This is a genomic window from Methylobacter sp. BBA5.1 (genome assembly GCF_000746145.1).
Lineage (GTDB): Bacteria > Pseudomonadota > Gammaproteobacteria > Methylococcales > Methylomonadaceae > Methylobacter > Methylobacter marinus.
The window spans coordinates 1-42,489 of record NZ_KN050817.1 but is presented as its reverse complement, the minus strand read 5'-3'; the positions used below and the strand labels follow the sequence as shown (position 1 = coordinate 42,489).

Annotated in this window: 41 protein-coding genes and 1 pseudogene; 33 read left to right on the top strand and 9 right to left on the bottom strand. The window is 50.8% G+C overall.

All coding sequences use genetic code 11. The features are described from left to right. From EK22_RS22885 to EK22_RS22865, 5 genes are all read left to right on the top strand, one after another. On the top strand, positions 1-273 hold a 273-nt coding region (locus EK22_RS22885; protein WP_036254770.1), incomplete at its 5' end, for an REP-associated tyrosine transposase. 343 nt (positions 274-616) lie between these two features. Next, entirely contained in the window at positions 617-4,663 is a 4,047-nt protein-coding gene (locus tag EK22_RS22880) for a fibronectin type III domain-containing protein (protein ID WP_036254769.1), read from the top strand. Further along, complete coding sequence (locus EK22_RS22875) at positions 4,660-5,577, top strand: rhodanese-like domain-containing protein (protein ID WP_152565208.1); 918 nt, start codon at positions 4,660-4,662, stop codon at positions 5,575-5,577. Before EK22_RS22880 ends, EK22_RS22875 begins: the two co-directional genes overlap by 4 nt. 16 nt (positions 5,578-5,593) lie before the next feature. After that, the gene (locus EK22_RS22870; RefSeq protein ID WP_152565207.1) at positions 5,594-6,475 is read left to right on the top strand and encodes a transglutaminase-like domain-containing protein; all 882 of its coding nucleotides are present in this window, start codon (positions 5,594-5,596) and stop codon (positions 6,473-6,475) included. An 87-nt stretch (positions 6,476-6,562) separates the two neighbouring features. Further along, a complete protein-coding gene (locus tag EK22_RS22865; RefSeq protein WP_036254764.1) occupies positions 6,563-7,285 on the top strand; it encodes a tRNA1(Val) (adenine(37)-N6)-methyltransferase in 723 nt (240 codons plus the stop codon). Positions 7,286-7,345: 60 nt separating this feature from the next. On the opposite strand, the gene EK22_RS22860 is transcribed toward EK22_RS22865, so the two are convergent. The 3 genes from EK22_RS22860 to EK22_RS22850 all read right to left on the bottom strand — a co-directional run bounded on the left by EK22_RS22860 (position 7,346) and on the right by EK22_RS22850 (position 11,032). Beyond that, positions 7,346-7,771 carry a hypothetical protein gene (locus tag EK22_RS22860; RefSeq protein WP_020158748.1) on the bottom strand — a complete coding sequence of 142 codons (426 nt, stop codon included), beginning with the start codon at positions 7,769-7,771 and terminating at the stop codon, positions 7,346-7,348. A 91-nt stretch (positions 7,772-7,862) separates the two neighbouring features. Beyond that, positions 7,863-10,346: an ABC transporter permease gene (locus tag EK22_RS22855; protein ID WP_036254763.1), complete on the bottom strand. Its 2,484-nt coding sequence runs from the start codon at positions 10,344-10,346 to the stop codon at positions 7,863-7,865. Beyond that, entirely contained in the window at positions 10,343-11,032 is a 690-nt protein-coding gene (locus EK22_RS22850; RefSeq protein WP_152565206.1) for an ABC transporter ATP-binding protein, read from the bottom strand. The genes EK22_RS22855 and EK22_RS22850 overlap by 4 nt, the downstream gene beginning before the upstream one ends. 52 nt (positions 11,033-11,084) lie before the next feature. Here EK22_RS22850 and EK22_RS22845 point away from each other — a divergent pair, with 52 nt between their 5' ends. Together EK22_RS22845 and EK22_RS22840 are read left to right on the top strand one after the other, a co-directional pair. Continuing rightward, positions 11,085-11,636 (top strand): arylesterase, encoded by a 552-nt coding sequence (locus tag EK22_RS22845; protein ID WP_020158745.1) that lies wholly within the window; start codon positions 11,085-11,087, stop codon positions 11,634-11,636. A gap of 181 nt (positions 11,637-11,817) precedes the next feature. Continuing rightward, positions 11,818-12,258, top strand: coding sequence for a GlcG/HbpS family heme-binding protein (locus tag EK22_RS22840; RefSeq protein ID WP_235209480.1), 441 nt, complete (start codon positions 11,818-11,820; stop codon positions 12,256-12,258). A gap of 138 nt (positions 12,259-12,396) precedes the next feature. Here EK22_RS22840 and EK22_RS22835 read toward each other — a convergent pair whose 3' ends face one another. Beyond that, positions 12,397-12,660, bottom strand: coding sequence for a hypothetical protein (locus EK22_RS22835; protein WP_020158743.1), 264 nt, complete (start codon positions 12,658-12,660; stop codon positions 12,397-12,399). Positions 12,661-12,924: 264 nt separating this feature from the next. On the opposite strand from EK22_RS22835, the gene EK22_RS22830 reads away from it, so the two are divergent. After that, positions 12,925-13,845, top strand: coding sequence for an SPFH domain-containing protein (locus tag EK22_RS22830; RefSeq protein ID WP_020158742.1), 921 nt, complete (start codon positions 12,925-12,927; stop codon positions 13,843-13,845). A gap of 10 nt (positions 13,846-13,855) precedes the next feature. Next, entirely contained in the window at positions 13,856-14,299 is a 444-nt protein-coding gene (locus tag EK22_RS22825) for an NfeD family protein (protein ID WP_020158741.1), read from the top strand. A 560-nt stretch (positions 14,300-14,859) separates the two neighbouring features. Here EK22_RS22825 and EK22_RS22820 read toward each other — a convergent pair. Genes EK22_RS22820 through EK22_RS22810 form a run of 3 tightly spaced genes read right to left on the bottom strand, consistent with a single transcriptional unit; the run spans position 14,860 to position 18,667 of the window. Beyond that, positions 14,860-16,848, bottom strand: coding sequence for a transglutaminase TgpA family protein (locus EK22_RS22820; protein ID WP_235209479.1), 1,989 nt, complete (start codon positions 16,846-16,848; stop codon positions 14,860-14,862). After that, a complete protein-coding gene (locus tag EK22_RS22815) occupies positions 16,821-17,765 on the bottom strand; it encodes a DUF58 domain-containing protein (protein WP_051962039.1) in 945 nt (314 codons plus the stop codon). The genes EK22_RS22820 and EK22_RS22815 overlap by 28 nt, the downstream gene beginning before the upstream one ends. After that, on the bottom strand, positions 17,762-18,667 hold the full coding sequence (locus tag EK22_RS22810; RefSeq protein WP_036254757.1) for an AAA family ATPase: 906 nt from the start codon (positions 18,665-18,667) through the stop codon (positions 17,762-17,764). The genes EK22_RS22815 and EK22_RS22810 overlap by 4 nt, the downstream gene beginning before the upstream one ends. 128 nt (positions 18,668-18,795) lie before the next feature. Between EK22_RS22810 and EK22_RS22805 the strand changes: the two genes are divergently transcribed. Further along, a complete protein-coding gene (locus tag EK22_RS22805; RefSeq protein ID WP_020158737.1) occupies positions 18,796-19,134 on the top strand; it encodes a TraR/DksA family transcriptional regulator in 339 nt (112 codons plus the stop codon). A 14-nt stretch (positions 19,135-19,148) separates the two neighbouring features. Here the strand turns inward: EK22_RS22805 and EK22_RS22800 are convergent, their stop codons facing one another. Next, positions 19,149-19,358, bottom strand: a complete 210-nt coding sequence (locus tag EK22_RS22800) for a DUF7230 family protein (RefSeq protein ID WP_020158736.1) — start codon at positions 19,356-19,358, stop codon at positions 19,149-19,151. Positions 19,359-19,440: 82 nt separating this feature from the next. Here EK22_RS22800 and mnmG point away from each other — a divergent pair, with 82 nt between their 5' ends. The 16 genes from mnmG to glmS all read left to right on the top strand — a co-directional run bounded on the left by mnmG (position 19,441) and on the right by glmS (position 35,541). Further along, the gene (gene mnmG / locus EK22_RS22795) at positions 19,441-21,312 is read left to right on the top strand and encodes a tRNA uridine-5-carboxymethylaminomethyl(34) synthesis enzyme MnmG (protein WP_036254755.1); all 1,872 of its coding nucleotides are present in this window, start codon (positions 19,441-19,443) and stop codon (positions 21,310-21,312) included. Beyond that, positions 21,312-21,947 carry a 16S rRNA (guanine(527)-N(7))-methyltransferase RsmG gene (gene rsmG / locus EK22_RS22790; RefSeq protein WP_036254752.1) on the top strand — a complete coding sequence of 212 codons (636 nt, stop codon included), beginning with the start codon at positions 21,312-21,314 and terminating at the stop codon, positions 21,945-21,947. Before mnmG ends, rsmG begins: the two co-directional genes overlap by 1 nt. 2 nt (positions 21,948-21,949) lie before the next feature. Next, a complete protein-coding gene (locus EK22_RS22785; protein WP_020158733.1) occupies positions 21,950-22,723 on the top strand; it encodes a ParA family protein in 774 nt (257 codons plus the stop codon). Then, a complete protein-coding gene (locus EK22_RS22780) occupies positions 22,720-23,109 on the top strand; it encodes a hypothetical protein (protein ID WP_036254750.1) in 390 nt (129 codons plus the stop codon). Before EK22_RS22785 ends, EK22_RS22780 begins: the two co-directional genes overlap by 4 nt. A 226-nt stretch (positions 23,110-23,335) precedes the next feature. After that, positions 23,336-24,181 carry a ParB/RepB/Spo0J family partition protein gene (locus EK22_RS22775; RefSeq protein ID WP_036254748.1) on the top strand — a complete coding sequence of 282 codons (846 nt, stop codon included), beginning with the start codon at positions 23,336-23,338 and terminating at the stop codon, positions 24,179-24,181. A 118-nt stretch (positions 24,182-24,299) separates the two neighbouring features. Continuing rightward, on the top strand, positions 24,300-24,659 hold the full coding sequence (locus EK22_RS22770; protein ID WP_036254746.1) for an ATP synthase subunit I: 360 nt from the start codon (positions 24,300-24,302) through the stop codon (positions 24,657-24,659). A gap of 34 nt (positions 24,660-24,693) precedes the next feature. Beyond that, on the top strand, positions 24,694-25,470 hold the full coding sequence (atpB, locus tag EK22_RS22765) for a F0F1 ATP synthase subunit A (protein WP_036254735.1): 777 nt from the start codon (positions 24,694-24,696) through the stop codon (positions 25,468-25,470). Between the two features lie 42 nt (positions 25,471-25,512). Continuing rightward, positions 25,513-25,800 (top strand): F0F1 ATP synthase subunit C, encoded by a 288-nt coding sequence (atpE, locus tag EK22_RS22760; protein WP_020158728.1) that lies wholly within the window; start codon positions 25,513-25,515, stop codon positions 25,798-25,800. Between the two features lie 41 nt (positions 25,801-25,841). Next, positions 25,842-26,315, top strand: a complete 474-nt coding sequence (locus tag EK22_RS22755; protein ID WP_036254730.1) for a F0F1 ATP synthase subunit B — start codon at positions 25,842-25,844, stop codon at positions 26,313-26,315. A 5-nt stretch (positions 26,316-26,320) separates the two neighbouring features. Further along, entirely contained in the window at positions 26,321-26,851 is a 531-nt protein-coding gene (locus tag EK22_RS22750) for a F0F1 ATP synthase subunit delta (protein WP_020158726.1), read from the top strand. A gap of 21 nt (positions 26,852-26,872) precedes the next feature. Then, positions 26,873-28,414 (top strand): F0F1 ATP synthase subunit alpha, encoded by a 1,542-nt coding sequence (gene atpA / locus EK22_RS22745; RefSeq protein ID WP_036254728.1) that lies wholly within the window; start codon positions 26,873-26,875, stop codon positions 28,412-28,414. A gap of 12 nt (positions 28,415-28,426) precedes the next feature. After that, complete coding sequence (atpG, locus tag EK22_RS22740) at positions 28,427-29,290, top strand: F0F1 ATP synthase subunit gamma (protein WP_036254726.1); 864 nt, start codon at positions 28,427-28,429, stop codon at positions 29,288-29,290. Between the two features lie 48 nt (positions 29,291-29,338). Continuing rightward, positions 29,339-30,718 (top strand): F0F1 ATP synthase subunit beta, encoded by a 1,380-nt coding sequence (gene atpD, locus EK22_RS22735; RefSeq protein WP_036254725.1) that lies wholly within the window; start codon positions 29,339-29,341, stop codon positions 30,716-30,718. Between the two features lie 74 nt (positions 30,719-30,792). Then, the gene (locus EK22_RS22730) at positions 30,793-31,215 is read left to right on the top strand and encodes a F0F1 ATP synthase subunit epsilon (RefSeq protein WP_020158722.1); all 423 of its coding nucleotides are present in this window, start codon (positions 30,793-30,795) and stop codon (positions 31,213-31,215) included. Positions 31,216-32,243: 1,028 nt separating this feature from the next. Beyond that, positions 32,244-33,710, top strand: coding sequence for a bifunctional UDP-N-acetylglucosamine diphosphorylase/glucosamine-1-phosphate N-acetyltransferase GlmU (glmU, locus tag EK22_RS22725; RefSeq protein ID WP_036254780.1), 1,467 nt, complete (start codon positions 32,244-32,246; stop codon positions 33,708-33,710). A 1-nt stretch (position 33,711) separates the two neighbouring features. Then, positions 33,712-35,541 (top strand): glutamine--fructose-6-phosphate transaminase (isomerizing), encoded by a 1,830-nt coding sequence (glmS, locus tag EK22_RS22720; protein ID WP_036254722.1) that lies wholly within the window; start codon positions 33,712-33,714, stop codon positions 35,539-35,541. A gap of 265 nt (positions 35,542-35,806) precedes the next feature. Here glmS and EK22_RS24015 read toward each other — a convergent pair whose 3' ends face one another. After that, positions 35,807-35,938: a transposase gene (locus EK22_RS24015; RefSeq protein ID WP_081918032.1), complete on the bottom strand. Its 132-nt coding sequence runs from the start codon at positions 35,936-35,938 to the stop codon at positions 35,807-35,809. A gap of 694 nt (positions 35,939-36,632) precedes the next feature. On the opposite strand from EK22_RS24015, the gene EK22_RS24550 reads away from it, so the two are divergent. The 7 genes and pseudogenes from EK22_RS24550 to EK22_RS22695 all read left to right on the top strand — a co-directional run. Continuing rightward, the gene (locus tag EK22_RS24550) at positions 36,633-37,241 is read left to right on the top strand and encodes a class I SAM-dependent methyltransferase (RefSeq protein WP_036254721.1); all 609 of its coding nucleotides are present in this window, start codon (positions 36,633-36,635) and stop codon (positions 37,239-37,241) included. A gap of 2 nt (positions 37,242-37,243) precedes the next feature. Further along, entirely contained in the window at positions 37,244-40,153 is a 2,910-nt protein-coding gene (locus EK22_RS22710; protein ID WP_036254720.1) for a DEAD/DEAH box helicase family protein, read from the top strand. A gap of 113 nt (positions 40,154-40,266) precedes the next feature. Continuing rightward, positions 40,267-40,689 carry a hypothetical protein gene (locus tag EK22_RS24545; RefSeq protein WP_152565204.1) on the top strand — a complete coding sequence of 141 codons (423 nt, stop codon included), beginning with the start codon at positions 40,267-40,269 and terminating at the stop codon, positions 40,687-40,689. Next, on the top strand, positions 40,610-41,197 hold the full coding sequence (locus tag EK22_RS22705; RefSeq protein WP_036254719.1) for a Uma2 family endonuclease: 588 nt from the start codon (positions 40,610-40,612) through the stop codon (positions 41,195-41,197). Before EK22_RS24545 ends, EK22_RS22705 begins: the two co-directional genes overlap by 80 nt. A 457-nt stretch (positions 41,198-41,654) precedes the next feature. Beyond that, a complete protein-coding gene (locus EK22_RS24010; RefSeq protein ID WP_081918031.1) occupies positions 41,655-41,867 on the top strand; it encodes a hypothetical protein in 213 nt (70 codons plus the stop codon). 5 nt (positions 41,868-41,872) lie between these two features. Further along, a complete protein-coding gene (locus EK22_RS24540) occupies positions 41,873-42,106 on the top strand; it encodes a hypothetical protein (RefSeq protein ID WP_084254104.1) in 234 nt (77 codons plus the stop codon). Between the two features lie 180 nt (positions 42,107-42,286). After that, positions 42,287-42,489, top strand: a pseudogene (locus tag EK22_RS22695) (IS110 family transposase); the annotation flags it as partial.

Here is a 42,489-nt window from a genome sequence, read left to right as displayed (position 1 = left end):
AAGGGGTTGCCAGCGACCGAACGCTTATCGGCGGTCCGGAAACGGCGCGGCGAGCGGGGCATTTGGCAGAGACGCTATTGGGAGCATATGATCCGTGACGAACGGGATTATGCTCGCCATATCGATTACATCCATGTCAATCCGTTGAAACACGGTTATGTGAAACAGGTTGCCGATTGGCCGTATTCGACGTTCCACCGTTATGTTGCGGATGGGCTATTATCTGCGGATTGGTGCGGCATCCCTGACGATTTGCCGACAGCGGCGGAATGATAGGGCGTAAGAGAGATGAATCGTAGGGGTGGATTTGTCTTGGCAATCCGCCACAGACGGAGCCTTGAAACCGTCATGTTCCACGATGTTACTGGCCTGCTTGAAATGGCGGTTTGCTGCGCGAAACCGCCCTACGCTACTGGTATATTTACCCCGGCCATAAAGCTTATCCAATGTTGTTGGCAAGGTATAAACGTTAGGGACGGGATACATATCCCGTTCCGCGCAAGATTGGGCGATGCGGAGCACGAGAGCCCATGGATTCGTTAATTGAAGATTTGAAGGCATTATCGGAAACGCGCACAGGCGCGAGCAGAAAAGGCGCAAGCCAACGGAAATAAAAATGGAAACTAAAAATCAACAACCTTTCAACGGATCTGCCCTGATGCACGATAAAGGGCCGGCACGGTTTTACGCCGTTTTGTGGCTGGTTCTGTTCGCGGCCTTTGCACCTACTCTCGTCCATGCGGTGGATACCGTCTGCGCCCGCGTCAAGATCGAGATCAAGCAAGAACTGACGCTGGAGCGCCAGGCCTTCGACGCCCAAATGAAGATCAACAACGCCACCACCGACGGCGTGATCCAGAATGTTTCGGTAGATGTGAAGGTCACCGACGAGAACGGTGTGCCGGTTGCCGTGACTGACGATCCCAATGATACGACCGCTAAATTCTTCATCCGTGTTTCCAGCAAACAGGACATCGATGACATTACCGGCGCCGGCACGGTCAATCCGCAAACCTCGGCGATCATCAACTGGCTGCTGATTCCGGCGCCGGGCTCGGCGGGGGACACGCCGTTCGGTAAGAAGTACCTGGTGGGCGCCACGCTGAAATACACCTTCGCCGGCGAGGATACGGTGCTGGAGGTGTCTCCCGACGTCATCACCGTCAAACCGCTGCCGATGCTGACGCTGGATTATTTCCTGACCCAGAACGTCTGGGCTGATGATCCGTTGACGGCGGAAATAGAACCGGTTGAGCCGTTCACCCTGGGCGTGCGCGTCAAGAACGACGGCCAGAACACGGCCAAAAGTCTGAAGATTGATTCCGCGCAGCCGAAGATTATCGAGAACAATCAAGGCCTGCTGATCAATTTCCTGCTCACCGGCAGCTATGTGAACGATGCGCCGGTGCAGAACACGCTGCTGATCGACTTCGGCGACATTGCCCCAGGCAGCAACAAGATGGGGCGCTGGGTCATGGAAACCTCGCTGGCCGGCAAGTTTACCGAGTTCACCGCCAGGTTCAGCCATGCCGATGAGCTGGGCGGCGCCCTGACTTCGGTCATCAAGGAAACCAACGCCCATTTCCTGATTCACGATGTGCGGGTGGATCTGCCCGGACGTGATGCGGTGCGGGATTTCCTGGCCCAGGACGGTGATGTGATCCGCATCTATGAATCTGATGGCCCGGATACTGTCGTCACCGACCGCAGTGCGGTAGCTACGTTAACTGCAGTGTCCACTTCCGCCGATGGCGCCGGCTATCGTCTCGACGCGCCGGCCACGGCGGGCTTCATGTATGCGAAACTGCCCGATCCATTCAATGGACAGAAGGTGTTGGGCCCTATCCTGCGCTCGGACGCCAAGCTGATGGCGCCGGACAATGTCTGGCTGTCCAAGACCCGCAACGAGCAGACCAAGCAATGGCAATACTGGGTAAATTTCTTCGATGTCAATACTTCCGGTTCTTATGATGCGGAATTCCGGGAACCGCCGGAATCGGCGCTGGCGCCCGTCATTCAGTTCATTCCGGATCGACTGGTTCAGGAGACCCAGCAGGTTTCTTTCCTGGTCGAGGCCAGCAGTCCGCAAGGTAAGGCTGTCACGATTACGGCCGCGCCTCTGCCGCAGGGAGCTACATTCACCATGCAGCCGGCTGATCCTCTTGCGCCCGGCCTGGCTCGTGCCGTCTTCGACTGGACGCCGGCGGCGGGCCAGATTGGCGATTATCCGATTGTTTATACCGCCAGCGATGGCGAGCTGAACAGCAAGCTTACGGCCAATATCAAGGTGGAAACGTTTACGCCGCCTCCCGGCCCTGAAACGCCGTCGATCGTTATGCCGCTGTCAGGCGCGCAGGTAACCAGCCTGACGCCAACGCTGTCGGTGCAAACGTCCATTGATCCATCGGATCCAACTGCGCAGGTGCAATTCGAGGTGTATGCCGATGAAGCCTTGACACAGCTGGTAGCAACAAGCCAGATCGACAAGATGCCGCCTATCGATATAGATGGCACTGGTCCCGTTCCGCAGCCGACAGCCTGGAAGTTGCCGGTTGAGCTGACGGACAATACGCATTACTGGTGGCGTGCACGCGCCTATGACGGCACGGTGTACAGTTTGTGGACCAATGCCCACTTCTTCGTCAACCTGTTCAACGATCCGCCTGACAGTTTTAACCTGATCCATCCGGATTCCGATGCCGAAGTGGCCAGCCTGACGCCGACCTTTACCTGGAATAACAGCTCGGACAAGGATGGCGATGCCATTATCTATGAGGTGACGATATATGGCGATGCAGGGCTGATTGATATCGTGGCGCAGGCGTTAGACTTGGTGGAAGATGCCGGCGGCAGCACGAGCTGGACTGCTATCGTGCCGCTCAGCAACCACGGCATCTACTACTGGAATGTGGTGGCGAAGGATGCCCTGGGCGCGCAAACAGCGTCCTTTACGCGGCCTTTTGTGGTAAATACCGGCAATACGGCGCCGACCGATCCCGTCATTTTGAGTCCTGAGAAAGGCGGCCAGAGCATTGATGTAAGCACCGAGCTCAAGATTCAGAACAGTTTGGATGCGGATCACGATCCTGTGACTTATGTGTTCGAGATCGATACGGTCAATACCTTCGATTCGCCCGCCAAGGAAAGTTCGAATGTTGTCTTTGAAGGTATGGGCGGCACTACAAGCTGGTTTACCGGTCCATTGGTCGAGAACCAGCATTACTGGTGGCGGGCGAAGGCACAGGATGGCCGCGCTGACTCTGCCTGGGTCGTGGGCGATTTCCTGATGAATGAGAGCAATGATCCTCCTGCCGCCCCAACCATCAAGAATCCAGGCGATGGGGCTTGGTCATCGGTACTGCAGCCGATTTTGGAAGCCAATCCGGTGAGCGATCCGGAAGGTGAAGCCGTGCGATATCAGTTCGAGGTTTATCAAGGCGCGCCGCCGCAACAGAAAGTCGCTGAGGGCATATTGACCGCTGCGACATTCATTCCGCCGATGCCGCTGATCGATAAAACTACTTATTCGTGGCGGGTACGCGCGCTGGATGAACAGGATGACGCCAGCGATTGGAGTCCTGCTGCAGTGTTGTACGTCAGTACCGGGCCCTATCAGGCGCCGACCATTGCAGTGACTACGCCTTCAACCCCGATTGCACCGGTTTCAGTGAGTACGCCCACTGGAACACGCAAGCAGGTGACGATTGATTGGGAAGGCGTAGCCCCGAATATCGAGCCGACCATAGCGCTGTATTATGATTCTCAGCAATCCGGTTTTGCCGGCACGTTGATTGTCGACGGCATAACCCAGAGTGCAGGAACCCAAACCGGGAGTTATGTGTGGGATGTTACCGATCTTCCGGCCGGCACTTATTATATCTATGCGACAATTAATGATGCCGGTGGTATGGGAAGGGCTTACGCGCCGGGGGCTCTGGTAATCCCCAGTCAGCCGCAAGCCGGCAGCATTGTGGTTACGGAAAACAATTATCTCTACACTTCGGAAGGCGGCGCGACTGCGAAGTTCAAGATTCGGCTGGGAACCGCGCCAACGGCAAACGTGATTGTGCCGCTGTCATCGACCAATAGCGGGGAGGGAACGGTTGCACCGGCCAGCCTGACGTTCACGCCGCAGAATTGGTCGGCGGATCAGGCGGTAACGGTGACCGGAGTGAACGACTGTGCGCCGGATGGCAATATAGTCTATCAGGTGCTGTCGGGTAAGGCGGTTTCAACGGATCCGAACTACATTGATCTGATCGGTGCACAGGCAAACCTGACGAATTTAGATAACTTCGATCTGGCTGGAACGTCCGACAATCCCAATCTGCACATCTGCGGAATGGCGATTGTCACGGAGCACCAGATAAGTTACAACCTGTGGGAGTATACGTTGTCCGCACAGCTGACTAATACCGGCGCATCAGCCGGCGGCGTCATTGCCAAGTTGGATCAATCGTCCAGTGGTTTACTCGGCAGTCTCATTGACATCTTGCTTCAACTGCTAAGTGGTCTACAGGTGATTGAAGATACCCTCATTTTCGGGCAGGCCAAGCAAGGGGAGACGATTGGAAGCGACGATACCATCGTTGTACGAAGTAGCAGGAGAATGTCGGCTTCGGAATTTAATGGCTTAAAGTGGAAGGTGACGATATTGCCATGAGACTGAATAATTCTGGAACAGTGAGCCTGGCTGGTGTGATTTTTCTGGCTTTGGCGAACATGAGTTCGGTTACGGCTCAACCTCATCGGGCTATAAGCGTTCCGGAAGCGCTCAAGGGTGTCAAACCGTCTGTCGGTTCGTGTACACGCAATGATGCGGGGGAATTGAAGCCTTCTAAATTCGCCCGCGTTGCAGCGGTTAAGCCGGATTTGTCCTGCGCCATTGCGCCGGGGGATGTCGCCCGTCAGCTGCAATCGCCCAATACGGTCTTGATCGACACTCGGGGAGCAACGGACTTTGCCAATTTCCATATCAATGGGGCGATGAACCTAAGCACTGCTGAGTTACGCAGCAAGACCTTTCTTCGCGGAAAATCGCTGATCCTGATAGGCAATGGGAAAGCCGAACAACAACAGTACATCGATTGCAAAAGACTAAAGTCGAATGGCTTCAGGCAGGTCAAGGTTTTACGGGGCGGGATGCCGGCCTGGCTTGCATCCGGGCAGAGCGTATTGGGATTGCCTCCTAATCCGGGGCGGTTAACGAAACTGACGCCATCGGATTTGTGGAACGAGAGCCGGTTTGAATCCAATCTGGTTTTGGTCGAGGCCGGGCAGGAGGCGCTTCAAAAGCAGATAACAGGCTCGGTCCTGATACCCGATGAAAAGCTGCAAACAATCCGGTCCACGATCGATAAGCGTCGCAGACAGCACAAATCAGCACCATTGGCTGCTGTCGTACTGGTAGCTGACAAGGGAGCAGACTTTCAGACGCTAAGTCAGGCCATCAAGCCGGTTCCGCTGCTGGTTTATTCCGAAACAGCGGAAGCTTTTAGCCGCCAACTTGCACAACAAGACGCGGTGTGGTCGGCACAGGCCAGGGGACCGAAACAGCCGCCGAGATGCGGCGGTTGACAGTAACGGCAATGCAGTGAGTCGCAGAACTTTTCTGACAACAACAGCTTGGTTTTTGGCCGGCATGGCCTTATCGTCCGTATCATTCGCCAGAATTCCCTTAAATCCTGGGGAAGGCAATAGAATACAAAAGCAGCTTCGTTTTACCGTGACGCTGACTAACCCTAAACCCTATGAACTTGTTGATCAGGTTTTGTGGCTTTATATGCCCGCAGCTGAGACTCCGACGCAAAAACTCGAATCCATTAAGGTGTCTGTTCCCTATGAGCGACAAATCGATCCGTTAGGTCACAGCGTCATAACGCTTGTTTTTCCACGGTTTGCGCCGTTGTCCGCAAAGGTTGTCAGCTTCATTGTCAATGTCTCCATGAGTGCCTCGCCCGAGATGGCGCCACTGGAAAATCCCCAGGTATGGCTAAGGTCGGAACGCTATATCGAAACCGACGATTCGATCATGCAATCCCTGGCGGCAAAATTGAAACGCCAAGAGACCCGCGATACCGCCTTGGCTATCTACGATTGGGTCAGACAGAATCTTCACTATACGGGCTATCTTGCTAATGATCGTGGGGCGGCATATGCTCTTGATCAGCGCCAGGGCGATTGTACCGAGTATGCCTATCTGGCTGTCGCATTGGCCCGCGCCAACGGCATTCCTGCCCGCATGGTGGGCGGTTACGTCACCGATAAAAATGCCATCCTGAGAGCAACCGACTACCACAACTGGGCGGAGGTTTACTTTGATGACGCCTGGCGGCTGCTCGATGCCCAGAAAGAACAGTGGTTGTCTCCAGCCGAAGACTATGTGGCATTTCGTTTTTACCGGGATAAAGAAGACAATCCTATTGGTCTGGCCCACCGTTACAGTCAGAGCGGCGAACTTGAAATCAGATTTTGAGTAGATATATGGTTTTGATAGAGGCACCTAAATTCTTTTTAGAATACATGTTTGAATATCGGCTATTTAGATGATGAATGATTAAGCATGACGACTTTCAATTTTCAGCAGTTCTCGGTTCGGCAGAAGCAATCGGCCATGAAAGTCTGCACCGACAGTATTCTGTTCGGCGCCATGGCGCCTGTTAACGGCGGTGATCGGGTGTTGGATGTCGGCGCGGGCACGGGGGTGTTGTCATTGATGGCCGCGCAACTGGGAGCCGCGCACGTGACGGCTGTGGAACTGACTGACGAAGCCTATCAGGAATGCCGCATCAATTTCGGAGCGAGTCCATGGGCAGATCGCCTCACGTCCGTTCATCAGGATATTCAGAGTTTCGCCCTTAAGGCAGCCGGGCAATCATACGATCTGATCATCAGCAATCCGCCGTTTTTTGACAATCATTTCAAGTCTGACGATCCGCTCAGGCATATCGCCAGGCACACTGACCGGCTTAGCTATGCCGATTTGATCGGGATTGCCGATCGTTTAATCGCGCCGGAGGGACTGCTGTATCTGTTGATGCCGCTCCATGCCGTAGCGAAGTTTGCCGCTGCCGCGGCAGCATCCGGTTTTTACCTGGTCAGGCAGACCGATTACCGGGCTTATACGCACAGCGAGGCCAAGGTTGCCGCGCTGACGTTCAGCCGCACGGCCGCTGTTTTGGTCAAGGATAATCTGATTGTTTATGAATCCGCAGGCGTGTATACGCAAGTCAGCGAACAGTACTTATCGGCTTTTCTGCTGCGGTTTTTGAGGACGGGAAAGTAGGAAGTCTGGATTGTGGCAGATACACATCCCTGTGCATCCGATGCTTGGAATCGTTAAAGATTAGTTGATGACGCGGTGTCCGCGGTTTCTGAGACAGTTGGAATAGGCTCTCTTGTAGGCATCTCTCGCCTGATAGCCTTGCAGCGCGCCCCCGGCAACGCCTAGGGCCGATGCGCCTATCGCCGCGCCTTTTCCGGCATTGCCGCCAGTGGCTGCGCCTATCGCCGCGCCGCCCGCGCCGCCGATCAGACCGCCGACCGCCGCGCCTTTAGCGGTCTCTGTCAGCGTGCCGCCAGCGCTTTGCTCGGCGATTTGCTGACACTCCGCCATGTCCTGGTTGATTCGATAAGCGTAAGGATCATTGTATGGATCCACGGTCGGGGTCCAGCCAAATCCTAAAGTATTTCCAAAGCCCCCCTGATTGGCGCAAGCAGTGATCAGCGTGCTGGCCATGAAAACGATACCGACGGTTGTTAATTTTTTCATTGTAGTACCTTGTATTGAGTTATTACTTGCTTGCAGTTTAGATAATAATTTATGAATAGTATATGAACCGGCTTAATTTAATCCAATGTCATTAGAGTTCCCTTAAAACCAGCAGCGGTGATTTATTAACCACGCCCCGCACGCCCCAATAGCCAGCCAGTCCCACGAATAATGCGCCTATCAGTGGCATGATTCCCCATAAATAGATATTGGGCACATAATCCATATGCATGACCTGCGTATATAAAGTATAGAGGATAATTTCCGAAATCAGGATGGCCAGCAGGCCCGATATCAATCCCAGTAAGGTAAACTCAATCAGGTGGGTTTTCCTCAGGAACGCACGGTTCGCGCCCAGCGTGCGCATTAAAGCGCCATCGTAAATCCGGTCGTCCAGCGTCGAATAGACGGCCGCGAACAACACCGTGAAACCGGCCAGCAAGGCAAAGTACAGCAGATAATTGATGGCTGCCGTCAACTGGGTCAGGATGGTTTTGAATTGCTGCAGAATCAAATCGACTTCTAGTATGGTTGTGCTGGGAAATTTTTTGATCAGATCATTCAACAAGTTTTTCCGGTCTTCGGGCAGGTAAAAACTGGTGATGAAGGTGCTCGGATAACCGTCCAGCGTGCCGGGCGAGAAAATCATGTAAAAGTTCGGTTTCATCGTATCCCACTGCAGATCGCGCAGGCTGGACACCGTCGCTTCAAACTGCTCGCTGCCGACGGTAAAAGTCAACCGGTCGCCCACTTTGATTTTCAGGCTCTTGGCCAGCTTCTGTTCGACGGAGACCAGCCCGGCCCGCTCCGATTGCCACCAGCGGCCGGTCGTGATCTTATTGTCCTCGGGCAAATCATTTGACCAGGTCAGGCTTAATTCCCGGTGCGTGGCGTTTTCGCCCTGCGTGTCCTTGCTGACCACCTGCTGCACCGGCGTCTGGTTGATCTCGACCAGTCTTCCCCTGACCACAGGATAGAACCGGCTGCCGGCGATTTGCTGCTGCTCGAGCTCCTGCTGAAAGGCCGGTTGCTGGTCCGGGAAAATATTCAGCGCGAAATGATTGGGCGCCTGCTCTGGCAGTTGCTTGTGCCAGTTGTCGAGCAAATCGGTGCGCACGGTAAAACTGAGCACCATGGCCACCAGCGTCAGGCTGAAAGCCAGTATCTGGCTGACGCTGGCCCGGCTGTTCCTGAACAGGCCCTGCAGGCCGAAGCGCCAGATCAGGCTCATATGCGGCAGCAATCGGCGGGACATTGTCAGCACGGCGTAAACCAGCAGTCCCAACAGCAGCAGCGCCGCAAGGCCGACGCCGATAATCGTCGCGGTCATTTTGACATCATCGGTATAGCGCCAGATCAATACCGACACCAGGCCGATGGACAGCCCGTAGATCAGCCATGCGCTGCTCGGCAAGGGTTCCAGGTCGCGGCGCAGCACGCGCAGCGGTGAAACTTGTTTCAGGCGCAGGATGGGCGGCAAGGCGAAGCCCAGTAAAATGACCATACCGGTGATAAAGCCGAAAAAAACCGCCAGCAGGCCGGGGTTGGCGACTTGCGCGGGCAGCAGCCCTCTTAACAGATGGAACAGTGCTTCCTGGGCGAACCAGCCCAACAGGCAGCCGGCGGCGCTGGCCAGCATGCCCAGCACGACAAACTGACAGCTGTACAGCCAAAGGACTTCTCGCTGCTTGCAGCCCAGACAGCGCAGTATGGCCGTGGTATTGAAGTGCCGCTCCGTGTAACGGCGCGTGGCCATGGCGATGGCCACGCCGGCGATCAGAATCACGACGATGCTGGACAGGCCCAGATAACGTTCGGCGCGGCTCAATGCCGAGCCCAGTTCCGGGCGGTCCTCATGAATATCCATCAGCCGTTGCGACGGATTCAGCCGCGGCTTGATCCAGCGGTTGAATTGGGATAACGCTTTGCTGTCGCCGCTGAACTGGAAGAAATAATGCACATGGCTGCCGGGCTGGATGACGCCGGTGGCCTTGAGATCCTGCCGGCTGATCATGACGCGCGGCGAAAAGCTGTAAAAGTCGCCGCGCTTGTCGGGCTCGTAGGTAATGATGCGGCTGACGGTCAGTTTTTTCTCGCCGACGGTCAGGGCATCGCCCAGGTTGAGTTTAAGGGCGGACAGAATGCGTTTATCGACCCAGGCCGTGCCGGGTTCAGGCCCTTTATCGACGCTCGTTTCGGCCAGATAGTCCGAAGTCGTGGTTTTCAGATAGCCGCGCAGCGGGTACAAGTCGCTGACGGACTTGACGCCGGCCAGCAGCAGTTCGTCGTTTTCCATCAGCACGCTGGAGAACTCGACCGTTTGTGCCTGGGCCAGATTGAGCTGGTCGGCCTTGGCGAGCCAGGTTTCGGGAATCAGGGTCGGGCTTGCGATGACCAGATCCGCCGCCAGAAATTCGGCCGCTTGCGTGGTCATCGTGCGCTGCAGACGGTCGGCGAACAGTGAAATGGCTGTGGAACTGGTGACCGCTATGATCAGCGCCAACACCAGGATGGTCAGTTCGCCGGAACGGCTGTCACGCCATAATAATCGAAGTGCCAGGTTAAAACGGGTCATACGATATGTCCTGCTTCCAGTTTAATAACGCGCTGGCAGCGTGCGGCCAGGGCCGGGTCATGCGTGACCAGGATTAATGTCGTGCGGTTTTCCTGGTTCAGCTCGAATAATAGTTCAATGATGTGCTCGCCGGTTTTGCTGTCCAGATTGCCGGTCGGCTCGTCGGCGAACAGAATGGCCGGTTCGGTGACAAAGGCGCGGGCCAGTGCCACGCGTTGCTGTTCGCCGCCGGACAGCTGTTTGGGGGTATGCGACAGCCGGTGCGACAGGCCGACCCTGTCCAACAAGGCGGTGGCCGAGGCTTGGGCGTTTCTGTCGCCGGCCAGTTCCAGCGGCAGCATGACGTTTTCCAGCGCCGTCAGGCCGGGCAGCAATTGAAACGACTGGAAGACAAAACCGACCAATTCGTTGCGTACGGCGGCCCGGCCGTCTTCGTTCATGACCGTGATGATTTTGCCGTCCAGGGTAATTGAACCCGTGCTGGGCGTATCCAATCCGGCCAGCAAGCTGATCAATGTGGATTTGCCTGAACCGGACTCGCCGATAATGGCGATGCTTTCGCCGGCGTTAATGCTTAAATCGATAGCCGACAGGATTTCTAATGTGCCGTCGGAAGTTTGGACCGATTTGCCGAGATTTTCCGTTACTATAAGAGGTTTGAATGTTTTATCAGCTTGAGGATACATGATGGTTAGATTTTTAGTTGCCTTGATAGTTTCGCTAATGTCCATGACAGCCATGGCTAAATCGATTGTCGTACTCGGGGATAGTATCAGTGCCGGCTATGGAATTGAAGTCCAGCAGGGTTGGGTGGCTTTGTTGCGGCACAAGCTGGCCGAGGAAAATGCTTCTTATGAAATCATTAATGCCAGTATCAGCGGCGATACGACGGCCGGCGGCCTGGCACGCATAGACAAGATCCTGGCAACGCATCAGCCGGAAATTGTACTGGTGGAGCTGGGGGCCAATGACGGCCTGCGCGGCCTGTCACCCAAACTGATGAAGGATAACCTGGCCGAAATCACGCGGCGCGCCCAAAAAGCCGGCGCTAAGGTCCTGCTGTTGAGCATGCGCATTCCGCCGAATTACGGCAAGCGCTATACCGAGATGGTGTATGGCGTCTATCCACAATTGTCGGAAGAACTGGGCGTGCCGTATATGCCGTTTATTCTGGAAGATGTCGCGTTGGTGAAGGAACTGATGCAGCCGGACGGCCTGCACCCTAATGCCAAGGCGCAGCCGATGATTGCCGATAAGGTTTGGCTGCATCTGCAGCCGCTGCTGAAGTAGCCCAAACCGCGGCCCCTCCTTTGCGGCAGCGCGTGATAATAAGCTGCACCCCGATGGCTGATTCCAATCATTGGCCGAGGCGGAATAATAGCGTTATAGTATCCAATCCGCTCTGCCGATAGCACATGCAAAACGCAATCGGCGGCAAGGTATTTTTCATATCGCTATAAGCAGGTATTCAATGAGAGAGTTACCCATGAAATTGACACTGGATAAAGCCAACCAAATCATACAAGCAGCTACTCGCAAAGCCCGGCAATTAAAGCTGGCACCGCTGACCGTGGTCGTTCTGGATAAAGCCGGCCATTTAAAGGCCATGCAAAGAGAAGACGGCGCCACCATGATCAGGCAACAAATTGCGACAGCCAAAGCCTGGGGCGCGGTCAATATGGGAATCTCATCGCGAAGTCTGGAAGCCGTGGCGGAACAGCGGCCGGAATTTATGAATGCCTTGGTGGGCATGGCGGATGGCAAAATAATGCCGGTTCCGGGCGGCGTTCTGATCCGCGACGAGGGCAATAACCTGATAGGCGCTGTCGGTATCAGCGGCGATGTTTCGGATCAGGATGAGCGTTGCGCGATTGCCGGTATAGAGGCAGCCGGATTTATTGCCGGCGTTTAAGCTGTCAAGGTCGTGTCGCCGGAGAGGGCATCGCGCGACCGGGCTCTTCTTTGCCTACCCCTGCAAGGGTATAAAGTTGCTGCAAAGAACACAGAGCGGAACTCTGTGTTCTTAGAGATTGGCAAGCACCGCTCTATTTTATTGAGCCGGTTTGGCCGGTGCCGTTTCAGGTACCGGCACCGCATCCTGGGGCTGGGAGTATTTTGAGGGTTGTTCCAATTCTGCTCGCCGATTGCCTTCGCCAAACAAGGTCGCGGCGACCATGAACAATATGGTCGAGATTATAAGAACCCAGAAACGGTCCGGCTTCTTCATAAAGAATAAAGGCCATTGCGGCTTGATCATGCCGACGATGAAAAAAATTAATGTCAGGATTCCGATGTTAAAAGCGGCGTGTATCATTCTATTACCCGTTAAACTTACATTTGGATGAATTTACATTATTATTATCTGGGTGGTTGTTTTACCACGGCGGACTATTTTAAAGGTTTCATTGATTTAGTTCCGAAAATTTAATGGTGATTCTTTCAGAGTCATAGACTGCATGCTGAAATTCCGCTGTCCGGTTCCCCATCAAGAGCACGTCTTTACGGAATGGCACGAAGATGCCAGGTGAAGCGCCGGCTAAACGGATTTCCTCATGAATAATAACAATAAGGGGGATGTATGACTGAGTTTGTTTTAGCGTTACTGGTTTTTGCCGTGGTGCTGGTGTTTATGAGTGTTAAATCCGTGCCTCAGGGCATGGAATACACGGTCGAGCGGTTCGGCAGATATACCAACACGCTGACGCCGGGGCTGAATATTATCATGCCGGTCATAGATCGCATCGGCAACAAGATGGTCATGATGGAACAGGTCATGGATGTGCCTTCGCAGGAAATCATTACGAAAGATAATGCCATGGTCACGGTTGACGGCGTGGTTTTCTATCAGGTCATGGACGCGGCAAGAGCCGCCTATGAAGTCAGCAAGCTGGACTGGGCTATCTTGAACCTGGTCATGACCAATATCCGTACCGTTATGGGATCGATGGACCTGGATGAATTATTGTCGCGCCGTGATGATATCAATGCCCGGCTGTTGGCTGTGGTCGATGACGCTACGGCGCCCTGGGGCATCAAAGTCACGCGTATCGAAATCAAGGACATTGCGCCGCCCAAGGATCTGGTTGAAGCGATGGCCCGGCAGATGAAGGCCGAGCGCTTGAAACGTGCGTCCATCCTCGAGGCGGAAGGCGCGCGGCAGTCCGAGATCCTGCGTGCCGAAGGCGAGAAGCAGGCCGTTATTCTGGAAGCCGAGGGCCGCAAGGAAGCCTCCTATCGCGATGCCGAAGCCCGGGAGCGTCTGGCTCAGGCGGAAGCGAAAGCGACCTTGATGGTGTCCGAAGCCATCAGCAAAGGCGATATCCAAGCCGTTAACTATTTTGTCGCGCAGAAATATATCGAGTCCTTGCAAAATATCGCCGCGGCCGATAACAGTAAGCTGATCTTCATGCCGCTGGAGGCATCGGGTGTCATCGGCGCCATCGGCGGGATTTCGGAGCTGGCGAAAGAAGCGATGGCGAAAGCCAATCCTCCGGCCTAGAGGTTGAACCATGGCGGAACTGGAATTTGTTTTTTGGCATTGGTGGGTGTTAGCGCTGTTTCTGCTGGTTGTGGAAATATTAGTGCCGGGCTTTTTCTTTGTGTGGCTGGCGATTGCCGGATTTATCACAGGCTGCCTGTTATGGCTGCTGCCATCGATCAGCATGGACGTCCAGCTGGCGGTTTTCTCGGTATTGTCGGTGCTGGCCATCGTCGCCTGGCGGTTCTATGCCAGAAAACATCCGATAGTCTCGGACCAACCCTTGCTGAACAGACGCGGCGCCCAGTATATCGGCAGGGTATTCAATCTGTATGAGCCGATTGTGAACGGCCAGGGCAAAATAAAAGTCGATGACTCGATCTGGAAAGTGCACGGCGAGGACTGCGATATCAATACCAAGGTGAAAGTCACGGCCATTCGCGGAACGGTCTTCGATGTTGAAAAAGTTGAATAGCCGCTGTAAAGACTGCAATTATAGTAGGCGTCAGGGAGCGCGGGTCAATGGGTTCGAAAATTGCCAAGTACTAAGTCAGCCTTGTTCTGACGAGTAAAATTTTCAGAGTATTGACTGATGTTACGAAACTGTAGGGTCGAATTCACTTGTGCCCTTTAGGGTATTCGACCTGTGACACTCGCGATATGCAGGCAGTGCGAATACCCATGGGGCACAAGTGCCTGCTCCGCGGCAAAATTTGACCTAATCATAATTATTTCAGTACCGATTGTTAACCGGCCTGTTCATTTTCCTTGATTCCCAAGCGTTTTAATCTGGCAATTCCTACGGATTGATATCCTGATGCCGTAAAATGAACAGACACGTAGGGGCGAACCTGTGTGTTCGCCCTTGCTCAGCGGTTCGTCTTTGGCCTGTGGTTCTCCGATAACCCATTGCGCACCCGAAACATAAATTATCAGGCGATTTCCATGTGAAATAGTATTCCTGTAGTGGCTGAATTAGCTGCGGAATGTCGGCAAGTGGATTCGCGCCTGCTTTAAAGCCCGGTTAGCAGGGGCTCAGGCTTTAAACAGCGACACCAGCTGATGCAGCCTCTTCAAATCTTCCGGATTTGAACCCCGGCCGTAGCGCAGCTTGATGAATACGGCGGTGATCTGATCGATCTGTTCGGATTGCTCGGGCAACTGGGTTTTCACGCGTTCGGCAAAATCCTTTGCTCCTTCGTTGTCGTTTTTTATGATCCCTTTGTGAACCAGCTTTTTACAGAAGCGGTTGTACAGTCGTAAAACCCGATCGGTCGCTTTCTGTTTCCGATATAACAGGAACCAGGACAGTACCGCGGTTATCAAACCGATCAGGCCGATCATCCAGTACAGCATGACCTTAATGTTCTGTATACCCCAGGATGCCAGAAGCTGGAGTTGGCTCAGGCTGTTATAGTTGATAATCCAGCGCTGCCAATTGTAATCGGCGCTGGTCCAAAGCTGGCGGACCCCTTTCAGCCAATTGAATGCCGCCAGGGTTTTGGTGTCGGGACTCACGAAAGTGACGACACCGCTGGCGATTTGCCGATCGACATTGATATCCTGCTCAATTCTTTCCGGCGCAATGGCTTCCGTCGGATCGAACCGAACCCAGCCTTTGTCCTGTAGCCAGACTTCGGTCCAGGCATGGGCATGAGCTTGTCTTATTTCCAGAAAATTGCCGACTTTGTTCAGTTCACCGCCTTGATAACCGGTGACAATGCGTGAAGGGATCCCGGCGACACGCATTAAATAGACGAAAGCCGCGGCATAATGGCTGCAAAATCCATAACGGGTATCAAATAAAAAAGTTTCAATCGGATTATCCTCCATTAGCGGCGGCGTTAATGTGTAATAGAAGTTCTCCTTCCTGAAATACCCTAATAACTGCTGAATATAGGTTTCGGGCGGGCTGTCGAAACCGTGCAGTTGCCGGACCAGTTGGTTGATTTTGCCCGATGGTTTGCCGGGCAGTTGCGTGGCTTCCTGATATTCGGTCTTGGTGATATAGCCGGTGTTGTATTGCGGATACGACGTCACTTGATATTCAGCGCGTTTTTCGGGCATTTCCGAGCTGATAAGCTGATAATTGGCATTCAGGCTTAATGACGATGAGTATTTTGCCGGCATATCCAGGGCAAAAACCCAGGGTTTATCTTGTGGTTCCATCAGCAAGGTGTACTGATAGGGGGTACCGGTAAATTCAGGCTGGTCGAGAAATCTATTAAAATGGCGGTTTGCCGATTGTGTCCACTGCCGCCCGTCCGTAAGCGTCATGACCGGGCCGCGCCAGTAACGTTGAGCCTGCGGCGGAATGGCGCCTTTGAATTTGACCCGGAAAACCAGTTCGTCCGACAAGCCGAGGTTACTGATCGAGCCCGGTTCCATACTGTCGCTTAAACCGGACCTGGTTTGAGGCTCTTCGGTAAACAGCATCCACCGTGGCGCTTCAACGCGCGGAAACAGAAGGAATAGCACGCCCGCAATCGGCATGGCTTGAGCGATAACAATGGCCGCCGTTTTCAAGGCCGGCAGCGTTTGCGGGCGCAGACTGTTAATGCACACCAGCACCGCCAGAAGCACACAGCAGACAGCCATAATATAAGCGCCCATGAGGATGCTCTGCTCATACAAAAACTGCGAGGCGGCGACGATAAACGCCAGATAGATGATCAGATAGATGTCGCGCTCGGTCTTGATCTCCAGTAATTTCAGCGCCAGTCCGATAACGAACAGGCTGGTTCCCGGATCGCGTCCGAACACGCTTCGATGCTGGCTGTACAGCAGCGCAATGCCGAGAACGGTCAGTAGCAGAACAAACCAGTTGGAGGGCAGCCAGCCAGGTTTCCAGATGCCGATAAAGCGCCAGCCCAGGAGCAGGAAAAAAAAGCCGAGGATAGCAACCGGCAGGTGATAAACGTGAGGAAAAACGATCAGTCCGATAGACGACAGTAAAAAGATCAGGGTGCTTTTGTTAAATTCGGCGGACATGATTTTTAAAACAGAGCCAGTGTTTCCAAACATTCTTGCGCATGCAGGGCGCCGTGGTTGGGCGCTATCTTATAACCGGGCAGCGATAAACCGTAATGAATGCCGGCTTTGTCGGCATCGATCACCCAGCGGCATAATTGGCTTAAGCGCTCTTCCGTATGGTGTCCCGAGGTAGCATTGTAATCGAGCCAGATTTCGGCCGCCCCTTCTCCGCCATACTGCTTGCTGAACAGTCCCTGGCCTTTGGCAAACGCTTTCCAGTGTATCTGTTTGATCGGATCGCCGGCCTGGTATTGCTGGACGCCGTAAAAGTCATCCGTCCCTTTTTTGCTGATCCCTTGCCCGGACTGAACCGATGGCGATTCCGGCAGAGGACTGTCGGCGCTCGCGGGCTTGGGATAAACCAGCACCTTAAGGCCCAGCCGTACAGGCGACCAGGCGCGAAACAGGCCGAATGGATACGTGCTGGCAACCGTGACCGCGCCGGCTTCATGCCAGCCTCTTTTTCGGGTTGGGGAATAAAGCGTAATCAAACGTTTGCTGTATGCCGGGAGGTCCAGGCTCTCGGTTTTCCGCAGCGCGAGTTGTAAATTGTAGCGTTCGATCGAAGTTGGATTATTGATGGAAATGCCAAATTCCGCGGCTTCTTCCGCAAATACGGCTTTGCAATGGCCTTTATGCAACACCAGGCCGGAGAGTGATTTAAAGCTATGCAAAATTGTGACAAGAAAGATGCCGGTCAATAAAAAAGTCAGCAAATAGGCCAGGTTGTTGTTATAAATAAAGGCGATCAGCAATAACAGTATATTCAAGACGATGAAGCCCAGGCCGCGTTGGGTCGGCATGATATAGATGCGCCGATGCGTTAATGTCACCGGTCCATCGGTGGCTTTTTCGGCTGAGGCAAAACGGCTTCGGCGCCAGCGTTTATTCAGTGTAAACGTGTTCAATGGACGGCTACTTTTTCCAGTAACGGCGCGACGATAGCGTCTGAATGGCTGTGGCCGGATCTCAGCCGGTGTCCGGCCACGGCGGCCAGTACGGCCTGGATATCTTCCGGAATGACCGCGTCACGGCGGTCCATGAAAGCCCAGGCTTTGGCGGCGGTAAGCAGCGCCAGGCCTGCGCGTGGAGACAGGCCGCAGTGATAGTCCGGTGATTCACGCGTGTAAGCGATAATAGCCTGTAAATAGTCTAGCAGGGCAGGGGAAGCGTAAACCTGCGCGACAGCCTGCTGCATCCGCAACAGGTGTTCCGACGGCAATTGAACGGGCAGCGATTCAATCAGATTGTGGCGGCTTTGGCCGGTCAGCAGGGCTCTTTCGGCATCGTGATCGGGATAGCCTAGCTCCAGACGCATCAGAAAGCGGTCCAATTGCGATTCCGGCAATGGAAACGTGCCTATTTGATGCGACGGGTTTTGGGTGGCAATCACGAAAAAAGGTTGCGGCAGTTCATAGGTATTGCCTTCAATCGTCACCTGGCGCTCTTCCATCGCTTCCAGCAGCGCGCTTTGCGCTTTCGGCGTTGAACGGTTGATTTCATCGGCCAAAATCATTTGATTGAAGATCGGACCGGCATGAAACTTAAACACATGGTTTTGAGCATCAAAAACGGAAGCGCCGAGAATATCAGCCGGTAATATATCGCTGGTAAACTGTATGCGCTGATAGTTTAAACCGAGCAGCTTCGCCAGCGTGTGCGCCAGTGTGGTCTTGCCGACGCCGGGCATGTCTTCTATCAGCAGATGGCCGCGAGACAGCAGGCAGCACAATGCAAGGCGAAGTTGGCGCGGCTTGCCGAGAATGATCTGGTTGGCCGAATCTAATAGCTGATTAATTGCATTTTGCATAAGTGGTGATAGCATGCTAGGTTGAATGAGGGCGTATGGAAATACGGGTAAAGTAAAGCCTGTTTTTTAGTATAGAGCAAGCTTCTGAATTAAGTTAAGATTCAAGGCACGGAAACAACAGGACTTATATGAAAGAATATGAAGAAATACGGCGCAGCCTCATAGAAATGCTCGAAGAGCTGGATGAGCGGCTGACTAAAATTACCGAGGACGTCAAACACTCGGACGAGCCTTTGGAAAAGGATTTTGCAGAACAGGTGACGCAAACGGAAAATGATGAAGTGCTGGACTATTTAGGTAATACGACCCGCATGGAAATAGAGAAAATCAAGCAGGCTATTACCCGCATAGACAGCGGCGAATACGGTATCTGCTCGGTTTGCGGCGAGCCGATCAATAAGGAACGATTGAAAGCGGTACCTTATTCCAATATGTGCATCAAATGCGCCAGCCAGTCAGAACGCTAATCGGCCTGATTGACTTAAATCCGGCTGAGTAAAACAGGAGGTTTTTCCAATGACACCGGATAAAGAGTCATTGGAAAAACCTCCTGTTTTGCATGCTTGGCTTTACGGCTGTATTTGCTTTTATCGCGAAAAGTTTGCGCCTTGTTAAACTGATGCGCGAACTTCGCGACAGGATTTTGCAACGGAACCGTCTCAAGTTCGCGCTGATTTTTACGTTTTTTCATAATTTTCCCCTTATAATAGAGCCGAGTTTGTATAACACTATACAACGCATTAATATAGCATTTTTTAGAGTACATAACGCTTGTGAAATTCAAAAAAGATTTTGATGTCATTGTTGTCGGCGGTGGTCATGCGGGTACGGAAGCAGCGTTGGCGGCTGCCCGGTGCGGCGTGAAAACACTGTTGTTGACGCAAAATATCGACACCCTGGGACAGATGAGCTGCAACCCGGCCATTGGCGGCATCGGCAAGGGCCATCTGGTCAAGGAAGTGGATGCGTTAGGCGGGATCATGGCGCGGGCCATCGACCTTGGCGGCATCCAGTTCCGCACCCTGAACGCCAGCAAAGGCCCGGCGGTCAGGGCCACACGCGCCCAGGCTGACCGCAAATTATATAAGCAGGCGGTTAGAAGCGCGCTGGAAAATCAGCCCAACCTGTCCATATTCCAGCAAACCGTATCCGATCTGATGGTCGAAGGCGATAAAGTCGTCGGCGTCAAGACTCAGATGGGTTTGAACTTTTCGGCACGAGCCGTGGTGTTAACGGCCGGTACGTTTCTGGGCGGTAAAATCCATATCGGCCTGGAAAACTACAGCGGCGGCCGCGCCGGCGACGCCGCCTCGATTGCCCTGGCCGAGCGCCTGCGCGAACTGCCCTTCCGTATCGATCGCTTAAAAACCGGCACGCCGCCGCGTATCGATGGCCGCACGATCGATTTCAGCAAGCTGGCTGTGCAGCACGGCGACGATCCGGTGCCGGTCTTTTCCTTTCTTGGCAAGCGCGAACAGCATCCGCGGCAAATACCGTGCTACATCACGCGCACTAACGGCGAAACTCATGACATCATCCGCTCCGGCCTGGATCGCTCGCCGCTGTATTCGGGGATCATAGAAGGCATCGGTCCACGTTATTGCCCTTCCATCGAAGATAAAATCATGCGCTTTGCCGACAGGGATTCGCATCAGATTTTTGTCGAGCCTGAAGGACTGGATACCCATGAAATCTACCCGAATGGCATTTCCACCAGCCTGCCTTTCGATGTGCAGTATGAATTCGTGCGTTCGATGCTGGGTTTTGAGAATGCCGAAATCGTGCGTCCCGGCTATGCCATCGAATATGATTTTTTTGACCCGCGGGATCTGAAATTCTCGTTGGAAACCAAGCACATGCAGGCGCTGTTCTTCGCCGGGCAAATCAATGGCACGACCGGTTACGAAGAAGCGGCCGCGCAAGGCCTGATCGCCGGCCTGAATGCCGCGCGTCTGGTGCAGGGGCTGGAAAGCTGGTGCCCGGGACGCGACGAGGCTTATATCGGTGTCATGATCGACGATCTGATCACGCGCGGTACGCAAGAGCCGTATCGCATGTTTACCAGCCGTGCTGAATACCGGCTATTGCTGAGGGAAGACAACGCCGATCTGCGCTTGACGGAAAAGGGACGCGAACTGGGCCTGGTCGATGATGAGCGTTGGCAGGCTTTTGAATCCAAGCGCGAAGCCATTGCCCGCTTGCAGGGTAATCTGAAAAAAAGATGGATCAGGTCTGAAACCGAGGAAGCAGCGCTGGCTGCCGAGTACTGGGGCAAGCCTTTAATGCGCGAAAGCAATTTGATGGACTTGCTGCGCAGGCCGGAAGTCGACATCAACCGATTGCTGTTGTTTTTAGACGCTGATGCGCCTGTTTCGGAGCAGGTTGCCGAGCAGGTTGAAATCCAGGCCAAATATGCCGGTTATATAGACAGGCAGCAATCGGAGATAGACAAGGCCTTGCGCTATGATCATCTGCGGCTGCCCGACACCATCGACTATAAAGGCGTTCCAGGCCTTTCCAACGAAGTCAGCGAAAAACTTAAAAATCAGCGGCCCGAGACTTTGGGCCAGGCATCGCGTATTCCGGGCATTACCCCGGCCGCTATTTCGTTGCTGCTGGTATATCTGAAAAAGAAAACCGCCTGATGGATGCCTGTCGTAAAATCCTGGTTGCCGGGCTGGAGGCCTTGCATCTGTCCGTTGATGAAGACCAGGTCGAGCGTCTGCTGAACTTTATAAAGCTGATTGAAAAATGGAATAAAGCCTATAACCTGACCGCGATTCGCGACAGGGATGAAATGGTGCGGCTGCATTTGCTCGACAGTCTGGCCGTGCTCCGCTTTGTTGAAGGCCCGCGCGTGATCGACATAGGGACCGGTGCCGGATTGCCCGGCATTCCATTAGCCATCTGCCTGCCTGAAACCGAGTTCGTCTTGCTCGATGGCAATGCCAAAAAAACCAGGTTCGTACAGCAGGCGGTGCTGGAATTAAAGCTCAAAAACGTAGCCGTCAGTCATAGCCGCGTGGAACAGTATCATCCGGAGCATACCTTCAATACCGTGATCACGCGCGCTTTCGCCAGTTTGCCAACGATTGTTGAATTAACGGAGCATCTGCTCGGCAAGGGCGGTGTGGTATTGGCAATGAAAGGCCAACGCCCGGATGAGGAGCTGGAGCGCATGCCGCAGAAAGTGGCGGTAATACCGATCCATGTGCCGGGAATAGAAGCTGAAAGATGTCTGGTTCGAATAGAATCTCTTGAAGAGACCGAGGTAAAGTAGTAGTGGCAAAAGTAATAGCCGTAACCAATCAAAAAGGCGGTGTAGGCAAAACGACCAGCAGCGTCAATCTGGCTGCATCACTGGCGGCTTCCAAACGCCGCGTGTTGCTGGTCGATCTTGATCCCCAAGGCAACGCGGCCATGGGCTGCGGCATCGACAAGCTGGAAATTCAATATTCCAGTTATGATTTATTGATGGAAGACGTACCGGTGGCGGAAACGGTTGTGCATCTGCCGGAAATCGGTTTTTCGGTCATTCCCGGCAACTCCGATCTGACAGCCGCCGAGGTGCAGTTGATGAAGGCCGAGCGCAAGGAACTGCGTCTTGCCGATGCGTTAATGCAAATTAAAGGACAATATGATTATATCTTGATCGATTGCCCGCCTTCCCTGAATATGCTGACTTTGAATGCCATGGTGGCGGCAAACAGTTTATTGATTCCGATGCAGTGCGAATATTATGCCCTGGAAGGTTTGTCCGCCTTGATGAGCACGCTGAGAAACATTCAGGAGACCGTCAATCCGGAACTGCACCTGGAAGGTATTCTGCGCACCATGTTTGATGACAGGAACCGCTTGACCAAGGACGTTTCGGAGCAATTGATCCGGTATTTCGGCGATCAAGTGTTCAGGACCTGCATACCCAGGAATATTCGCCTGGCCGAAGCGCCAAGCCATGGCGTGCCTGTGCTGATTTATGATAAAACATCGCGGGGCGCCAAGTCTTATATGGCATTGGCAAATGAAATGATCAAAAAAGAAAAAAATAAGTCATGACTTTAAAAAAACGTGGACTAGGCCGCGGTTTGGAAGCGTTACTGGTGGATGTGCCTGCTAAAGATCGCAAGGATACCGCAAAGACAGATGCAAAACCGGTAGAGCAACGCCGGGAACAGTCGCCGCCAATCGCCAGCAAGCCGGAGATATACCCTCTGGAGCGCAAGGAGCAATTGCCGGGAAAAAGCCAGGGGTCTGTTGCCGCGGAAAAACAGCCGGAGCCGGCGCCTACCACTGTTGAAAAAGTTAATGAGCAGGCGACGATAGCCGCGGCTTTGATCAAAAATGTTCAACGGGAAAACCGTAATCTTTTAGAGGAAGCTGAGTCTTTAATAAGTTTGCTGGATGAGTTCGAGCTGGTGGTCCGTCGTTTCGAAATCGATTGACTGGAAAAGCCAAAATTATCATCCGACTGGCGGCAGTCAGCTAGCACTCAGCCAATTAACTATGACGAGAAAATTGTAGGTGCGAATTCATTCGCACTATATGAATACTCTGCAAATTTCACTCGTCGGAACAAGGCTGACTAAGTACCAGTTTAAAGATCAACCATTGTGAGTAGACGGGCCAGGTATTGCGCCGGCGACCAAAACGATTAACAAAGAAGAACGCATGACTTTAAAAAAACGTGGGTTAGGCCGAGGGCTGGATGCCTTGTTAGGCGATGTTTCCGCTAAAGAGGAAAAACATCAGATTCAGACTCTGCCGATAGAATATATGCAGCGCGGCAAGTATCAGCCGCGAAAAGACATCAATCCGGAAAAATTGCAGGAGCTGGCCGATTCCATTAAGGCGCAAGGCATCATACAGCCTGTCGTTGTGCGGAAAATTGCCCAGGAAAAGTACGAAATCATTGCCGGAGAGCGTCGCTGGCGTGCGGCGCAGCTGGCCGGCTTGCAACAGGTGCCGGTGGTGATCAAGGAAATAGATGACCGGGCGGCCATGGCGATCGCGCTGATTGAGAACATTCAAAGAGAAGATCTGAATCCTCTGGAGGAGGCGGATGCTTTAAAAAGACTGCTGGAGGAATTTGCCATGACGCATCAGCAGATTGCCGATGCGGTCGGTAAATCACGGACGACGATCACCAATCTATTGAGGCTGATGGAACTGCACCCCGAGGTGAAAAAACTGTTGGTCAACGGCCAATTGGAAATGGGGCATGCAAGAGCGCTGCTGTCACTCGATGCCGTCAAGCAAGTCGCCGCCGCCCATAAAATCGTCAGGGAAGGTCTGACGGTAAGAGCGGCGGAGCGGCTGGTTAAGGATAGCCAGGCAGAGCCGAAAGCACAGAAAGCCAGAATCATCGATAAAGATACCTTGCGTTTACAGGAAGACCTGACGGCAAAACTGGGCGCGAAAGTCTTGATCAATCATAAGGAAAATGGCACCGGCAAGCTGGTCATAGCCTATTCCAGTCTCGAGGAGTTGGATGGGATTCTTGAACAAATCAAATAATCTGGCTGGCAACAGATGAGAATAACCTACAAATTTTATAAGGATATTTTCTTGCTTTCTTGCTTTAATGAAAGCTGATGGCTATAATTCATGCCGCTATTGTATCTGGAGCTTGAGCATGACAGCTGCAAATGAAGTAACTGTCAGTAAAATCTTAAGTTACCAACTACTGATAATAATAATAACAACAGCCGGGTTTGCAATTTTAGGGGGGTGGCCTAAAGCCCTATCGCCTGCCTTGGGCGGAGCAGCAGCTTTTATTCCTAACCTTTATTTTGCGTTGCGCGTACGAAGAGCCGCAGGGCAGGAGCCTAAAAAGATCGTCAGGTCTTTTTATGCTGGAGAGTCGGGAAAGTTATTGTTAACAGCTGCGCTGTTCATTTTGATTTTTCAAATCCCAAATATAGAAATATTACCGCTGCTGGCTGGCTATGTGTCGGCTTTATCAGCTTTTTGGTTTGCGCTCATTATGCGCTGACGCAATCATTTTTTTTAATATTTAGAGAGGAACGATGGCTACCGAAGCTCATGCCGCCGAAGGTGCAACCGGATATATCATTCACCATTTGACTCCGCTAAGTGTAGGCGAGGGTTTTTGGTCATTGCATCTTGATACCTTATTTTTCTCTGCAGTATTAGGTGGTCTGTTTGTCTGGTTTTTCAAAATGGCCGCCGAAAAAGCGACAGCCGGTGTTCCGGGCCTGGTGCAAAATTTTGCTGAAATGCTGATTGAATTTGTAGACAGCCAGGTTAAAGACAGCTTCCACGGTCACAGCAAGTTAATCGCGCCGCTGGCATTAACGATATTCTGTTGGGTCTTCCTGTGGAATTTCATGGACTTGTTCCCCGTTGACATTCTGCCGTTGATCGGATCGATGATGGGCATTGAGTATCTGCGCGTCGTTCCCAGTACGGATCTGAATGCGACATTCGCCATGTCGATATCGGTTTTCTGCCTGATTATTTTCTACAGTATCAAAATAAAAGGCCCATGGGGCTTTGCCAAGGAATTGATGTTTCAACCTTTCGGGCCATGGATGCTGCCGTTCAACCTGCTATTGAAAGTCGTCGAGGAAATAGCAAAGCCCATCTCACTGGCACTTCGTTTGTTCGGCAATCTGTATGCCGGCGAACTGATCTTTATTTTGATTGCCCTGCTGCCTTGGTTTATTCAACCAGTGTTGAGTTTTCCATGGGCGGTGTTCCATATTCTGATTATCACGCTTCAAGCATTCATATTCATGGTATTGACAATCGTTTACCTGAGCATGGCGCACGAAGACCACTAATTTTTACAACTTTTTTATATCAATACTACGTTTGGAGGTATCATGGAAATTGCATCTTTAATTGCTGATGTACAAGGTATGACTGCTGTTGCAGTTGGTCTGGTTTTAGGCCTGGGTGCCTTGGGAACAGCTATCGGTTTCGGTCTGCTGGGTGGAAAATTCCTGGAAGGCGCGGCTCGTCAGCCGGAAATGGTTCCTATGTTGCAAGTTAAAATGTTCATCGTTGCAGGTCTGTTGGACGCGGTAACAATGATCGGTGTTGGTTTGGCGCTGTTCTTCACATTCGCGAACCCATTCCTGTCTGCTGTACAAGCCGCCGCAGCTGGTTAATTTAAAGCTGTTTAACTTAATCGCAACAAGAGGAACGCATCGTGAGTATCAATGCTACTCTGATTGGGCAAATGATTACATTTGCACTTCTGGTATGGTTTACCATGAAGTACATATGGCCACCTTTATTTGACTCTTTAGAAGAACGTAAAAAGAAAATCGCTGACGGTTTGGCTGCGGCTGAAAAAGGTCAGGAAGAAATGCAACTGGCCGAGAAAAAGGCCAAGAGCGTTTTAAAGGAAGCTAAAGAACAATCATCCGAGATTGTTAATCTCGCTCAGAAGCGTGCCAATGAAATTGTCGAAGAATCGAAAGAAATCGCTAAACAAGAAGGCGACCGCATGATTCTGGCGGCAAAGGCACAGATCGAGCAAGAAATGCAGCAGGCTAAAGAAGGTTTGCGTCAAGAAGTGGCTGCTCTGGCTGTAAATGTAGCGGAACAGATTCTGAGTGCGGAAATCGACAAGGCCAAACACCAAGACATCGTAAGCAAAGTCTCTAATCAACTAGGTTAAGCATAATGAGCGAACTGGCAACATTGGCAAGGCCTTACGCAGCGGCTGTATTTAAAAGGGCCAAAGAAACCGGCACGACTGCAAAGTGGTCGCAAAGTTTGGCATTTATGTCGGCTGTCCTGAGTGATGAAGAAATTTCTGTTGTAGTGGATAACCCCAAAGTTAGCAAGGAAAGGTTATCGGCGCTGATGCTTGATATCTGCCAGGGGCAAGTTGATGAAGAGAATGCGAATTTTCTGAAATTGCTTGTTCAAAACAACCGATTGACCTTACTGCCTTATATCACGGAAATATTCGAAACATATAAAGCGGACGATGAAGGTTATATCGATGTTGAAGTAACGACTGCCTATGCATTCTCCAAAGAAGAAAAGCAGACGTTCGCTTCAAAACTGGAAAAGACACTGAGCAAAAAAGTTCATATGAACGTGACCGTGGATAAGTCCTTAATCGGCGGCGTTCTGGTTCGAGCAGGCGACAGAGTAATTGACGGATCTATCAAAGGCCAGCTTCAACAATTAGCAAAAAGGCTCTAACTCTAGAGTGAGAAAAAGAACATGCAATTAAACCCATCTGAAATAAGTGATCTGATTAAAAAGAAGATCGAAAACTTCGACCTTAGCGCCGAAGCCCATACAGAAGGTACTGTAGTTAGCGTGACTGACGGTATTGTAAGAATACATGGTCTTTCCGAAGCTATGCAGGGCGAGATGCTGGAATTCCCCGGCAATACCTACGGGATGGCGCTTAACCTTGAAAGGGATTCTGTCGGTGCGGTGGTATTAGGTTCATACCAGCACATCACTGAAGGCGATACCGTTAAATGTACCGGTAGAATTCTGGAAGTGCCGGTTGGCGAAGCATTGCTGGGCCGTGTTGTTGACGCGCTCGGTAATCCTATCGACGGCAAAGGCGCCATTGAAACCAACGAAACCTCCCCTATCGAAAAAATCGCTCCAGGCGTTATCGCCCGTCAATCGGTTGATCAACCCGTTCAAATAGGCTTGAAATCAATTGATTCGATGATTCCCGTCGGCCGCGGCCAGCGTGAGTTGATCATCGGCGATAGACAGACCGGTAAAACGGCCATCGCGGTTGATGCGATCATCAATCAAAAAGGCACCGGCATTAAATGTATTTATGTCGCTATCGGCCAAAAACGTTCGTCCATTGCCAATGTAGTGCGCAAACTGGAAGAACATGGCGCGATGGAACACACCATTATCGTTGCCGCTTCCGCTTCAGAATCAGCTGCATTGCAATTCATTGCACCCTACACCGGCTGTTCCATGGGCGAGTACTTCAGAGACCATGGCGAAGATGCGTTGATTATTTATGACGACTTGACCAAACAGGCCTGGGCCTATCGTCAGGTGTCCTTGTTGCTGCGTCGTCCGCCCGGCCGTGAAGCTTATCCTGGCGACGTGTTCTACCTGCACTCCCGTTTGCTGGAAAGAGCGGCGCGTATCAATGCGGCTGAAGTTGAAAAACTGACTGGCGGCAAAGTGAAAGGCAAAACCGGTTCATTAACCGCATTGCCAATCATCGAAACGCAAGGCGGCGACGTATCGGCTTTCGTACCGACCAACGTAATTTCCATTACCGACGGTCAGATCTTCCTCGAAACCGATTTGTTCAACTCCGGCATCCGTCCCGCGGTAAACGCCGGTTTATCGGTATCGCGTGTTGGCGGTGCGGCTCAAACCAAAATCATCAAAAAATTAGGTGGCGGCACGCGTCTTGACTTGGCTCAATACCGTGAGTTGGCGGCCTTCGCCCAGTTCGCATCGGATCTGGATGAAAGCACGCGTAAACAGATCGAGCGCGGCCAGCGCGTGACTGAATTGATGAAGCAAAATCAATATTCACCTATGTCGGTCGCACAAATGGCGGTTTCGCTGTTTGCCGCCAACGAAGGTTTCCTTGATGACGTGGAAGTTAACAAAGTCCTTGATTTTGAAGCTGCTTTACAGTCGTACATGAAGTCAGAACATGCTGAATTAATGAACAACATTAATGCAACTGGCGATTTTAGCGATGAAATTAGGCAGGGTATGCTGACTGCTATTCAAACTTTCATCAAAACTCATAGTTGGTAAAAGGGTCTTCAAATGGCTGTTGGTAAAGAAATACGCACAAAGATCGGGAGTATCAAAAATACTCAAAAGATCACTCGGGCAATGGAGATGGTTGCCGCGAGTAAAATGCGTAAAACAAAAGACAGAATGCAGGCAACACGTCCATACTCCAAAAAAATCGGCCAGATCATCAAACATCTGGCCCATGCCAATCCGGAGTATAAACACTCTTTTCTCGTTAAGCGTGAGGTTAAACGGGTCGGGATCATTGTTATAAGCTCCGACAGGGGACTGTGCGGCGGTCTGAATGCGAATTTGTTCAGAAAAACGCTGACGCAACTAGCACAATGGGACAAAGCCAATATCGATGTAGACGTTTGTACCATCGGTACAAAGGCCACCGGTTTTTTCAGTAATCTGAAAACGAATATGGTAGGTCAGGTATCCAAACTGGGTGACACTCCGCACCTTGAGGATATCGTCGGCATCATTAAAATCATGTTGGATGCTTATGAGCAAGGCACTATTGACGAATTGTATGTAATAAACAATGAATTCGTGAATACCATGACTCAAAGGCCTGTTATTGAAAAGCTGCTTCCTGTCGTCGCGGAAGAGATCGAAGAAGGCCTGGGCGGCCATTGGGATTATATCTACGAGCCCGATGCCAAGGAAGTTCTGGATCATCTGTTGACCCGTTATATCGAATCGATCGTCTACCAAGGCCTGGTTGAAAACAATGCCTGTGAACAGGCAGCCAGAATGGTCGCCATGAAGAGCGCTTCGGATAACGCCGGAAATCTGATCGGTGAGTTGCAGTTGGTCTACAACAAAGCCAGACAGGCCGCTATCACGCAGGAAATTTCAGAAATCGTTGCCGGTGCCGCAGCTGTTTAAACCTTTAAGCCCAAGCAAAATCGACACAAATTAAAAGAGGACAACTCAATGAGTTCGGGTAAAATCGTTCAGATTATTGGCGCGGTTGTTGACGTGGAATTTCCACGTGAAGCACTGCCCAAAGTATATGATGCATTAAACGTAGAAGGCAAAGGCCTGGTACTGGAAGTTCAGCAGCAATTAGGTGACGGCGTAGTCAGATCAATTGCCATGGGTAGTACCGATGGCTTAAGCAGAGGCTTGACCGTTAGCAATACTAACGCGCCTATTTCTGTACCGGTCGGGCAGGAAACCCTGGGTCGTATTATGAACGTCCTGGGCGAGCCTATCGATGAAAAAGGCCCTATCGGCGAAAAACAAAAATGGGGCATTCACCGCGAAGCACCGTCCTACGACGAACAAGCGGCCGCCAACGAACTGCTGGAAACCGGCATCAAGGTTATCGACCTGGTCTGCCCCTTCACCAAAGGCGGTAAAGTCGGATTGTTCGGCGGCGCCGGCGTGGGCAAGACCGTTAACATGATGGAACTGATCCGTAACATCGCGATCGAGCACAGCGGCTATTCCGTATTCGCCGGCGTTGGTGAGCGTACTCGTGAAGGTAACGACTTCTATCACGAAATGACCGATTCAAACGTTATCGACAAAGTATCGCTGGTATACGGTCAGATGAACGAGCCGCCCGGCAACAGACTGCGCGTGGCATTGACCGGTTTGACCATGGCGGAGTTCTTCCGTGATGAAGGCCGCGACGTGCTGTTCTTCGTCGACAACATTTACCGTTATACCCTGGCGGGTACCGAAGTATCGGCATTGCTGGGCCGTATGCCTTCCGCGGTAGGTTATCAGCCGACATTGGCGGAAGAAATGGGCGTGTTGCAGGAGCGTATCACTTCAACTAAAACCGGTTCCATTACGTCTATCCAGGCCGTTTACGTACCTGCGGACGACTTGACCGACCCATCGCCTGCCACCACCTTCGCTCACTTGGACGCGACCGTCGTATTGTCCCGTCAAATCGCCGAGCTGGGTATTTATCCTGCGATCGATCCTCTGGACTCAACCAGCCGTCAGCTCGATCCTTTAGTCATCGGACAAGAGCACTATGAAGTGGCGCGTAAAGTTCAAGGTACCCTGCAACGCTATAAGGAATTGAGAGATATTATCGCGATTTTGGGTATGGACGAGTTGTCGGAAGAAGACAAGCTGATCGTGGCAAGAGCGCGTAAAATGCAGCGTTTCCTGTCCCAGCCTTTCTTCGTCGCCGAGGTATTTACCGGTTCACCAGGCAAGTATGTTTCACTGAAAGATACAATCGCCGGCTTCAAAGGCATCATTGATGGTGAATACGACAATATCCCTGAACAAGCCTTCTACATGGTCGGCACCATTGACGAAGCGCTTGAGAAAGCAAAAGGCATGAAGTAAGCCGCCATACTTTTAGATGTATCTTCCCTCCCGGTTTAACCGCCGGGAGAAGATTGAAACAGGTATAACCGATAATGACCATGACCATACATGTAGACATCGTAAGTGCAGAACAGGAGATATTTTCCGGATTAGCGGAAATGGTATTTGCTCCGGCTGAACTTGGCGAAGTAGGTATTTCCCCACGTCATGCTCCATTCATATCAAGACTGAATCCCGGCGAAGTGCGGGTGAAAGTGAACGATAAGGAAAGTTATCCGTTCTATGTATCAGGCGGCATTCTGGAAGTGCAGCCTCATGTGGTCACCATCCTGGCTGATACGGCTATTAGAGCGAAAGATATTGATGAAGCAGCCGCCCTGGAAGCTAAGCATAGAGCCGAAGAAGCTCTGGCGGACAAGTCCAGCAAGATTGATTATGCGACAGCCCAGGCCCAATTGCTTGAAGCTATGATGCAATTGAGGACATTGGACAGGCTGAGAAAGCGCGGCGGATAAGAATATATGGGCTTAAAGCCTGTAAAAACCCGTTAACGTGTTCACGTTATCGGGTTTTTTTTTATTCCAAAAAAAAATTGCGATTATAATGCCGCAAACGACAGCTCAGGCGCGATCGCTTCAAGCTGCGATGCAATAAAAAACATTGGACTGGCTTGGATAACGCACCGGATAAAAGTCTGCGGACCTGGAACAGACAGAAGCACCCTGTAGCGCGGCAATTGTCCGGTTGATTGATTTACAGGGCGGTTGTTACATACGGGCCGTCACTTGAAAGCAACGGCTGCTGTGAAATTGAGTATGGTCATCGAATATGCCTGAAAAATACAGTAGGGTACGCATCGCGTACCTTTCCCCGGTTCCCACGCTCCTCTTTGGGAACCGATACCGAGCTTTGAGAGCGGCACGTCGTATGGCCCGGTATGCGTTTCCTCATTCCCACGCTCCCGCGTGGGAATGCAGACCGCAGCTGAACTGAGCACCGGTATGGGTTCCCACGCAGGAGCATGGGAACCAGGGAGCGAGGAATTAATGCCCTTCAGGGTACGCGAGAGCGCGGGAACGAGGAAAAATACAGTAGGGTACGCATCGCGTACCTTTTCCAGCTGTTCCAGTGAATGCCATCCCAAAAGGCACGCAGTACCCAAAGGGCATAAATGCGTACCCTACCGGGTTTATGAAAACCCCGGGCGCCCTGCCGGTCAGCGAATGACTTGTCTTTCATGGCGCACATGCCTGAAATTAATGTTTCCGGCTAATAAATAAATGTTCTTGAACTTACTAGCAGTACATTCAATTTAATTATGACGGTTAAATTGTAGGTACGAATTTATTTATGCCCTATGGGTACTTGTGCCTTTCAGGGGGTATTCGCACTATTCGCACGCCATGAATACGCTGCAAATTTTACTCGTCAGAACAAGGCCGACTAAATACTAATGACAAGATTTCAACAACTGTCGCGCTTGTGATAATTTATCAGAGCACTCCTCACTCAACCTATGCGTAACATCAGCCAAGAAAAAAACATGAACATTAAAACCATCATTCTGGCGGCCGGCAAAGGGACGCGCATGCGTTCAGAGCGGCCCAAAATACTGCATGAGATTGCCGACAAACCTTTGCTGAAACATGTTTACGACATGAGCCGGCAACTGGAAAACAACAGTATCAAAATTGTTTATGGCCATGGCGCGGAACTGGTAAGAGATACACTGAGCGATCTGGACGCGGTCTGGATAGAGCAAAAACAACAGTTGGGCACGGGCCACGCCGTGCAGCAGGTGGCGGATCATATTTCAGACACCGATAACGTGCTGATACTCTACGGCGATGTGCCGCTGCTGAAACTGTCATCGGTGAAGCAACTGATCTCCAATGTCAATGAGCGCTCGCTGGCCTTGCTGACCGTCAATCTTGAAAACCCGGCCGGTTACGGCAGGATCGTCAGAAATGCGGATGGCCAGGTTACCAGGATTGTCGAGGAAAAAGACGCCAACGATCAGGAAAAACTCATTAAAGAAGTTAATACCGGCATCATGGCGATACCCGGCGATAAGCTGAAAACATGGCTGAGCCAGTTAAACAACAGCAATGCGCAGGGCGAATATTATTTGACGGACGTCATTGAAATGGCCGTCGCCGACGGCGTGACGATTGTCACGAGCCAGCCGGAAACAGCCGATGAAGTGCTGGGCGTCAATAACCGCATGCAGCTCAGCCATCTGGAGCGGGTCTATCAACAGCAGCAAGCGGCCAAGCTCATGGAGCAAGGCGTCACCTTAAGAGACCCGGCGCGCTTCGACCTGCGCGGAGAGATCGAAAGGCTGGGCCAGGATATCGAAATTGACATCAACGTCATTCTGGAAGGCAAAAACAGCATCGGCAGCAATGTCAAAATAGGTGCTAATACGCATATCAAAAACTCTACCATTGGCGATAATGTAGAGATTCTTGATTTATGCATTATCGAAAACGCCGTCATAGGCAATGGCAGCCGAATCGGTCCCTACGCCAGATTGAGGCCGGAAAGCGTCCTGGCCGAGGATGTACACATTGGTAATTTCGTGGAAATCAAAAAATCATCGGTAGCCACGGGCAGTAAAATCAACCATTTAAGCTATATCGGCGATACGACCGTCGGCAGCAAGGTCAATATCGGCGCCGGAACCATTACCTGCAATTATGACGGCGTGAATAAATTCAGAACGGTCATTGGCGATGGCGCTTTTATCGGCTCCGATACCCAATTGATCGCCCCGGTAACGATCGGCAAAAACGCGACCATCGGCGCCGGCTCCACGATCACTAAAGACAGCCCTGATAATCAACTGACCTTGAGCAGGGCAAGACAAACAACTGTAGACGGATGGCAACGCCCCATTAAACAAGAGTGCAAGGACGCAGGAGTTACGACTTCAGGGATGAAGGAGGTAGAGCAACGCAAGGAGCAGTTGCCGAGAACAATGTCAGGAACAACTGTCGAGGAAAAATAATATGTGTGGAATTGTAGGTGGTATAGCGCAGCGAAATGTAGTCCCCATCTTATTGGAGGGACTGAAGCGATTGGAATATCGCGGTTACGATTCGGCAGGAATGGCGGTCATAAACGGACGGGAAATATACCGCAAGCGGGAACTGGGCAAGGTGAAAGGCCTGGAAGACTTGCTGCAGGCCGATCCCATCAGCGGCACTATCGGCATCGCCCATACCCGATGGGCGACTCATGGCAAGCCCAGTACGGCTAACGCGCACCCGCATATCTGCAGAAATAAAGTGGCCGTGGTTCATAACGGCATTATCGAAAACCATGAGCAATTACGCGGGATTCAGAAAGAGAACGGCTACAAGTTCACATCGGAAACCGATACCGAAGTCATCGTGCATGAAATTTACCATGCCATGGAAACCTCGAACTCTCTGCTAACCGCCGTGCAGAAAACCGTGAAAAAATTCGAAGGCGCTTACGCCTTGGGCATCATGAGCGTCGAGTATCCCGATACGCTGATCGCCTGCAGAAAAGGCAGCCCCCTGGTAATCGGCGTCGGCATTGGCGAATATTTCATCGCCTCGGATGTCGCGGCCTTGTTGCCGGTCACGCAACGGTTCATTTTCCTTGAAGACGGCGACATCGCGGCGATAACCATAGACGACGTCGTCATTTACGATGCCAATGACGCGATCGTCAATCGCCCCATCAAAACCAGCCAGGTAAAAATCGACGCCGTCGACAAAGGCGAATACCGCCATTACATGCTCAAGGAGATTTATGAACAGCCTTGGGCCATCTCGGAAACTCTGGAAGGCCGGTTCATAAACAATCGCTTGCAGGAGAGTTCCATCGGGCACAATGCCGCGGAGATTTTCGACAAGATAAAATCCGTGCAGATCCTGGCCTGCGGAACCAGTTACCATGCAGGGCTAGTGGCACGCTACTGGTTTGAAAAACTGGCCCGCGTGCCTTGCAATATCGAAGTCGCCAGCGAATTTCGCTACAGAAATCCGGTACTATCGGAAGACACCCTCATCGTCACCATCTCGCAATCCGGCGAAACGGCCGATACGCTGGCCGCCTTGCAGGAAGCGAAAAAACTGGGCGCCAAATATTCACTGGCCATTTGCAATGTGCCGGAAAGCTCGCTGATCAGAGAGTCCGACCTGGTGCTAATGACACGCGCCGGCCCTGAAATCGGCGTGGCATCGACCAAGGCTTTCACAACGCAACTGGCAACACTGATGCTGCTGGTCATTGCCGTCGGCAGACGCTTCCAGCTGACCGAGCAAATGGAGCAAAAAATAACCTCGGAATTATTTAACCTGCCGGAGAAAATCGAACAGGCACTGCGATTGAATGATGAAATCAAACAATTGTCGGAACAATTCGCTGAAAAACAGCATGCGCTTTTCCTCGGCCGGGGCACGCATTATCCGATAGCCATGGAAGGTTCGTTAAAACTCAAGGAAATTTCCTACATCCATGCCGAGGCCTATCCGGCCGGCGAACTGAAACACGGACCCCTGGCACTGATAGACGCGGAAATGCCGGTCATTACCGTAGCGCCGAACAACAGCCTGCTGGAAAAGCTGAAATCCAACATGCAGGAAGTCAGCGCCCGCGGAGGCCAGCTGATTGTTTTCATGGATGAAACACTGGCCTCGGAAAGCAGCGAAAATGTACAGATTGTAAAAGTGCCGCAAGTCGAAAATGAAACGGCGCCCATCGTCTACGCCATACCGCTGCAGCTTCTGGCCTACCATGTCGCCGTCTTAAAAGGCACCGATGTCGACCAACCCAGAAACCTGGCGAAATCGGTGACTGTGGAATAGGTTTTATTAAATCAGGCCGCTTGGTGTGGGAGAGTAATAAAGTTTGAAAACAAGTCAATATAGACCCGAACTTTTACATCAAAGCTTGAAGCTAAAACATTAAAGTTGAAAACTTATTAAGTCCGGTCATGCTGATTAAAAGCTGACCGGACTTTTTATGGCAAAATTAAAATCTGATGTTACTCATGAGTATTTTAATCCAATTTGCCGCGATCATTGGGTTCCTAGCCCTTCACACTACGCAGTAATATGCTGACGTCCCCATCTAGGCCAAATCGTTTCTGAGTACGTCATGATCGCTCAGATCCTCATGGCCGCAAGCCAAGCCATAAACCCGCTGACACAACAAGTCGCCCACCTGGTGCCGGATTCGGTCCATGCCCCGGGGATCGTGCATCTGTGCCGCCAAAGCCGATGAGCCTCCCCCGCTGAACTGGGCTTGTGTTTAAAGACAGGATATTCTAGTTGAGCTACGGTACAATTTGGCGCGGGCAAATCCTTGTTCAAATTCAATGTAAGTAATTGAATTTTATCGAACTCTAATGAGTGAATAAAAAGTAAGACATTTATCTTGGATTGTTCGGTAGAAACTAGAACATTCAGCCGTTACTTGAAAGCAACGGTTATTGTGAAAATTGAGTATTGACAGGACTGCCTGAAAAAATACAGTAGGGTACGCATCGCGTACCAGACTGTGAAAGTATTCAGCATTTTTCTCCTCAATGTCTATATGCTGTTATATACAAATATCAAATGCACAACATATTGTGGTGAAAATTTCAAAAAACGAATACTTTCACAGTCTCGTACCTTTTCAAGCGGTTCCGGTGAATGCCATCCCAAAAGGTACGCACTGCGTACCCTACCGGGTTTATGAAAACCTCTGGCGCCGTGTCTGCCACTGAATGACTTGTTTTTCATGGCGACGAATGCCTGAAGGTAATGTTTCCGGCTAGTAAATAAACGCTCTAGCGCGGCATCGATGATTGATTGGCATTACAATCATCAGAAACAAACGATCCTACCGGATGACTTTTCACCCAATCTGGTTATCTTCGCATAATGCTGCATATTCTGTTGGAGGAACAAATTTGAACGAAGGAAAACGGCACGCTCAAACAATAGCTTTTTATAATGCCTACGCCGAACAATATATTGCGGAAACTGCTGGTTTAGATATTTCACACATTCGGAATCTATTTTTAAATCTTGTCCCAAAAGGGGGACATATTTTAGATTTAGGTTGTGGCTCAGGCCGTGATAGTCGTTTTTTTATCGGCCAGGGTTATTCAGTGACGCCTGTTGATGCGTCTCAAGAAATTGCAAAACGCGCCGGTGAATTAATTGGGAAAAAGGTTGAAGTCCTGCCTTTTCAAGAACTTGATTATTCAGAGACCTTTGACGGCATTTGGGCCTGCGCCAGCCTGCTGCATTGCCCAAAATCTGAAATGGACTCCGTTATGCACAGAATATCCAAAGCGTTAAAAGCTAACGGTATTGTGTACATGTCGTTTAAGTATGGAAAAGGTGAACGCGTCGATGAAAAAGGTCGTTTTTTCAATGATTACACGGAAGATGATTTGACTGAGTTGCTGGCCGCGCATTCAGATTTGCATGTTGTCGAAATGTACACCGAATTAAAACCCTTAAGAGGCGGCTTCCAGTCCTGGTTGAATCTAGTCGCAAAAAAATCAGGCTGATAATGGCGACTGGCATTAACCAACATTTGGTCACGGGCGGCGACGATCCTTTTCTGCCAAAATTGACCGATGATATCAATTCAGCGAAAAGAATCGATATCACGGTGTCTTTCATACGGCAAAGCGGGTTGCATTTAATTCATAATGCCCTAAAAGAAGCGCTTGAACGCGGCGTCGAGATGCGCATTTTGACTGGCGATTACCTAAACGTTACCGAGCCGATGGCATTGCGCTATTTATTGCTGTTGCAAGAATCCGGCGCGGATGTTCGGGTTTTCGAAGCACGTGAAGGGCAAAGCTTCCATATGAAAGCGTATATCTTCACTTTTTCTGACGGGCCCGGAAAAACAGGCGGTCACGCCTATGTCGGTTCAAGTAACATTTCAAGCTCCGCATTAAAGCACGGCTTGGAATGGAACCTTCGAGTAGCGCTTGAGGAAAACCCGGTCAGATTTGATGAAATTTGCTGCAAATTTGAACAAATTTTCACCCATCAAAGTAGCAAACGCCTATCCAATGACTGGATAGAAGCCTATCAAGAAAAGATTAAAAATCAGCCAGTCATTCTTTTTCCGGAATTGGAGCGAGAAGAGCCGTTACTCCCGCCCGAACCCAATGCCATTCAAAAGGAAGCACTGAAAGCGCTCAGGCAGTCCCGCGATGATGGTTATAAGCGGGGCTTGGTCGTAATGGCGACGGGGTTGGGGAAAACCTGGCTGGCCGCCTTCGACAGCGTGCAGTTGCAAAGTGAAAAAGTATTGTTCGTCGCTCATAGGGAAGAAATCCTGGCACAGGCCGAACAGACTTTTGTTCGCATCCGTCCTGAAGACAAAGTTGCGCGATATACCGGACTGGAACATCAATTGAGCGCGGATATGCTGTTTGCCTCGGTCCAAACCTTGGGTAAAGCACATCACCTAAAAAAATTCTCCGCAGATCATTTTGATTACATTGTCGTAGACGAATTTCATCATGCATCCGCACCCATATATCGGCAATTACTGATTCATTTTAATCCGCGTTTTTTATTGGGCTTGACGGCGACGCCGGAACGCACGGATCAGGCGGATATTTTGGCGCGTTGTGATGACAATCTGGTTTATCGCCGCGATATGTTTGACGGCATCAATTCGGCTCTTTTGTCTCCTTTTTATTATTATGGGATTGCCGATCAGGAGGTCGATTATCAAAGCATACCCTGGCGCAACGGCAAGTTTGATCCCGAGCAGTTGCAGAATAAACTGGCGACCGCGGCGCGTGCCAAACATGCGTTAAAACGCTGGAAAGAATTAAAGCAAAGCCGGACATTGGCGTTTTGTATTTCCAGAAAACACGCCGATTACATGGCCGATTATTTTCAGAATCAGGGCTACAAAGCGGTTTCGGTGCACAGTGATTCCGCCATTCGTCGTAACGAGGCCCTGTCAAAATTAGAGCGTGCCGAAATCGATATTATTTTTTCCGTCGATCTGTTCAATGAAGGAGTTGATTTACCATTGATCGATACGGTTTTAATGTTAAGGCCGACTGAATCGAAAATTATTTTTTTGCAGCAATTGGGGCGCGGGTTACGGAGGCATTCCCTGAAAGAAAAACTAGTGGTACTGGATTTTATCGGTAATCACCTGAGTTTTTTTCGCAAGCCGGAGGCATTGTTCAAAATTGGCGTTTCAAAGCATGATCGTAGCGAGTTTATAAAACGAGCCCAATCTCAAACCCTGGAACTGCCTGAGGGCTGTTTTGTGAACTATGATCTTCAAGCCATCGATTTCCTGGCAAAATTGATCGCTACAAACATCGACTCCCAGGAAGAGCTTTATCGATCGTTAAAAGTGTCTAAAGAACGCCGGCCTTCATTGGCCGAGTTTTATAAAGCCGGCGGTGATATCCGGACAATCCGACAGCATCATGAACAATGGTTGAGTTTTATCGCTTCCGAGCAGGACATTTCAGCAACGGAAAACCAATGCTTGCATCATTTTGAAGATTTCTTCAAAGAGATTGAAATAACCATTCTAAATAAATCATACAAAATCGTTCTTTTGGAAGCGCTCCTGGAACTTGACGGCTTTCAGAAGGCGATCGATACCAAGGATTTGGCCATACGAAGTTACAGTATTATTCAGCGTCGTCGAGCATTGCTTGTGGATTTGCCTGACGATTTTGGAGCGATCAATCAGTTAGAAGGTAAGGACGTCAAGCGCTGGCATAGTTATTGGAAAACCAATCCCATCAAGGCTTGGACGGGCGGTAATATGACGGATGCCAGTCAAGCTTACTTTAAAGTCGAAGATAATCGATTCATTTTTCAAAGTACTATTCCGGAAAACGAAATCGACATCTTCCTGGCCTTCGTTGGGGAATTGATCGACTATCGCTACATGCAATACGAAGAAAGGCTCCAGAAAAAGCCACCAGTTCAGAGCAAGCCTAAAGCTGACGTAATCAGTATCAAAAAAACCAGAAAGCAGAGCATTCCTTATTTCCCGGATTTGAAAATTGCTTGTGGCTATTTTAAAACCAGTCAGCACGATGAGGAGAATGTTCGCAAGCTAGCGTTGCCGGAGCATTATGGCCGATTGGATGCGGAAAGGCATTTCATTGCCCACGCGACAGGCAACTCCATGGATGGTGGCAAGAATCCGATCAGGGATGGCGATTATCTATTGCTCGAAACGATTACGTCCGACCATGCAGGCAGCATTAGCAACCAGATTGTCGCAATAGAAAGACAGGATGGGTCAGGGGATGATCAGTATTTATTGAGATACGTTAGAAAATTGGGGCCAGGCAATTATGAATTGATCGCGAATAACCCGGATTATCAGCCCATGCCGGCAACGGAAGATATGCGTACTTTTGCGCGACTTAAGGGGATCATTGGTTTAAATGACTTGGAAATTAATGACTAATTTTTAACAAAATTAGGAAAACCAGGCCTTGGTATTGACGTTGTAACCTGGAGCTATAGCCGGCCTGCCGCAAACCACGCAGACGAAAATGCGGTAAGATTTTTCAGCGCTTTATGAATCAAGTGCCGCAGGATAGGCCTGATGATAAGGAGGTGCGCGTGATTCTGGATCATGACTGCACTCGCAAAAAAAATGATGACTGCTTGAAAAAGCAGGATGGCCGCGTGGAGGCTTTGCTTTACGCCGACATCGGCCAGTTGGCTGAATCAAAAGGCTCAACCGTTCAAATGGCGCCGTCCATTAGAGGAAATAATGGTTTAGCCTGGGATAAGGCATTTGTTGACAGAAGAGCCGAGCGCATTTGTAGTTTATTGTTTGATAAGATGAATGCTTGGTTGAGTCAATATAATTCGTTTCATTCGTTAATGATTGCGTTGCAATCAGGAAAAACAATCCATGTTAAAACCGAACAATCCAGATTTGGTGAGCGAACAAGACTATTTACAAGGCGAGTTAATCAGCGACGTAAAGCATGAGCTCATCAATGGCCATGTTTATGCCATGGCTGGAGCAAGTGCTAACCATGAGCGAATTGCCGGTAATATTTACAGAAAATTCGGTAATCATTTAGACGGCTCAGCTTGTGAACCTTTTGGTTCGGACATGAAGGTTAAGGTCGGTTCAAATTTCTTTTATCCCGATGTGAGCGTCGATTGTCATTTCGATGAGTCCCAGCCTTACTACACGGAATCCCCAATAATCATTGTCGAGGTTTTATCGAAGGCAACGCGCAAAACCGACGAAACCGTTAAATTGCTGTCTTATATCAACATACCCAGTTTGCAAGAGTATGTGTTAATCGAGCAGGATTATGCCGATATTCAGATAATACGAAGGCGTGAAGCCTGGCTGCCGAGACATTACTTTCTTGGCGATGAAATCACGTTTGAATCAATCAATCTGACGTTGCCGGTGGAAGAAATCTATTATCGTGTGCATAACGCGGATATGGATGAGTTCCTAAGCAGCAAAATGGCGCAATAAAATATTACGCGCTTTTAAAAGTTTAGTTACCGACTCCAAGGCTAGCGGAAACGAGGCGGCGCGCCAGAACCTGGAAGCAGTTCCCGATTGACGACTGCCAGTTCACGATCGCATCGATGGGAAATTGCCTGGGAAACAACCCGGCGGCGCCTTCATTCGGGCAATAGCTTCCTGTGAATCGCAATGCAAAGCGGCCTTAACGTTTCAGCCACAGGCAGCACTGCGAACCTATATCCTCGTAGGGTCGAATTTACTTGTGCCCTTTAGGGTATTCGACCCGAAACACTGCGCTCGCACTGGAAGCCCGCCGGACGTTCCGGGTCCAAATACTCATGAGCACAAGCCAACTCAACCCTGCCGGTGCGTAATATCAGTAAGAAAAAAACGGCAAAAAAACACTTTACATATAAATGAGAACGATTATCATTTGAAGAAACTTAAATGATTTGGCTTTTATATGAAAAAATTATTTTCCATGTTCCGCCCTTCTCCATTTGTAAACCTGGCGATAGCACCGGACGTACTGGCGTCCCTTGTTGAAAGAGGACAAATCCATGCAACGGATTTTAGGTGTTTGGATTTCGGGTCAAAGCGGATCGTCTGGAAAATATTTTTGTCGCTGGCCAAATCAAAAATCAACACTACGCCAAACCGGCGCGATCGGGAGTAATCGATATGACAGATAATCAAAGCTACGGGTTGTTAATCAGCGCAATCAAACATTTAAAAATCCAATACGCATCCCGGCCGTCTTCGTGCATTGCCCTGGCCATCTCGCGGCAATACCGGTGGCTTGCCGAAATCTGCGAAGAAAGCAGTCATCAAATCGACTACTTCAACCAGTCAAGCTTATGGTTTAACAGCTACCGACAAACTAAGGACAAGCTGTCTGGTAGTCAGTCAATTTAATTATGATGGTTAAATTGTAGGTGCGAATTCATTTATGCCCTATGGATACTTGTGCCCTTGAGGGTAATACTCCGCAAATTTTACTCGTCAGAGACATAGGATGATGATATGGACTCCTCTTCACTCCCACGGTGTCATAATGCACCCAACAATAAACAACGGAGCAAAGAGGAGCCCGAAATGAATGATAATGTAGTTGGCCTGGACATCGCAAAGAACATCTTTCACTGCTATAGCCTGAACGCCGAGGGCAAAGCGATCAGGAAAAAGCTCAAGCGAGCAGAATTGCTGGCTTTTTTCGCCAATTACCCGGCGAGTCTGATTGGCATAGAAGCTTGCGGCGGAGCCCATCATTGGGGGAGAGAACTGACTAAGCTGGGGCA

Excerpts from the sequence above, each read along its gene's own strand:
- EK22_RS22850 (WP_152565206.1), bottom strand. The coding sequence starts at position 11,032 with ATGTATCCTCAAGCTGATAAAACATTCAAACCTCTTATAGTAACGGAA.
- EK22_RS22780 (WP_036254750.1), top strand. The coding sequence starts at position 22,720 with ATGACTTTAAAAAAACGTGGACTAGGCCGCGGTTTGGAAGCGTTACTG.
- EK22_RS22845 (WP_020158745.1), top strand. The coding sequence starts at position 11,085 with ATGGCTAAATCGATTGTCGTACTCGGGGATAGTATCAGTGCCGGCTAT.
- atpD (WP_036254725.1), top strand. The coding sequence starts at position 29,339 with ATGAGTTCGGGTAAAATCGTTCAGATTATTGGCGCGGTTGTTGACGTG.
- EK22_RS22800 (WP_020158736.1), bottom strand. The coding sequence starts at position 19,358 with ATGAAAAAACGTAAAAATCAGCGCGAACTTGAGACGGTTCCGTTGCAA.
- EK22_RS22855 (WP_036254763.1), bottom strand. The coding sequence starts at position 10,346 with ATGACCCGTTTTAACCTGGCACTTCGATTATTATGGCGTGACAGCCGT.
- EK22_RS24545 (WP_152565204.1), top strand. The coding sequence starts at position 40,267 with ATGAATCAAGTGCCGCAGGATAGGCCTGATGATAAGGAGGTGCGCGTG.
- atpB (WP_036254735.1), top strand. The coding sequence starts at position 24,694 with ATGGCTACCGAAGCTCATGCCGCCGAAGGTGCAACCGGATATATCATT.
- EK22_RS22880 (WP_036254769.1), top strand. The coding sequence starts at position 617 with ATGGAAACTAAAAATCAACAACCTTTCAACGGATCTGCCCTGATGCAC.
- EK22_RS24540 (WP_084254104.1), top strand. The coding sequence starts at position 41,873 with ATGACAGATAATCAAAGCTACGGGTTGTTAATCAGCGCAATCAAACAT.
- EK22_RS22825 (WP_020158741.1), top strand. The coding sequence starts at position 13,856 with ATGGCGGAACTGGAATTTGTTTTTTGGCATTGGTGGGTGTTAGCGCTG.
- EK22_RS22805 (WP_020158737.1), top strand. The coding sequence starts at position 18,796 with ATGAAAGAATATGAAGAAATACGGCGCAGCCTCATAGAAATGCTCGAA.
- atpA (WP_036254728.1), top strand. The coding sequence starts at position 26,873 with ATGCAATTAAACCCATCTGAAATAAGTGATCTGATTAAAAAGAAGATC.
- EK22_RS22810 (WP_036254757.1), bottom strand. The coding sequence starts at position 18,667 with ATGCAAAATGCAATTAATCAGCTATTAGATTCGGCCAACCAGATCATT.
- EK22_RS22875 (WP_152565208.1), top strand. The coding sequence starts at position 4,660 with ATGAGACTGAATAATTCTGGAACAGTGAGCCTGGCTGGTGTGATTTTT.
- EK22_RS22865 (WP_036254764.1), top strand. The coding sequence starts at position 6,563 with ATGACGACTTTCAATTTTCAGCAGTTCTCGGTTCGGCAGAAGCAATCG.
- rsmG (WP_036254752.1), top strand. The coding sequence starts at position 21,312 with ATGGATGCCTGTCGTAAAATCCTGGTTGCCGGGCTGGAGGCCTTGCAT.
- EK22_RS22750 (WP_020158726.1), top strand. The coding sequence starts at position 26,321 with ATGAGCGAACTGGCAACATTGGCAAGGCCTTACGCAGCGGCTGTATTT.
- EK22_RS22840 (WP_235209480.1), top strand. The coding sequence starts at position 11,818 with ATGAGAGAGTTACCCATGAAATTGACACTGGATAAAGCCAACCAAATC.
- EK22_RS22830 (WP_020158742.1), top strand. The coding sequence starts at position 12,925 with ATGACTGAGTTTGTTTTAGCGTTACTGGTTTTTGCCGTGGTGCTGGTG.
- EK22_RS22710 (WP_036254720.1), top strand. The coding sequence starts at position 37,244 with ATGGCGACTGGCATTAACCAACATTTGGTCACGGGCGGCGACGATCCT.
- EK22_RS24015 (WP_081918032.1), bottom strand. The coding sequence starts at position 35,938 with ATGCACGATCCCCGGGGCATGGACCGAATCCGGCACCAGGTGGGCGAC.
- glmU (WP_036254780.1), top strand. The coding sequence starts at position 32,244 with ATGAACATTAAAACCATCATTCTGGCGGCCGGCAAAGGGACGCGCATG.
- EK22_RS22835 (WP_020158743.1), bottom strand. The coding sequence starts at position 12,660 with ATGATACACGCCGCTTTTAACATCGGAATCCTGACATTAATTTTTTTC.
- EK22_RS22860 (WP_020158748.1), bottom strand. The coding sequence starts at position 7,771 with ATGAAAAAATTAACAACCGTCGGTATCGTTTTCATGGCCAGCACGCTG.
- atpG (WP_036254726.1), top strand. The coding sequence starts at position 28,427 with ATGGCTGTTGGTAAAGAAATACGCACAAAGATCGGGAGTATCAAAAAT.
- EK22_RS22820 (WP_235209479.1), bottom strand. The coding sequence starts at position 16,848 with ATGTTTGGAAACACTGGCTCTGTTTTAAAAATCATGTCCGCCGAATTT.
- EK22_RS22730 (WP_020158722.1), top strand. The coding sequence starts at position 30,793 with ATGACCATGACCATACATGTAGACATCGTAAGTGCAGAACAGGAGATA.
- EK22_RS24010 (WP_081918031.1), top strand. The coding sequence starts at position 41,655 with ATGAAAAAATTATTTTCCATGTTCCGCCCTTCTCCATTTGTAAACCTG.
- EK22_RS22775 (WP_036254748.1), top strand. The coding sequence starts at position 23,336 with ATGACTTTAAAAAAACGTGGGTTAGGCCGAGGGCTGGATGCCTTGTTA.
- EK22_RS22705 (WP_036254719.1), top strand. The coding sequence starts at position 40,610 with ATGTTAAAACCGAACAATCCAGATTTGGTGAGCGAACAAGACTATTTA.
- glmS (WP_036254722.1), top strand. The coding sequence starts at position 33,712 with ATGTGTGGAATTGTAGGTGGTATAGCGCAGCGAAATGTAGTCCCCATC.
- EK22_RS22770 (WP_036254746.1), top strand. The coding sequence starts at position 24,300 with ATGACAGCTGCAAATGAAGTAACTGTCAGTAAAATCTTAAGTTACCAA.
- atpE (WP_020158728.1), top strand. The coding sequence starts at position 25,513 with ATGGAAATTGCATCTTTAATTGCTGATGTACAAGGTATGACTGCTGTT.